This is a genomic window from Roseovarius sp. (assembly GCF_040223625.1).
GTDB lineage: Bacteria > Pseudomonadota > Alphaproteobacteria > Rhodobacterales > Rhodobacteraceae > Roseovarius.
The window spans coordinates 1-56540 of the sequence record NZ_JAVKFX010000027.1 but is presented as its reverse complement, the minus strand read 5'-3'; the positions used below and the strand labels follow the sequence as shown (position 1 = coordinate 56540).

54 protein-coding genes (1 of these 54 running past the window's edge) are annotated in these 56540 nt (G+C 66.0%); 37 read left to right on the top strand and 17 right to left on the bottom strand.

Annotation, left to right across the window (positions count from 1 at the left end; all coding sequences use genetic code 11):
• Positions 1–416 carry the 5' portion of a helicase HerA-like domain-containing protein gene (locus tag RLN94_RS07545; RefSeq protein ID WP_350126878.1) on the bottom strand. It extends 1129 nt beyond the left edge of the window, so 416 of the gene's 1545 nt are visible here — the first part of the coding sequence; it begins with the start codon at positions 414–416; its stop codon lies beyond the left edge, outside the window.
• Between the two features lie 474 nt (positions 417–890).
• Between RLN94_RS07545 and RLN94_RS07540 the strand changes: the two genes are divergently transcribed.
• Positions 891–1556, top strand: coding sequence for an invasion associated locus B family protein (locus RLN94_RS07540; protein WP_350126875.1), 666 nt, complete (start codon positions 891–893; stop codon positions 1554–1556).
• Positions 1557–1623: 67 nt separating this feature from the next.
• Here RLN94_RS07540 and RLN94_RS07535 read toward each other — a convergent pair whose 3' ends face one another.
• From RLN94_RS07535 to RLN94_RS07520, 4 genes are all read right to left on the bottom strand, one after another.
• A complete protein-coding gene (locus tag RLN94_RS07535; RefSeq protein ID WP_350126872.1) occupies positions 1624–2835 on the bottom strand; it encodes a beta-ketoacyl-[acyl-carrier-protein] synthase family protein in 1212 nt (403 codons plus the stop codon).
• Positions 2832–3092, bottom strand: coding sequence for an acyl carrier protein (locus tag RLN94_RS07530; protein ID WP_350126869.1), 261 nt, complete (start codon positions 3090–3092; stop codon positions 2832–2834). Before RLN94_RS07530 ends, RLN94_RS07535 begins: the two co-directional genes overlap by 4 nt.
• 33 nt (positions 3093–3125) lie before the next feature.
• Complete coding sequence (gene lpxD, locus RLN94_RS07525) at positions 3126–4217, bottom strand: UDP-3-O-(3-hydroxymyristoyl)glucosamine N-acyltransferase (RefSeq protein WP_350126866.1); 1092 nt, start codon at positions 4215–4217, stop codon at positions 3126–3128.
• A gap of 174 nt (positions 4218–4391) precedes the next feature.
• Positions 4392–6203 carry a L,D-transpeptidase scaffold domain-containing protein gene (locus RLN94_RS07520; RefSeq protein ID WP_350153579.1) on the bottom strand — a complete coding sequence of 604 codons (1812 nt, stop codon included), beginning with the start codon at positions 6201–6203 and terminating at the stop codon, positions 4392–4394.
• 324 nt (positions 6204–6527) lie between these two features.
• Here RLN94_RS07520 and mepK point away from each other — a divergent pair, with 324 nt between their 5' ends.
• Positions 6528–7097, top strand: coding sequence for a peptidoglycan L,D-endopeptidase MepK (gene mepK, locus RLN94_RS07515; protein WP_350126860.1), 570 nt, complete (start codon positions 6528–6530; stop codon positions 7095–7097).
• Positions 7098–7219: 122 nt separating this feature from the next.
• Here the strand turns inward: mepK and lipA are convergent, their stop codons facing one another.
• Positions 7220–8170, bottom strand: a complete 951-nt coding sequence (gene lipA, locus RLN94_RS07510) for a lipoyl synthase (protein WP_350126857.1) — start codon at positions 8168–8170, stop codon at positions 7220–7222.
• Between the two features lie 208 nt (positions 8171–8378).
• Between lipA and RLN94_RS07505 the strand changes: the two genes are divergently transcribed.
• Entirely contained in the window at positions 8379–9104 is a 726-nt protein-coding gene (locus RLN94_RS07505) for a VIT1/CCC1 transporter family protein (RefSeq protein WP_350126854.1), read from the top strand.
• 7 nt (positions 9105–9111) lie between these two features.
• Here the strand turns inward: RLN94_RS07505 and RLN94_RS07500 are convergent, their stop codons facing one another.
• Positions 9112–10185 carry a DUF6456 domain-containing protein gene (locus RLN94_RS07500; RefSeq protein WP_350126851.1) on the bottom strand — a complete coding sequence of 358 codons (1074 nt, stop codon included), beginning with the start codon at positions 10183–10185 and terminating at the stop codon, positions 9112–9114.
• Positions 10186–10434: 249 nt separating this feature from the next.
• Between RLN94_RS07500 and RLN94_RS07495 the strand changes: the two genes are divergently transcribed.
• Positions 10435–10815, top strand: coding sequence for a DUF6477 family protein (locus tag RLN94_RS07495; protein ID WP_350126848.1), 381 nt, complete (start codon positions 10435–10437; stop codon positions 10813–10815).
• On the opposite strand, the gene RLN94_RS07490 is transcribed toward RLN94_RS07495, so the two are convergent.
• Positions 10725–12269, bottom strand: coding sequence for a trimethylamine methyltransferase family protein (locus RLN94_RS07490; RefSeq protein WP_350126845.1), 1545 nt, complete (start codon positions 12267–12269; stop codon positions 10725–10727). The genes RLN94_RS07495 and RLN94_RS07490 overlap by 91 nt on opposite strands.
• Positions 12270–12521: 252 nt before the next feature.
• Here RLN94_RS07490 and guaA point away from each other — a divergent pair, with 252 nt between their 5' ends.
• The 8 genes from guaA to RLN94_RS07450 all read left to right on the top strand — a co-directional run bounded on the left by guaA (position 12522) and on the right by RLN94_RS07450 (position 20945).
• Entirely contained in the window at positions 12522–14090 is a 1569-nt protein-coding gene (gene guaA / locus RLN94_RS07485) for a glutamine-hydrolyzing GMP synthase (RefSeq protein ID WP_350126842.1), read from the top strand.
• Positions 14091–14351: 261 nt separating this feature from the next.
• Positions 14352–15266 (top strand): DMT family transporter, encoded by a 915-nt coding sequence (locus RLN94_RS07480; protein ID WP_350126839.1) that lies wholly within the window; start codon positions 14352–14354, stop codon positions 15264–15266.
• A 124-nt stretch (positions 15267–15390) separates the two neighbouring features.
• Positions 15391–16512, top strand: a complete 1122-nt coding sequence (locus RLN94_RS07475; RefSeq protein ID WP_350126836.1) for an OmpP1/FadL family transporter — start codon at positions 15391–15393, stop codon at positions 16510–16512.
• A gap of 129 nt (positions 16513–16641) precedes the next feature.
• A complete protein-coding gene (locus tag RLN94_RS07470) occupies positions 16642–17502 on the top strand; it encodes an ATPase (protein ID WP_350126833.1) in 861 nt (286 codons plus the stop codon).
• 51 nt (positions 17503–17553) lie between these two features.
• Positions 17554–18477 (top strand): homoserine O-acetyltransferase MetA, encoded by a 924-nt coding sequence (metA, locus tag RLN94_RS07465; RefSeq protein WP_350126830.1) that lies wholly within the window; start codon positions 17554–17556, stop codon positions 18475–18477.
• Positions 18461–19429 carry an alpha/beta fold hydrolase gene (locus RLN94_RS07460; RefSeq protein WP_350126827.1) on the top strand — a complete coding sequence of 323 codons (969 nt, stop codon included), beginning with the start codon at positions 18461–18463 and terminating at the stop codon, positions 19427–19429. Before metA ends, RLN94_RS07460 begins: the two co-directional genes overlap by 17 nt.
• A 36-nt stretch (positions 19430–19465) precedes the next feature.
• On the top strand, positions 19466–20335 hold the full coding sequence (gene ppk2, locus RLN94_RS07455) for a polyphosphate kinase 2 (protein WP_350126824.1): 870 nt from the start codon (positions 19466–19468) through the stop codon (positions 20333–20335).
• Positions 20328–20945: a TetR/AcrR family transcriptional regulator gene (locus tag RLN94_RS07450; protein ID WP_350126821.1), complete on the top strand. Its 618-nt coding sequence runs from the start codon at positions 20328–20330 to the stop codon at positions 20943–20945. The genes ppk2 and RLN94_RS07450 overlap by 8 nt, the downstream gene beginning before the upstream one ends.
• Here the strand turns inward: RLN94_RS07450 and RLN94_RS07445 are convergent.
• The 4 genes from RLN94_RS07445 to RLN94_RS07430 form a co-directional block, all read right to left on the bottom strand.
• Positions 20926–22923 (bottom strand): acyltransferase family protein, encoded by a 1998-nt coding sequence (locus tag RLN94_RS07445; RefSeq protein WP_350126818.1) that lies wholly within the window; start codon positions 22921–22923, stop codon positions 20926–20928. The two genes, RLN94_RS07450 and RLN94_RS07445, sit on opposite strands and share 20 nt — an antisense overlap.
• 147 nt (positions 22924–23070) lie before the next feature.
• Complete coding sequence (gene rpsI, locus RLN94_RS07440; protein WP_350126815.1) at positions 23071–23562, bottom strand: 30S ribosomal protein S9; 492 nt, start codon at positions 23560–23562, stop codon at positions 23071–23073.
• Positions 23562–24026 (bottom strand): 50S ribosomal protein L13, encoded by a 465-nt coding sequence (rplM, locus tag RLN94_RS07435; protein ID WP_350126812.1) that lies wholly within the window; start codon positions 24024–24026, stop codon positions 23562–23564. The genes rpsI and rplM overlap by 1 nt, the downstream gene beginning before the upstream one ends.
• Before the next feature lie 134 nt (positions 24027–24160).
• Positions 24161–25483, bottom strand: a complete 1323-nt coding sequence (locus RLN94_RS07430) for an aminotransferase-like domain-containing protein (RefSeq protein WP_350126809.1) — start codon at positions 25481–25483, stop codon at positions 24161–24163.
• A gap of 159 nt (positions 25484–25642) precedes the next feature.
• Between RLN94_RS07430 and RLN94_RS07425 the strand changes: the two genes are divergently transcribed.
• Positions 25643–25879 carry a DUF1127 domain-containing protein gene (locus RLN94_RS07425; protein ID WP_350126806.1) on the top strand — a complete coding sequence of 79 codons (237 nt, stop codon included), beginning with the start codon at positions 25643–25645 and terminating at the stop codon, positions 25877–25879.
• Positions 25880–25942: 63 nt separating this feature from the next.
• Here the strand turns inward: RLN94_RS07425 and RLN94_RS07420 are convergent, their stop codons facing one another.
• Positions 25943–26512 carry a hypothetical protein gene (locus tag RLN94_RS07420; RefSeq protein WP_350126803.1) on the bottom strand — a complete coding sequence of 190 codons (570 nt, stop codon included), beginning with the start codon at positions 26510–26512 and terminating at the stop codon, positions 25943–25945.
• Between the two features lie 4 nt (positions 26513–26516).
• Complete coding sequence (locus RLN94_RS07415) at positions 26517–26939, bottom strand: PaaI family thioesterase (protein ID WP_350126800.1); 423 nt, start codon at positions 26937–26939, stop codon at positions 26517–26519.
• 58 nt (positions 26940–26997) lie between these two features.
• Here RLN94_RS07415 and RLN94_RS07410 point away from each other — a divergent pair, with 58 nt between their 5' ends.
• The 5 genes from RLN94_RS07410 (at position 26998) to gluQRS (ending at position 32151) form a co-directional block, all read left to right on the top strand.
• Complete coding sequence (locus RLN94_RS07410) at positions 26998–27783, top strand: enoyl-CoA hydratase (protein WP_350126797.1); 786 nt, start codon at positions 26998–27000, stop codon at positions 27781–27783.
• A 130-nt stretch (positions 27784–27913) separates the two neighbouring features.
• Positions 27914–29269 (top strand): cytochrome-c peroxidase, encoded by a 1356-nt coding sequence (locus tag RLN94_RS07405; RefSeq protein ID WP_350126794.1) that lies wholly within the window; start codon positions 27914–27916, stop codon positions 29267–29269.
• A 39-nt stretch (positions 29270–29308) separates the two neighbouring features.
• Positions 29309–30673 carry a methylenetetrahydrofolate--tRNA-(uracil(54)-C(5))-methyltransferase (FADH(2)-oxidizing) TrmFO gene (gene trmFO / locus RLN94_RS07400; protein WP_350126791.1) on the top strand — a complete coding sequence of 455 codons (1365 nt, stop codon included), beginning with the start codon at positions 29309–29311 and terminating at the stop codon, positions 30671–30673.
• A 12-nt stretch (positions 30674–30685) separates the two neighbouring features.
• Positions 30686–31300 (top strand): class I SAM-dependent DNA methyltransferase, encoded by a 615-nt coding sequence (locus tag RLN94_RS07395; RefSeq protein WP_350126788.1) that lies wholly within the window; start codon positions 30686–30688, stop codon positions 31298–31300.
• Positions 31297–32151, top strand: coding sequence for a tRNA glutamyl-Q(34) synthetase GluQRS (gene gluQRS, locus RLN94_RS07390; RefSeq protein WP_350126785.1), 855 nt, complete (start codon positions 31297–31299; stop codon positions 32149–32151). The genes RLN94_RS07395 and gluQRS overlap by 4 nt, the downstream gene beginning before the upstream one ends.
• A 59-nt stretch (positions 32152–32210) precedes the next feature.
• Here gluQRS and RLN94_RS07385 read toward each other — a convergent pair whose 3' ends face one another.
• Positions 32211–33581 carry a class II 3-deoxy-7-phosphoheptulonate synthase gene (locus tag RLN94_RS07385; RefSeq protein ID WP_350126782.1) on the bottom strand — a complete coding sequence of 457 codons (1371 nt, stop codon included), beginning with the start codon at positions 33579–33581 and terminating at the stop codon, positions 32211–32213.
• Positions 33582–33752: 171 nt separating this feature from the next.
• Here RLN94_RS07385 and RLN94_RS07380 point away from each other — a divergent pair, with 171 nt between their 5' ends.
• Complete coding sequence (locus RLN94_RS07380) at positions 33753–34754, top strand: GlxA family transcriptional regulator (RefSeq protein ID WP_350126779.1); 1002 nt, start codon at positions 33753–33755, stop codon at positions 34752–34754.
• 84 nt (positions 34755–34838) lie between these two features.
• Here RLN94_RS07380 and RLN94_RS07375 read toward each other — a convergent pair whose 3' ends face one another.
• The gene (locus tag RLN94_RS07375; RefSeq protein ID WP_350126776.1) at positions 34839–35933 is read right to left on the bottom strand and encodes a PQQ-dependent sugar dehydrogenase; all 1095 of its coding nucleotides are present in this window, start codon (positions 35931–35933) and stop codon (positions 34839–34841) included.
• Between the two features lie 161 nt (positions 35934–36094).
• Here RLN94_RS07375 and RLN94_RS07370 point away from each other — a divergent pair, with 161 nt between their 5' ends.
• The 11 genes from RLN94_RS07370 (at position 36095) to RLN94_RS07320 (ending at position 47488) form a co-directional block, all read left to right on the top strand.
• Positions 36095–37282 carry an ABC transporter substrate-binding protein gene (locus RLN94_RS07370; protein WP_350126773.1) on the top strand — a complete coding sequence of 396 codons (1188 nt, stop codon included), beginning with the start codon at positions 36095–36097 and terminating at the stop codon, positions 37280–37282.
• 93 nt (positions 37283–37375) lie between these two features.
• On the top strand, positions 37376–38164 hold the full coding sequence (locus tag RLN94_RS07365) for an ABC transporter ATP-binding protein (protein ID WP_350126770.1): 789 nt from the start codon (positions 37376–37378) through the stop codon (positions 38162–38164).
• The gene (locus tag RLN94_RS07360; RefSeq protein ID WP_350126767.1) at positions 38161–38706 is read left to right on the top strand and encodes a hypothetical protein; all 546 of its coding nucleotides are present in this window, start codon (positions 38161–38163) and stop codon (positions 38704–38706) included. Before RLN94_RS07365 ends, RLN94_RS07360 begins: the two co-directional genes overlap by 4 nt.
• On the top strand, positions 38703–39536 hold the full coding sequence (locus tag RLN94_RS07355; RefSeq protein ID WP_350126764.1) for an ABC transporter ATP-binding protein: 834 nt from the start codon (positions 38703–38705) through the stop codon (positions 39534–39536). Before RLN94_RS07360 ends, RLN94_RS07355 begins: the two co-directional genes overlap by 4 nt.
• A gap of 2 nt (positions 39537–39538) precedes the next feature.
• Positions 39539–39958: a hypothetical protein gene (locus RLN94_RS07350; RefSeq protein WP_350126761.1), complete on the top strand. Its 420-nt coding sequence runs from the start codon at positions 39539–39541 to the stop codon at positions 39956–39958.
• Between the two features lie 166 nt (positions 39959–40124).
• Positions 40125–41135 (top strand): branched-chain amino acid ABC transporter permease, encoded by a 1011-nt coding sequence (locus tag RLN94_RS07345; protein ID WP_350126758.1) that lies wholly within the window; start codon positions 40125–40127, stop codon positions 41133–41135.
• A complete protein-coding gene (locus RLN94_RS07340) occupies positions 41132–42436 on the top strand; it encodes a branched-chain amino acid ABC transporter permease (RefSeq protein ID WP_350126755.1) in 1305 nt (434 codons plus the stop codon). Before RLN94_RS07345 ends, RLN94_RS07340 begins: the two co-directional genes overlap by 4 nt.
• Before the next feature lie 232 nt (positions 42437–42668).
• The gene (locus RLN94_RS07335; protein WP_350126752.1) at positions 42669–42848 is read left to right on the top strand and encodes a hypothetical protein; all 180 of its coding nucleotides are present in this window, start codon (positions 42669–42671) and stop codon (positions 42846–42848) included.
• 115 nt (positions 42849–42963) lie between these two features.
• On the top strand, positions 42964–43158 hold the full coding sequence (locus RLN94_RS07330; protein WP_350126749.1) for a hypothetical protein: 195 nt from the start codon (positions 42964–42966) through the stop codon (positions 43156–43158).
• Positions 43159–43298: 140 nt separating this feature from the next.
• Positions 43299–44396 (top strand): efflux RND transporter periplasmic adaptor subunit, encoded by a 1098-nt coding sequence (locus RLN94_RS07325; protein WP_350126746.1) that lies wholly within the window; start codon positions 43299–43301, stop codon positions 44394–44396.
• On the top strand, positions 44393–47488 hold the full coding sequence (locus RLN94_RS07320) for an efflux RND transporter permease subunit (protein WP_350126743.1): 3096 nt from the start codon (positions 44393–44395) through the stop codon (positions 47486–47488). The genes RLN94_RS07325 and RLN94_RS07320 overlap by 4 nt, the downstream gene beginning before the upstream one ends.
• An 84-nt stretch (positions 47489–47572) precedes the next feature.
• Here the strand turns inward: RLN94_RS07320 and RLN94_RS07315 are convergent, their stop codons facing one another.
• On the bottom strand, positions 47573–48058 hold the full coding sequence (locus tag RLN94_RS07315) for a MarR family winged helix-turn-helix transcriptional regulator (RefSeq protein ID WP_350126740.1): 486 nt from the start codon (positions 48056–48058) through the stop codon (positions 47573–47575).
• Between the two features lie 72 nt (positions 48059–48130).
• Between RLN94_RS07315 and RLN94_RS07310 the strand changes: the two genes are divergently transcribed.
• The 7 genes from RLN94_RS07310 to RLN94_RS07280 form a co-directional block, all read left to right on the top strand.
• Positions 48131–48697 carry a TRAP transporter small permease subunit gene (locus RLN94_RS07310; protein ID WP_350126737.1) on the top strand — a complete coding sequence of 189 codons (567 nt, stop codon included), beginning with the start codon at positions 48131–48133 and terminating at the stop codon, positions 48695–48697.
• Positions 48694–50004 (top strand): TRAP transporter large permease, encoded by a 1311-nt coding sequence (locus tag RLN94_RS07305; protein ID WP_350126734.1) that lies wholly within the window; start codon positions 48694–48696, stop codon positions 50002–50004. Before RLN94_RS07310 ends, RLN94_RS07305 begins: the two co-directional genes overlap by 4 nt.
• Positions 50005–50022: 18 nt before the next feature.
• Positions 50023–51042 carry a TRAP transporter substrate-binding protein gene (locus RLN94_RS07300; RefSeq protein ID WP_350126731.1) on the top strand — a complete coding sequence of 340 codons (1020 nt, stop codon included), beginning with the start codon at positions 50023–50025 and terminating at the stop codon, positions 51040–51042.
• A 61-nt stretch (positions 51043–51103) separates the two neighbouring features.
• The gene (locus RLN94_RS07295) at positions 51104–52018 is read left to right on the top strand and encodes an alpha/beta hydrolase family protein (protein WP_350126728.1); all 915 of its coding nucleotides are present in this window, start codon (positions 51104–51106) and stop codon (positions 52016–52018) included.
• Positions 52019–52232: 214 nt separating this feature from the next.
• The gene (locus RLN94_RS07290) at positions 52233–52778 is read left to right on the top strand and encodes a PAS domain-containing protein (protein WP_350126725.1); all 546 of its coding nucleotides are present in this window, start codon (positions 52233–52235) and stop codon (positions 52776–52778) included.
• A 25-nt stretch (positions 52779–52803) separates the two neighbouring features.
• Complete coding sequence (locus RLN94_RS07285; protein WP_350126722.1) at positions 52804–56265, top strand: CheR family methyltransferase; 3462 nt, start codon at positions 52804–52806, stop codon at positions 56263–56265.
• Between the two features lie 43 nt (positions 56266–56308).
• Positions 56309–56540 (top strand): response regulator (locus tag RLN94_RS07280; RefSeq protein WP_502949479.1); only part of this gene is annotated, 232 nt, incomplete at its 3' end.

The window sequence follows — 56540 nt, the reverse complement described above, 5'->3', positions numbered from 1 at the left end:
CCCTCCTGCGCCTCGGTCAGCTGCAGGAGGCGGGAAAACAGGAGCGGCCCCATTTCGGCGACGGTGGTGCGAACGGGGTGTCCCTGCGTGCCGAACAGGTCCCAGAAAGTGACGGGAAAGGCCTCGTATTTGTAGTCGTTGAAACCTATGGTTGAGGCGCGCTTGGTGAAGGCGTCATGGAGCTTGAATTCGGCACTGCCGGAGGCGGCAAGCCCCGACAGGTCGCCCTTCACGTCGGAGAGGAAAACCGGCACCCCCGCGGCAGAGAACCCCTCGGCCAGGATCTGGAGGGTCACCGTCTTGCCCGTGCCAGTCGCCCCGGCGATCAGCCCGTGGCGGTTGGCATAGTTCAGCGTCAGACCCTGCGGAAGGCTGTAACCCTCCCCACCGCCACCAATAAAAACCTTGTTTTCCAATTTGTTAGGCCCCTGTCCCAATTTTTCCTCGGTCTGAACATACTAAGTTAATCATTGTCTGGCACCTTCAAATTGCCCCGGGCCTCATGTCCTCTTGGCGCCGGGGCGACTTCCTCCCTGTCAGACTGGCCGCGCCGTTTCGGTGCGGCCTTTTTTCGGCCTTTCAGGGCCCGTCACGGGCGCCGAAATTCAGGCCCATTTTCGGCCCTTAACAGGGCCATCAAAAATTTTGAACCATTCCTGTTGACGGGTTGCGGTAACTGTCATAGCGTTCGCTCAATAACTAAGTCGGCCAGTCCGGCAGGGAGAAACAGGGGAAGAGACCGAAAGGTCTCTTTTCCTTTTTTATGGGAGGCGACGGCATGCACATGGCGGAAAGCCTTGAAACCTGCCGACCGGTGCGATTTTATCTCCTCAGCCCGTTCCCGGCCTCGGGAACGACGACAATACACTGATCACCAGAACGGGGATTTCATGTCCAGATTTCTTTTCACCCTGCCGGTCATTGCACTTCTGGCAGCCGGTTCCGTAGCCATGGCCCAGGATAACACGACATCCGACGCCACGACCGAAACCGAGACCGAGACCGACGCCCAGACCCAGACAGAGACAGAAACCGAGACGGAAGCCCAGGCCGAGGAAGGCACCGCCGACGCCAACACGCTCGACATGGGCCAGGAAGTTCAGGAAGACCCGTCCTACGTCAAGGAAACCTATGGCGACTGGCAGCTTCAGTGCTTCCGCAGCGAGGCGGAGGAAGACCCCTGCCAGATGTACCAGCTTCTGCGCGAGGATGCCGGCAACCCGGTGGCCGAGTTCAGCCTGTTCAAGCTGCCCGACGACAGCCAGGCCGTGGCCGGCGCCACCATCGTCGTGCCGCTGGGCACGCTGCTGCCGCAGGGCCTGAAGATCGCGGTCGATAGCGGCCAGGCGAAGGCCTACAACTATTCCTTCTGCTCGATGGTCGGCTGCTTTGCCCGCATCGGCTTCACCCAGGCCGATATCGACTCGCTCAAGGCCGGCAGCGAGGCGCTGCTGACGATCGTCCCGGCGCAGGCGCCTGACCAGACCGTGGTGATCCGCGCGTCGCTGTCCGGGTTCACCAAGGCCTACGAGAACGTGTCGGTCGCGCCGAACTGAGGTTCCGACCCATCAAGAACAAGGAAGACGCCGCCGGAACGGGCGGCGTTTTTCGTTTGAGAGGTGTTCAGGAAAACCGCTTGAGCGCCAGAACCGCGTTCAGCCCGCCGAACGCGAAGGCATTGGAGAGCGCCACCTCGACATGCGCCTCGCGTGCCTCGTTGGGCACCACGTCGAGCGCGCATTCCGGGTCCGGCTCCTCGTAGCCGATGGTCGGCGCGACGATCCCGTCGCGCACGGCCATGATGCAGGCCAGAAGCTCCACCGCGCCGGTGCCGCCGATCAGGTGGCCATGCATCGACTTGGTCGAGGAGATCATCAGCCGGTCGGCATGGGCGCCGAACACGTCGGCCACGGCCGCGCTTTCGGTCTTGTCATTGGCCGCCGTGCCGGTGCCGTGGGCGTTGATGTAGCCCACGTCCGTGGCGTTGATCCGCGCGTCCTGCAGCGCACCGCGGATGGCCCGTGCGGCGCCCTGTTTCGAGGGCATGACGATGTCGGCCGCGTCCGAGGACATGGCGAACCCCGCCACCTCGGCCAGGATCTCGGCGCCCCGCGCCTTGGCGTGCTCCAGCTCTTCGAAGACGAAGACCCCGGCGCCCTCGCCCTGCACCATCCCGTTGCGGTTGGCCGAGAACGGGCGGCAGGCATCCTTGGACATGACGCGCAGCCCTTCCCAAGCCTTCACCCCGCCGAAGCACAGCATGGATTCCGATCCGCCGGTGATCATCACTGGGGTCACGCCGCCATGCACCATCTGGAAGGCCTGCGCCATCGCGTGGTTGGAACTGGCACAGGCGGTCGAGACGGTGAAGCTCGGGCCCTTGAGGTTGAATTCCATCGAGACGTGGCTGGCGGCCGCGTTGTTCATCAGTTTCGGCACGACGAAGGGGTGAACGCGGTTCTTGCCCTCTTCGTAGACCGAGCGGTAATTCTCGTCGAGCGTGGTCATCCCGCCGCCGGAATTGCCCAGCACGACGCCGGCCCGCGCGGCCAGTTCGCCGGAAAACTCCAGCCCCGCCTGCCCGATGGCCTCGCGCGCGGCGACCAGCGTGAACTGGGTGAAGCGATCGTAGAGTGCAAGCTGCTGCCGGTTGAAGCGTTCCTCGGGCTCGTAGCCTTTCACCTGCCCTCCGATGCGAATCGCCAGCCGCTCGACATCGCGGAATTCCAGCTCGCTGATGCCGCAGCGACCTTCCCGCATCGCGGCCAGGGTTTCGGGGACCGAGAACCCGAGCGCGTTGATCGTTCCGGCGCCCGTGATGACGACCCTTTTCACGACTTCTGTTCCGCCACCAGCTTCTCGATTCCGGCAACGATGCTGGCGACCGACGAGATGTCGAAATCGCTTTCCTGCGGTTCGTTGGCGTTGAAGGGGACGGAAATGTCGAACTCTTCCTCGATGGCGAAGATGCTTTCCACCAACCCCAGGCTGTCGATGCCGAGGTCGTCCAGCGTGCTGTCCATCGTGACATCGGAAGGTTCGAGCACGGCCTGTTCGGCAATGATCCTAATGACGCGGTCCTTGATATCCATCGCTCCGGCCCTCTTCCTTTTGTCGCGCCCGATTTAGTCCTTCGCGGACGGGTTGGAAACCGTTTTCTTGAGCTCGGCCACATCCGCGAACAGGCGCTTGATCCGGCGGAAGTTTTTGAAAAGGTCCATCGTCGCCTCCATCTTCATCGCCGGGTAGCCCAGCATGACGCGGCCCGCCGGGATGTTGGCCAGCACAATCGTGCCGCCCCCGGTGATCACGTTGTCGCCGATGAAGACGTTGTCGCTGACACCGGTCTTGCCGCCCATGACCACGTTGTTGCCGACCCTGACCGAGCCCGCGATGCCCACATGCCCGCAGAGCAGGCAGTCTTCGCCGATCTCGACATTGTGGCCGATCATCACGAGGTTGTCGATCTTGGTGCCCCGGCCGATCCGGGTGTTGCGGATGGTGCCACTGTCGATGGTGGTGTTGGCGCCGATCTCGACATCGTCGCCGATCTCGACCCCGCCAAGGCTGTGAATACGGGTCCAGGTCTGGGCCTGCGCCTCGCCCCGGTCGCCGAGGGTCTCGCGTACGTTCTCGACGCCCGAGGTTTCGGCCGTGACGAAGGAAAACCCGTCGCCGCCGATCGCCGCGCCGGGCTGGGCGATGAACCGGTCGCCGGTGGTGACCCGCGCGCCGATCTTCACCCCTTCCCGCAGCAGGCTCATCTGGCCGATCCGGGCGTTGGTGCCGACGTAACATTGCGGGCCGATCACCGTGCCCGCCCCGATATGGGCCCCCTTCGACACCACGCTGAACGGGCCGACGCTGACGCCCTTTTCCAGCGTTGCCTCGGGGTGGATCACCGCGCCCGGGTGAATGCCGTGCTCCCAGCCCTGCCCCGGGTCGAGCATCGCCGTCAGGCCCGACATGGCATAGCGCGGGCGCGGCGCGATAATCGCGGCCTCGAGCCCCAGCGCCTGCCAGTCGGCCTCGACCCAGAGAATGGCGGCCCGGGCCGCGCCATCGCCGAGGCGGTCGGCAAACTGCGGTTTCATGGCCAGCGCCAGGTGGCGCGGCCCCGCATCCGCCGGTTCGGCCAGGCCGTCGACCTCGATCCCGGCATCGCCCACGGCCTGCGTTCCCAGCGCGGCCGCAATCTGCTCAATCGTATAGCCCATGAGACTCCCCTCGTGCTGCCGGAAAGATTTAGCCGCCTTGAGGCGCCAGTGAAACCCCTCCGCCACGGCAAGAGGGCGATTTCGCGTGCCTTTGGCCCGCCGCCTCCGCCGGGGCCGGAACGAAAAAGCCCCCCGCCGCGGCGGGGGGCAATTCTGCTGCAAGAGCGGCCGGTGTTACCGGTCCCGCGACCGCAGGTTCAGGCTGGAGGACTGAGACGCCCGCGGTTGTTGCGACCGGGTCTGGTACCGCGGCTGGTTGACGACACGCACCTGCGTGCGCGGCTGCGACACCTGCACTGTCTGCGGCTGCGCCTGCCGGGTCTGGCGGGGCTGCGGCTGCGAGAAATACTGCGGCTCCGGGATCTGCATGTCCGCCGCGTACACCGCCGGAGACGAGACGCCGGCATTCTTCATCGCGGCCCAGATCCGGGCGTCGCGGCCATACACGTCCTGACGGTACTGCGGCTCGCCCTTGGCGTTGGTGAAGGCCGTCCGGTAGATGATATGCACCGGGACCTTGGTTTCGAGGTCGACCTGCGTTTCCTGACCGGTGTCGAGAATCCGGTGGAACAGCGCCTTCGGGTCGTCCGTCTGCTTCGACAGGATCTCGTAGGCGAACTCGAACGGTTGCGCCAGCCGGATGCAGCCGTGGCTATAGGCGCGCCGCGCATGGGCAAACAGGTGTTTGCTGGGCGTGTCATGCAGGTAGATGTTGTACTTGTTGGGGAACATGAACTTCACCAGCCCCAGCGCGTTGCTGTTCGACGGCGGCTGCTTGAGGTCGTAGGGGAAGTTGCGCGCGCTGTAGGCGTTGAAGTTGACATTCGCCCGGCTCACCTGCCGCCCCTGACCGTCGTAAAGGCGCAGATGGCCCGCCGCGTTGCGATTGCGCTGCATCTGCGGGAGGTATTCGTTCACCGTGATCGACCGCGGCACGTTCCAGGTTGGGTTGATGACGAGGTGTTCCATCACGTCCGAGAATTCCGGGCTGCGGCGGTCCTGCGAGTTTGCCCCCACCACGGCGCGGGTTTCGAAGGTGATGATGTCGTTGTCGATGATCCGGGCCGAGAAATCGGTCAGGTTCACCAGGATATGCCGCTCGCCGCGCTCGGTGTTGAGCCAGCGCTCGCGTTCCATCGCCACCAGCACCGAGGCCAGCCGCGTGGCCGGCGAGGTGTTGATCTCGTCGATGGTGTTCGAGCCGGCTTTGCCATCGGGCTCGAGCCCGTGGGCCGACTGGAACTTCAGCACGGCCTTCTCGATATTGTCGTCGTAGACCATCGTCGACGTGCGCCCGAGATAGCCCATCGTCATCAGCCGGTCGCGCAGGGCGACGACGGCCTGACCGCTCTCGCCCTTCTCGAGCGAGCCTGCCTGAACCGTCGGGCCCCAGCCGCCATTCTCGATCAGCCGCTCGAGCCGCATCTTTTCTTTCATCAGGCGCGCATACTCGCGCGTCTGCGGCACCAGCGTGCGGAAATAGGCGCGCGGATGGCCGCTTTCGGCCAGCCCGGTCAGGTAGGTCTTCGCATCCTTGTAGACGCCGTTGCGCTTGATGCCGTCGTCGATCGAGGCCGGGTCCAGCGCCCCGGACTGCATGTCGCGCGCGATCTGGATGAACGCCTTGGTCATCTCCACCTCGGCGAAACCGCGCTTGCGCGGCGTGTTCACGTCGGACAGCACGCGCAGCAGGCGGTCGGTGTCATAGCGCGAGGCGGGAAGGCCGTGCATCGAGGCGGTCTTCATCGCGGACAGAAGGGCGCTTCGGCGGGCACGATCCTCGTCCGCCGTACCGGTCCAGACCGCCCCGAACTTGTTCGAGCGGTAGAAGGCCGCTATGTCGCGGTCCGACGAGGCGGCTTCGGCCACGGCCTGTTTGAACGCGGTAAGAGCGGCCTCGGCGGCCGAGGCACTGTAACCGATCGCCGAAAACGCGATCGCCAAACCCGATACCCGGAGACTGGCCCCCAAGGATTTCAGAATCATGTCGTCTCCCCTGAATTGGCAATTTCATCAATCAATGTAATGGATCATGCGCGATGGGCAATTTCTGTCCATTCAAAAGTTCGACAGTGCATGTACCTTTTTTCCCGACTGCAGTGTATGCGCCGCCTGCACCGCGCAAAATAGGCACATGGACGGAATTTTGCGCGAGATTCTGCCGAAACCTCTTGAACGGTAAAAGTTTCGACATAGCCCCCTTTTTTGCAAAAACTGAATATGTCATAAAAATCGCACATCTGGGGATGGATGGCAGAGCCGCCACAATGGCGGAGAACACAGGTAAGCGACGGGACAGGCGCATACACTATGACAGACAGTAGCTCGTTGAGCATGACGCGGCGCGCCCTGCTGGGTGCATTCGCAGCAACAACCGTGGTGGCAGCACCCACCTTTTCAAACGCAACAGGTTTTCTGAAAGGGGCCGGCGATATCCGCCGCATTCGGATGACCTCCCCCCGTACCGGCGAAACGCTCGACACGATCTACTGGATCGAGGGCGAGTACATTCGCGACGCGGTCCGGGAAATCAGCTATTTCATGCGCGACTGGCGCACGGACGGCGTGATCGACATCGACCTTCGCACCATCGACATCATGACGGCGGCGCACAACATGCTGGATGTGAGCGAGCCTTACATGCTGATCTCGGGCTACCGCAGCCCCGAAACCAACGCCATGCTTCGCAGCCGGTCGGGCGGCGTGGCCAAGAATTCGCGCCACCTCAAGGGCGAGGCCGCCGATCTTCGGCTCGGGTCGCGTTCGGTCAATCAGATGTACCGCGCGGCGATGGCCTGCCACGGTGGCGGCGTCGGCCGCTACACCCGCAGCAACTTCGTCCACATGGATTGCGGGCCGGTACGCAGCTGGGGCAGCTGAGCCCCGGCAACGCCCGAAGGCACAGCGCACTGCATCAAAGCGCCGGCCGGGTTTCCCTGCCGGTGTTTTTCGTTTGAAGCCGGCCCTTGCGGGCGCCACGGGCTGGGGCGCCCTGCCTCTCGTCAGGCGCCCAGGCGCTCCTGCCGCGCGGCGCTGAGCCGGGCGAAATCATCGCCCGCGTGGTAGGACGACCGCGTCAGCGGCGTCGCCGAGACCATCAGGAACCCCTTCCCGAAGGCCGCTTTCTCGTAGGCCGCGAACTCGTCCGGCGTGACGAAACGGTCGACGGCGTGGTGCTTTGGCGTCGGCTGAAGGTACTGGCCGATGGTCAGGAAATCCACATCTGCCGCGCGCATGTCGTCCATCACCTGCCGCACCTGCTCGCGCGTTTCGCCAAGGCCCACCATGATGCCCGACTTGGTGAAGATCGTCGGGTCCATCTCCTTGACCCGTTGCAACAGGCGCAGGCTGTGGAAATACCGCGCCCCGGGCCGGACCGCGGGGTAAAGCCCCGGAACCGTCTCGAGGTTGTGGTTGAAGACATCCGGCCGCGCATCGGCCACCACCTTCAGAACGGCCGGATCGCAATGCAGGAAATCCGGCGTCAGGATCTCGATCGTGGTGCCGGGGCTGCGGTGCCGGATCGCGCGGATCGTCTGCGCGAAATGGGCAGCGCCCCCGTCATCGACATCGTCGCGGTCGACCGAGGTGACGACCACGTGGTTCAGCCCCAGTTTCTGGACAGCATCGGCCACTCGCCCCGGTTCGAACGGGTCGAGCGCCTCTGGCGGCTTGCCGGTTGCGATGTTGCAGAAGCTGCAGGCGCGCGTACAGGTATCGCCCATGATCATCATGGTGGCGTGGCCCTGGTTCCAGCACTCGCCCGCATTCGGACAGCCCGCCTCTTCGCAAACTGTCACCAGCTTGTGCTCGCGCATGATTCTCTTGGTTTCGCGATAGCCGTCGCCATCCGGGGCCTTCACCCTGATCCAATGCGGCTTCTTGGGCTGCGCATTGTCCGGGCGATGGGCCTTTTCGGGATGGCGCTGTTGTGGGATCTTGATGTCACGCACGGAATTTCCCCCGCGAACTGTTTGGTAACTCCTCCCCTGCATAATGCATCGCGGTGGGATGTACCAGTTCTGCGGCCGCGCCGGTGTGTGCGGCGCCTTGATGTAACGAGTGCCCACCCCCTGCCCCGCCCGATCAACGGTTGCGCCACCTGGCCGGCCCCGTATCCTGCCCCGGCGCACATGGTTTCCCGGAAAGACAGGCAGGTCGATGGATTGGCAGGCACACAGGCGCGAGGCGCACAAGCTCGGCCGGATGCAGGAACATCTCAAGCAGATCGTCTATGGCGGCAATGACGGAATCGTGACCACCTTCGCCATCGTGGCGGGCTTCGCCGGGGCCGCCGCGGACGGGGTGGCGCAGGTGGGCGGGCTGGCCGTGCTGGTCTTCGGGCTGGCCAACCTCTTTGCCGACGCGGTCAGCATGGGGCTGGGCGAGTTCCTGTCGCTCCGGTCACAGCACGACCTCTACCGCGCGCGCCGCCAGAGCGAGATGGAAGAGATCGCCAACGACCCGGATCACGAAAGGATGGAGCTTTTCGAGATCCTCCGCCAGCGCGGCATCCCGGCGGGCGAGGCCGACACCGCCGCCGAAATCCTCTCGCGCCATCCGGACATCATGGCCGACCTGATGATGACCTACGAATTCGGCATGTCGCACCCGGAAGAGGACAACCCCCTCGTCAGCGGCCTGTCCACCTTCCTGTCCTTCGTGGTTTTCGGGGCGATCCCGCTGACCCCCTATTTTCTGCTGCCGCCCGACGACCGAACCTTCCTGCTGTCGGTCGCCGCGACCGGGCTGGCGCTGGTCAGCCTCGGCCTGCTCCGCTGGAGCGCGACCGGCGAGCGGCTGTTCCGCTCGGTCGGTGAAACGGTCCTCGTCGGGGTGATCTGCGCGGTCGTGGCCTTCGCCGTGGGGTGGCTCGTCGCCGGGTAACGGAAGGTCAGCCCATCAGGGCGCCGCCATCCCCCAGCCTGTCATAGTGGCGCCGCAGCCGCTGCAGGGCGATGCGCAGCACCACCTTGCCCGACCGCGCCGACCAGCCCATCTTCCTCTCGGCGCTTTCCAGCCCTTCGAGGTGACAGCAGCACCGCAGCGCCACGTCCCCCAGCCCCGGCCCGAGATCGCGCAGCGCCCCGAGAACGCGCGACCTCGCGGCGGTGGCACCGCCATGGTCGGATCTCGCGGCCTCCGCCTTGGTCAGGAACCGATCCCAGCTTTCATCGGAACGGCAGCCGATATCGGCCATCTCGTAGTCTTCACGCAGCCGCTCTCCGGCGCGCACCAGGTCGTCCGACAGGAATTTCCGCCCGCTCCGGTCACGGCGCCGGGACAGCAGGGTCAGCGGGGTCTCCGCGGCCTGGCAGCGGCTGCGCATCTCCGCGTGAGCCCGGGAAACCTCCTCGCGCTTCGCGATCCCGACATGGTCGAACCGCGCCGGCGCCTCGCTGAAACCGAAGGCGCGGTTTTCGGCATCGGCCACCATCCGCTTGAGCGCATCGCGCCCCGCGGCGGTGATCCGATACCGTGACACGCGGCCGGGGTCTTCGCAGGCGATCCAGCCTGCCAGCGCCATGGCCTCGGCCGAGGCATGGTCGACGACGAGGCGGCGCGCCGTGCCGCCCTCTTCGGTCTCGGCGACGACGACGGCCTTGTCCATTTCCGCCGCGACCGCCAGCACCGCCCCCGGTTCGCACAGCAGCCGCAGCACGCGTCGCGCCTCCTGCGACAGCTCGTCCATCGAGGGCACGTTCGGATCGGCGTCCAATGCCCGCGCCTCGGCCGCCACGACCCGGCGACCGAGGCGGCTGAGGCCCTGGTCGACAAGGATGTCCTCGCGCCGTGCCTCCAGCGCCCGCACCTGCCGCAGGACGGTCGAGGCATGAACCCCCGCTTCCCGTGCCAGCGCCCGGATCGGCTGACCGGTTTCGGTGTGAAGAAGATAGGCCAGCGCCTCCTTGGGCACCCAGCACGGCAACTGTTCCGCAATGTCGGCGGAAGGCGAGACATGTGACATGCCGTCTCCTCCTGATCTCTGTCGGCAACAGATGGTCCCCTGGTCCGCGGCCACCCCGCAGAAGCCGCTCAAGTTAAGGTCTCATTCGTTACCGGTTGGTTAACTAGGAACGGTCCGGTCATCATTGTTGCGAATTGGTAAACAAACGGAAACACAACCGTTCGGTGATCAAATGCCCCGCGCAACACCGATTCAGGTTGTGCCAGATTGCTTCGTCCAAACGTCATTCTGCCTGGACCGGAGACTGCCATGACCAAGCCAATCCCCAACCTCGCGCACCTGCGCCGCCCTGCCCTGCTGATCGAGGCGGCGCGCATCGGCGTTGGAATCTACAACCGGGAAAGAACCCTGCGGCGCCACCTGGGCGACCTGCATCACCCCGACAGCGAGGCGGTGCTCCAAACCCTGCTCGAAATCGAGGGAGAGCTGAACCAGCTCCGCAGACATGACTACGCCGGCTATTCGCCGGCGCGCCATGTCGATGTGGTGATCGCGATTCCGGGCGAGGTGCGGCTCATGCGCGCCGCCGCCCAGCCGGATCAGGAGAAGGCGTCGGGCATCGAGGCCTTCTTGTCGGCGACGAAGGCGTCGAGCGCTTCCGAGATCGCCGGGTCAAGCGCCGGCTGCTGATAGTTCGCCAGCGTCTGCTTCACCTTGACGTTGGCGAGCGTCATCGTATCGCGCTCGCCTTCCTCGGCCCATTGCTCGTACGGCTTGTAGTCGAGCAGGTCCGAGCGCCAGAAGGATTGCTTGAAGTTCGCCTGCGTGTGGGCGCAGCCGAGGTAATGCCCGCCGGGCCCAACTTCGCGAATCGCGTCCATCGCCTGCCCGTTCTCGGTCATGTCGACGCCGCGCGCCATGTTCTGAAGCGCGCCAAGCTGGTCGGCATCCATGACGAACTTCTCGAAGCTGGACACCAGCCCCCCTTCGAGCCAGCCGCAGGAGTGCAGCATGAAGTTCACGCCCGACAGCAGCCCGAGGTTCAGGCTGTTGGCCGACTCGTAGGCCGCCTGCGCGTCGGGCAGTTTGGAGCCGTTGAACGACCCGGCCGACCGGTACGGCAAGCCGTAGCGCCGCGCCAGTTGCCCCGCGCCATAGGTAATGAGCGACGCCTCCGGCGTGCCGAAGGTGGGCGCGCCGCTGTTCATGTCGATCGAGGTCACGAAGGCCCCGAAGATGACCGGCGCGCCGGGGCGGATGATCTGCGAATAGGCGATCCCGGCCAGCACTTCTGCCAGAACCTGCGTCAGCGTGCCCGCCACCGACACCGGCGCCATCGCCCCGCCGACGATGAAGGGCGAGATGATGCAGGCCTGGTTGTTGCGGGCGTATACCTCCAGCGCGCCCATCATCACCTCGTCGAAGGTCATCGGCGAGTTGATGTTGATCAGCGAGGTCATCACCGTGTTGTCGCGCACGAAATCGTCGCCGAAGAGGATGCCGCACATGTCGACGCTGTCCTGCGCGCGGCTGGGGTCGGTGACCGAGCCCATGAAGGGTTTGTCCGACAGGGTCATATGCGCCTTGAGCATGTCGAGATGGCGCTTGTTCACCGGAATGTCGGTGGGTTCGCACACGGTGCCGCCCGAATGGTGCAGCCAGCGCGACATGTAGCCCAGCTTCACGAACTGCTCGAAATCCGCCATCGTCGCATAGCGGCGGCCGTGGTCCATGTCGCGCACGAAGGGCGGGCCGTAGACCGGGGCACAGACCAGGTTTCGCCCGCCGACGACCACACTGCGCTCGGGGTTGCGGGCGTGCTGGGTGTATTCGCCGGGCGCGGTCTTGATCAGCTCCCGCGCCAGGCCGCGCGGAATGCGCACCCGTTCTCCTTCGACATCCGCGCCGACATCGCGCCAGCGCTGCAACGCCTTGGGATTCTCGACGAAATTGACGCCGATCTCCTCGAGCACCGTCTCGGCATTCTGTTCGATGATGTCGAGCGCCTCTTCGTTCAGCACCTCGAAGAGCGGGATGTTCCGCTCGATATACTTGGCGGTTTCAATGCTGACGGCCGTGCGTTCCGCGCGGCGGGCGGCACCGCCACCGCCACGGCTTCGTCTCCGGGCTGCTGCTTCGCTCATTGAACAGGTCTCCTCGATCCCGACTCCGGCCCCATCGGCGCCGTTTGCCCGCTTTTATCTTCATCATTCTGTCGCACACGGCGGATTTGCGGCTTTGCCCGGCCAAAACCGACATCCACGATCAAAATTGCGCAAACCGAAGCAGCACGGCGCACCGGAAATTCATAGCCGGATTCGGTTAACCCGCCTTTGACGCCGCCCCCGTGAACGCAGGTCTTGCGCGCAAGCGCCGCCCGCCATACTAGGCAAGGTATGAGCCAGACACCGCACGACCGCCTCCTCATCATCGACTTCGGCAGCCAGGTCACCCAGCTGATCGCCCGCCGCCTGCGCGAACTCAACGTCTACTGCGAGATTCACCCGTTCCAGCAGGTGACCGACGAGTTTCTCGACGAATTCGCCCCCAGGGCCGTGATCTTCTCCGGCGGCCCGGCCTCGGTCATAGACGAGGGGTCGCCCCGCCCGCCGGAAAAGGTGTTCGACCTGGGCGTCCCGATCCTCGGCATCTGCTACGGCCAGCAGGTGATGATGCAGATGCTGGGCGGAAACGTCGAGCGCGGCGACGGCACTGCCGAGTTCGGCCGCGCCTATGTCACCCCCTCGGATGAGCGGCTGCCGCTGCTCGACGGCTGGTTCGCCTCCGACGATAGCCGCGAACAGGTCTGGATGAGCCATGGCGACCACGTCTCGGCCATCGCGCCGGGCTTCGAGGTCTACGGCACCTCGCCCTACGCCCCCTTCGCCATCACCGCGGACACGAAGAAGAACTTCTTCGCCGTCCAGTTCCACCCCGAGGTGCACCACACCCCGAACGGCAAGACCCTCTATGCCAATTTCGTCAAGCTGGCCGGCTTCACCGGCGACTGGACGATGGCCGCCTACCGCGACGAGGCAATCGCCAAGATCCGCGAACAGGTCGGCGACCGCCGGGTGATCTGCGGCCTCTCCGGCGGGGTCGACAGCTCGGTCGCCGCCGTGCTCATCCACGAGGCCATCGGCGACCAGCTCACCTGTGTCTTCGTCGATCACGGCCTCCTCCGGCTGGGCGAGGCCGAAGAGGTCACGACCATGTTCCGCGACCATTACAACATCCCCCTCATCCATGCCGACGAGTCGGACCTGTTCCTGGGTGAGCTTGAGGGCGTAAGCGACCCGGAACAAAAGCGAAAAACCATCGGCCGGCTGTTCATCGACGTGTTCCAGAAACACGCCAACGAGATCGAGAACGCCGATTTCCTGGCCCAGGGCACGCTCTATCCGGACGTGATCGAGTCGGTCTCCTTCTCAGGCGGCCCCTCGGTCACGATCAAGTCGCACCATAACGTGGGCGGCCTGCCGGAAAAGATGGGCCTGAAACTGGTCGAACCGCTTCGCGAACTCTTCAAGGACGAAGTGCGCGCGCTCGGCCGGGAACTGGGCCTGCCGCAAAGCTTCATCGGCCGCCACCCCTTCCCCGGCCCCGGCCTCGCCATCCGCTGCCCCGGCGAGATCACCAGGGACAAGCTCGAAATCCTGCGCAAGGCCGACGCCGTCTATATCGACCAGATCCGCAAGCACGGGCTCTATGACGAGATCTGGCAGGCCTTCGTCGCGATCCTCCCGGTGCGCACCGTGGGCGTCATGGGCGACGGGCGGACCTACGATTACGCCTGCGCCCTGCGCGCCGTGACCAGCGTCGACGGCATGACCGCCGATTACTACCCGTTCAGCCACGATTTCCTCGGCGAGACGGCGACGCGCATCATCAACGAGGTGAAGGGCATCAACCGCGTCACCTACGACATCACCTCGAAACCGCCGGGCACCATCGAGTGGGAGTGATCCCGCCCAACCACCGGAACGAACACCTCCCCCGCGAAAGACACCGCGGCCCGACCCTCCACTCCGGCACGTTCGGCGCTTTGGATGATTGGCGACGGTTCAAACCTCTGCTACGCACGGGCCAGTGACTCGTGTCGCGGCGCCGCCGCGGCCATTCTTTCCGGCCCCGTGCGGCGCAACCCCGGCTGATACATGACGACTCATCGCCCCTGCTTCGGGCCACCTGACGTGCAGCGCTACCGGACAGGCCCGGCCTGAGCCATGGCCGTTTATCCCGATCCGAACGGCCCCGCAGAGACCGATACCGCGCAGGTCCTGCGCGCCGCCCTGTGGATGCTGGGGGCGGTTGTCTCCTTCTCGACCATGGCGGTGGCCGGGCGCACCGTCAGTTTCGAGCTCGATACGTTCGAAATCATGATGTACCGCAGCATCATCGGCTTCCTGATCGTCATGGCCGTGGCCCCCGCGGTCGGCACGCTGGCCCAGCTCAGCCTGCGCAAACCGGGCACGCAGCTTGTCAGGAACGTCTTCCATTTCGCCGGCCAGAACCTCTGGTTCTACGCCATCACCCTCATCCCGCTGGCCCAGGTCTTCGCGCTCGAATTCACCTCGCCGCTCTGGGTGCTGGTCCTTTCCCCCCTCCTGCTTGGCGAGAAACTGACCCGTGTGCGCATCCTCGCCGCGCTGATCGGCTTCATCGGCATCCTGATCGTCGCCCGGCCCAGCCCAGACACGCTCAATATCGGCACGCTCTCGGCCGCCGCCGCGGCGATCGGGTTTGCCGGGTCGATCATCTTCACCAAGCGGCTGACCCGCACCGAAACCCTGACCTGCATCCTGTTCTGGATGACCCTGACCCAAAGCTTCTTCGGCCTTGCCTGCGCCGGGTTCGACGGGGATATCGCCCTGCCCTCGGCCGGCTCGGTGCCCTGGCTGGTGCTGATTGCCCTTGGCGGGCTCACCGCGCATTTCTGCCTGACCACGGCGCTTTCCATCGCGCCGGCCACCCTGATCACGCCGGTGGATTTCCTCCGCCTGCCCGTGATCGCGGTGATCGGCCTGCTGGTCTACGAAGAGCCGGTGGACATTTTCGTGATCCTCGGCGCCGGCCTGATCTTCGGGGCGAACTACCTCAACCTGTGGTTCCAGACGCGAAAAAATCATTCCCGAGGGTAATAACCGTGACAAATATGTTGCGGACCGGCCACCGTTGCAGTGCTGTTACATGTCTGACGCCGCGTCAAAATTGATCGAGCGCGCAAGGCTGGTAGCGTGTTTTTCAATTTCCGGAGGAGAGCACATGCAAAAATTCACGTCGACAGCCGTCGCACTCGCCCTGGGTGCAGGCACTGCAACCGCAGGCGGACTTGACCGCAGCTACACCCCCCTCGACCAGATCTTCGAGCAAGGCAGCTTCGCCGAAGTCTCGTACGGGTTCACCATGCCCGACCTGACCGGCTCCGACCTGCTGGGCAACTCGATCGCGAATGTCGGGAACGATTTCGGCGTTCTGGGTTCGGCGGTCAAGATCGACTTTGGCGAACGCCTTACCTTCGCCGTCATTGCCGACCAACCCTATGGCGCCGACACGGCCTATGGCGGCAATCCCGGCACGACCCTTCTGGGTGGCACTTTTGCCAAGGCGGATTCGGCCTCGCTGACGGCGATCCTCAAGTACAAGATCACCGACCGTTTCTCGGTCTATGGTGGCCCGCGTGCGGTCAAGGCAGACGGCACCATCCGCCTGTCCGGCCTCGCCTACGGCCCCCTGAGCGGCTACACGGTCCGCTTCAGCAGCAACAACGGGACGGGCTACGTCATCGGCGCGGCCTACGAGATCCCGGAATACGCGCTGCGCGTGTCGGGCACCTACCACTCGGCTGTCGACCTGCGCATGGGCACGACCGAGAACATCCCGGTCGCCGCAGGCGGCACCGGCACTCCGGTCGGCACCGGCATCACCAATGTCGAGATTCCGCAGTCCTTCGAACTGGCGGCGCAATCGGGCATCAACCAGAACACCCTGGTCTTCGGCTCGATCCGCTGGGCGGACTGGGAGTCGTTCTCGCTCAACCCGCCGAGCCCGGTGCCGAACCTCGCCGAACTCGACAGCGTCACCACCTACGAGATCGGCGTCGGCCGCCGCTTCTCCGAGCGGTTCTCGGGCAGCGTCGCGGTGTCCTATGAAGCCGGCGGCAGCGACAGCCTCGTCTCGCCGCTCGCCCCGACCAACGGCCAGACGGCCATCGCAGTCGGCGGCCAGTACAAGTTGACCGAACGGATCGATATCTCGGGCGGCGTCCGCTACACGTGGCTGGGCGACGCCCTGCCGGAAACCGGCACGCCGGACACGCCGCGCGGCAACTTCCAGGACAACAACGCCGTCAGCGTCGGCCTCAAGGTCCGCGTCGCGCTCAACTGAGCCTCGCCAGACCCGCAAATTTCCGGAACCCCGCCCCTTTCGGGCGGGGTTTTCCTTTGTCCCCATCGCTTTGTGGTTTGACCCCTGCCGCGGCTCTGGCTACCAAGCCTGTCAGGAAAGGGACGCACCATGATCTATGCCTCTGCAGACGAGTGGCGGAACGCACCGCGCAAGCGCGTGCTGGTCTACGGCATGTCCGGCCTCGGCAAGACACACCTGTCGAACATGCTGCGCGACGCCGGTGACTGGTTTCACTACTCGATCGACTACCGCATCGGCACCCGCTACATGGGCGAGTTCATCACCGACAACGCCAAGGCGCACGCGATGAAGGTGCCGTTCCTGCGCGACCTCCTGATGAGCGACTCGATCTATATCGGCTCGAACATCTCGTTCCATAACCTCAAGCCCGTGTCGGCCTATCTCGGCAAGCCCGGCGACCCCGACAAGGGCGGCCTGCCGATCGACGAGTTCCGCCGCCGGCAGGAACAGTTCCGCCGGGCCGAGATGTCGGCGCTTCAGGACACCGCCTATTTCATCGACCGCGCCGAGGCGCTTTACGGCTATCCGCATTTCATCTGCGATACCGGCGGCTCGATCTGCGAATGGGTCGACGGCGACGACCCGAAGGACCCCCTGCTGACCGAACTGTCCCAACGCTGCCTGCTGATCCGCATCGAGGGCGACGAGGCCCATACCGAGGAGCTGATCCGCCGCTTCGACAAGGCGCCGAAACCGATGTGCTACCAGCCCGAGTTTCTCGACGAGGTCTGGGCCGATTACCTTGACCAGAAAGGCTGTGCCGAGGCCGAGGTCGACCCCGACGCCTTCATCCGCTGGACCTATGCCAAGGCGCTGGCCCACCGCAAACCGCGTTACGAGGCGATGGCGAAATGGGGCATCACCGTCTCCGCCGACGAGATGGCGCGCCTGCGCACCACCGGCGACTTCGAACAGCTTGTCGCCACGGCCCTTGAGCGCACCGGCTGACCCCCTATCTAACCCGTTCCCGCACCGACGTTCAGAAAGACGATTTCCGCCATGCCCATCAAGATTCCCGCCGATCTGCCCGCCTATGACGTGCTGACGCGCGAGGGCGTGATGGTCATGAGCGAAGACCACGCCTCGCGTCAGGATATCCGCCCGCTCCGCATCGGCCTGCTGAACCTGATGCCCAAGAAGATCCAGACCGAGAACCAGTTCGCCCGTCTGATCGGCGCCACGCCGCTGCAGATAGAACTGAGCCTCATCCGGATGACCGAACACCAAACCCGCAACACCGCGGCCGAGCACATGGAAAGCTTCTACCGCCCCTTCGCCGAGGTCGAGGCGACGGGCGAGAAGTTCGACGGGCTTATCATCACCGGCGCCCCGATCGAGCATCTCGCCTTCGAGGACGTGACCTACTGGGACGAGCTGCGCCGCGTCTTCGACTGGACCCAGACCAGCGTGCAATCCACCTTCGGCGTCTGCTGGGGCGGGATGGCCATGATCAAGCACCTGCACGGCGTCGACAAGCACATGCTCGACCACAAGGCCTTCGGCTGTTTCCGCCACCGCAACATGAAGCCCGCCTCGCCCCTGCTGCGCGGCTTTTCCGACGATTGCGTGATCCCGGTCAGCCGCTGGACCGAGATGCGCAAGGCAGAGATCGACGCGGCCCCGGGCCTGACCACCCTGCTGCATTCCGAAGAGGTCGGCCCCTGCCTTGTCGAGGATCCCGGCCACCGGGCGCTCTACATCTTCAACCACCTCGAATATGACAGCGACACGCTCAAGCAGGAGTATGACCGCGACATCGCCGCCGGCACGGAGGTCAACGTGCCCTGCAACTACTACCCCGACGACAACCCGTCGCAGATGCCGCTCAACCGCTGGCGCAGCCACGCCCACCTGCTCTACGGCAACTGGATCAACGAGATCTACCAGTCGACGCCGTTCGATCTGAATGCCATTGGCCGTTAAGATCCTCGCCCTTGCCGCCCTCGCGCTGGCGGTATTCTGGGCCGTGGTCCAGTTCCGCGCCCGATCCGAGGAAGCGCAGGCCGAGGCCTCCCATCCGCCCGAGGGGCAGGTGATCGAGGTGCAGGGGCACAAGGTCCATGCCGTGGTAATGGGCCGCGGCCCCGACCTGGTGCTGATCCACGGCGCCTCGGGCAACACGCGCGACATGACCCTGTCGCTGGCGCCCCGACTGGCCAAAGAGTTCCGCGTCTTCGTCTTCGACCGGCCGGGGCTGGGCTACACCGATCGGATCGACGCCTCCGGCGCAACCATCACCCAACAGGCAGACCTGCTGTCAGCCGCTGCAACACAGCTCGGCGCGGACAAGCCCATCGTCGTCGGCCATTCCTACGGCGGCGCGGTCGCGCTGGCCTGGGCCGTCCACCACCCGGATAACCTCTCCGCCCTCGTTGCCCTCTCCGCCGCCTCCCACACCTGGACGACGGGCCTTTCGACCTATTACAAGTTCCTGTCGCATCCCGTTCTCGGCCCGATCGTCATCCCGCTCATCACCGCCTTCGTGCCCGAATCCCGCGTGGAGCAGGCCATCGGCGCCGTGTTCGCCCCCGATCCCGTTCCCGAAGGCTACATGGACCATTTCGGCCCCGGCCTGACCCTGCGCCGGCAAAGCCTGCGCGCCAATGCGCTGCAACGCGCCAACCTGCTGGAAGAGATCCGCGCGCTGGTCCCGCACTACCCGCAGATCGGCTTGCCCACCGAGATCCTGCACGGCACGGCGGATGACACGGTGGGCCTGTCGATCCACTCCGAGCCGCTGGCCAACGCCATCCCCGATGCCCACCTCACCACGCTCGACGGCGCCGGCCACATGATCCAGCATTCCGAGGAAGACGCCGTGGTCGACGCCATCCGCCGCGCCGCGCAACGCGCCGGATTGCGCCCGGGCGGCTAAGCAGCCATATTATACTGAAAAAACAGGGAGGCACGCATGGAGCTGCCATTCGACGGGGCCATCACCGAGTATTTCGAGCAGCACGCCCCGGCAGACGTCCGGAACGCCATCCGGCGCGCCGACAAGGACGACATCCTCTCCCCCAGCTACCCGTATTCCGAACGCCTGCCGAAAAAGCATTACGAGAAGGACCTCGAGAACCTGCAGATCGAGCTGGTCAAGCTGCAGGCCTGGGTCAAGGCCACCAATGCACGTGTCGTCCTTGTCTTCGAAGGCCGTGACGCCGCCGGAAAAGGCGGCACGATCAAGCGCTTCCGGGAATATCTTAATCCTCGTGGCGCGCGCATCGTGGCGCTTCCCAAACCCTCCGACACCGAACAGACGCAATGGTATTTCCAGCGCTATGTCGACCACCTCCCCGCCGGCGGCGAGATCGTGTTCTTCGACCGAAGCTGGTACAATCGCGGCGTCGTCGAAAAGGTGTTCGGCTTCTGCTCCGACGCCGAGCGCGAGCAGTTCTTCGGCCAGGTCAACGAATTCGAGAAGATGCTGGTCGAAGATGGTATCCACCTCTTCAAGTTCTGGCTCAATGTCGGCCGCGCCGAACAGCTCCGCCGCTTCCTCAAGCGCGAGGGCGATCCGCTCAAACAATGGAAGCTCAGCCGGATCGACGTCGAAGGCCTGTACAAATGGGACGAATATTCCGCCGCCATCGCCGAAACGCTCGAGCGCTCCCATTCCACCCACGCGCCCTGGACCGTGGTCCGCTCCGACGACAAGCGCCGCGCCCGGGTCGAGGCGATCCGCCGCGTGCTGCTTGCCCTCAACTACGACCGCAAGCACGCCAAGGCGCTGGGATCGCCCGACCCGCAGGTCTGCGGAGGCCCGGACATCTGGGATGGGTAAACGCGGCTATCACCACGGCAATCTCAGGCAGGCCCTCGTCGAAGCCGCGCTCGACCTGATCGAGGAAAAGGGCCCCACCGGCTTTACCCTGTCGGAAGCGGCGAAACAGGCGGGCGTCACCCCGGCGGCCGTCTACCGCCACTTCGCCGGCCGCGACGACATGATCGCCGAGGCCGCCCGGCAGGGCTACGAGATCTTCGCCGACGTGATGCAGTTCGCCTACGACCAGGGCCAGCCCTCGGCCCTGGCCAGTTTCGAGGCGACGGGCCGCGCCTACCTCGCCTTCGCCCGCAAGTATCCGGGCCATTACATCGCCATGTTCGAAAGCGGCATCTCGGTCAACCGCACCCCCGAACTGGCCGCGGTGGCGGGCCGCGCCCGTTCCGTGCTGGAACGCGCGGCCGAGGCGCTGAGCCAGCACATCCCGCCAGAGAAGCGCCCGCCACCCTCGATGTTCTCGGCCCATGTCTGGGCGCTCTCTCACGGCGTGGTCGAGCTTTTCGCCCGCAACTCCCCCGGCACGCAAAGCCCCTTCCCGCCCGAGGACCTGCTCGAATCCGGCATCGGCATCTACCTACGGGGGCTCGGCCTCATTCCACCGGACGGCTGAGCGCCTCCAGCACCAGCGGTGCCAGCCGCTGCGCGCCGACGTCCGACACATGGTCATCATCCAGGTAAAGCGCGTCGTTCCCGGCGAGCCACGCGAACCGGTCGCCATGCGCAAACCCCTCATCCAACGTAAGAACCGGCATCCCGTACTCCGAGGCCACCTCGCGCAGGATGCCGCGTGCCGTCGCCTGCAGGCGATCATGGTCCTCGCGAGTTACGAAACTCTCCTCAAAACGACGCCGCGCGACCTCATCCTCGAGGCCCAGAAGCATGGCGCTCTGCACCAAGGTTTCCGGAATGAGCCGCTGCTGAGGTACTTGCGAGACGGCCATCACCCGAATTCCGGCATCGGCGAAGTAGGCGTAGGTCTTGCGCAGCCCTTCTTCAAAAACCGCCACGTGATCGGACTGTGTCAGGAACCCTGCGTCGCTCCTGTCGGACACCAATTCGTATTTCGGGTCGATCCCATCGTAATCCCCGCTGACATACAGGCTCCATCGCGCGATCAGCACCACGGTATCGACCTCCGCCTCGACCGCCTGCCGCGTAAACTTGTCGACAGAGGCCTGACATTTCCGCGCCAAGCCGCCTCCGCGCGGAAGTTTTACGCCCAGCAAGGGGGGACAGGCATTCTCGTCGCCCAGCAGCACGGTCATGTCGAGCGCCTCGGAGACCGACTTGAACGCCGACAGGATCACCCGCGAATGGCTGTCCCCCAGAATGGCAATGCGTCGCGTCGGATTATCCGGCACATAGGCCGGGCACAGGTTGTTGCCCCACCCAATGCAGATCGTCTTCGCCGTAGGATGATAGCTGGTCTGATCATGAAGCCTGGAAAGGAAGGCCGACGCCTCAAAATCGATCCGCGAGGGAAACCCCTCCTTCGCCTTCGTCCAGAGACCCAACGCGGCAAAGGCCACGATCCCCGCAAGGCTGACCGAGAGAACGCCCCGCCGCGTCGGCAGAACCAGCGGCGTCTTGCCCCTGAACGGCTGCTCAATGAACCGCCAGCTTGCCCAGGCCAGCCCCAGCGCCAGCGCGGCAAGAAGCATCATCACCCAGTCCGGCAGATGCTCGGGATAGCGGATGCGGGCAAAGGCGAAAATCGGCTGGTGCCAGAGATAGGCGCTGTAACTGATCAGCCCGATGCCGACAAATGGTCCGATCGACAGAAGGCGCGCCGTCACCGTCTCGCGCTCGGCAAACAGGATGATCAGGCAGGTGCCCACCACCGGAACCAGCGTGTAGAGCGACGGGAACGGCAGCGCCGCATCGAAGAACACCGTCGAATACAGGATCATCGCCAGCCCCAGCCCGGCCAGCACCTCGCTCTTCATCTGCGCCCGCTGATAGAGGATCGCGGCGCAAAGCGACCCGGCCAGCATTTCCCAAAGCCGCGAGGGCGTGAAATAGAAATTCTGGTTCGGATAGTTCCGCCACCCCCATTCCGCCACCGCCAGCGAAGCCAGCGCCAGCAGTGTGAAACCGATCACGTATTTCACCTTCCGGAACTTGCGAAGGCAGAACAGAACCAGGGGAAACAGCAGATAATACTGCTCCTCCACCGCAAGGCTCCACGTATGCAGCAGCGGCCGCAGATCGGCGTTCAGGTCGAAATATCCGCCATGTTCAAGAAAATGGGCGTTGGAAATGAACAGCGCCGCAAAAGCCATGCTGCGCCCGAAATCCTCGAGCGGATAGGGCGCAATCCACATCCACGCGAAGGGAATACAGACGATCAGAACTAGGAACAGCGCCGGCAAGATCCGCCGCGCCCGCCGCGCGTAGAAGTTCAGAACCGAATAGGTGCCCCGCTCCCGCTCGTCGATCAGGATCGTGGTTATGAGATAGCCGGAGATCACGAAGAACACGTCGACCCCGACGAACCCCCCGCTCCAGAAGGTCAGCCCCGCATGGAACAGAATCACCGGCAGCACGGCCACCGCCCTCAGCCCGTCGATCTCGCGCCTGTATTTCACGCCTGTCCGCTCTCACTTGCCCGATTTCGTTCGTATAGGTTCGCCACCCCCCGGAGGCAAGTCAGCCGTGGCTCCGGGAGCCCCTCACGCCCGGAAAAAGAAAAGCGCGGCCGAAACCGCGCTTTCCCCAAACATATGTCGAACCGATCAGCGCTTCGAGAACTGGAAGCTGCGGCGGGCCTTGCGGCGGCCGAACTTCTTGCGTTCCACCACGCGGCTGTCGCGGGTCAGGAAGCCCGCGGCCTTCAGCGCCGGGCGCAGGGTCGGATCGTAGAGCTGCAGGGCCTTCGAGATGCCGTGCTTGACCGCACCGGCCTGGCCCGACAGGCCGCCGCCGGTGACGGTCGCCATCACGTCGAACTCGTCCTCGACACCGGCCACCGAGAAGGGCTGGCGCAGGATCATCTGCAGCACCGGGCGGGCAAAGTACTTGTCCATGGTCTTGCCGTTCACCTGCACCTTGCCGGAGCCCGGCTTGATCCAGACACGGGCCACCGCGTCCTTCCGCTTGCCGGTGGCGTAGGAGCGGCCAAGCTCGTCGCGCACGGGCTCGCGGGAAATGGTCTCTTCTGCGGCGGAGGCGCCGGTGCCTTCGGCGACGGCTTCCAGCCCTTCGAGGGATTTGATTTCTTCGGTCATCAGTAAGCCACCCGGGTGTTCTTGGAGTTCATGTTCTTCACGTCCAGCACTTCGGGCTTCTGGGCCTCGTGCGGGTGCTCGGCGCCGGCATAGATGCGCAGGTTGGTCATCTGCTGGCGGGCCAGACGGTTGCCGGGCAGCATGCGCTTGACGGCCTGCGAGACGACGCGCTCGGGATGCGCGCCCTCGAGGATCTGCGCGGTCGTGCGCGACTTGATCCCGCCGGGATAGCCGGTGTGCCAGTAGTTCGGATTCTCGCGCTTCTTGCCGGTCAGCTGAACCTTGTCGGCGTTGATGATGATCACGTTGTCGCCCATGTCCATGTTGGGCGTGAAGCTCGGCTTGTGCTTGCCGCGCAGGCGCGTGGCGACGATCGACGCGAGACGGCCCAGAACGACGCCCTCGGCATCGATCAGGATCCATTTCTTGTCGATATCTGCCGGTGTCGCAGAATAGGTCTTCATTGGATGTCTTCCCTTTTGGGGTGATATTCGATCCGCGCTTTCTACGCGAATGCGCGACACAGTCAAGCGTATGTCATGCGAATAAATCATGCGTGATCAATGGCTTGCAAATTAGGTATTATAATACCCCACGCTCACAGGTCCACATTCCCCGGCGGCGCCGCCAGAAGCCGCGACATGGTCGCCAGCGCCCCCTCGAACTCGGCATCGGAAATGTTCGGGTTCAGCCCCACCCGCACGGCATGCGGCGCCCGCCCCTCGGGCAGCGAGAACTCGTCCGCCGCCTTGATCCGGATCCCCCGGTCGCCACAGGCCCGGGCAAAGCTCGACGCCCGCCACCCCTGCGGCAGCCGCATCCAGATGAACGGCACGTCCGGCCGCCACTGAATGTCCCACTGCCCGAGGATGTTCACCGCCGACTTCACCCTGTGCAGCGTCCGTTTCTCGGCCATGGCGCGGAACCGTTCGGCCTCGCCCGAGGATATCAGCTCGGCACAAAGATCGAGGATCGGCTGCGGCAGCCCGTAGAAGGTCGATTGCGCCACCTGCCGCGCCCGCCCCGCCTGCTCCTCCGGCGCGATGATGAACCCGAACCGAAGCGCCGCCGACACCGCCTTGGTCAATGACGAGATGTACCAGCCCCGCTCGGGGCACAGCGCGCGGTAATTCGGAATCTCCGGCCGGGTGATGCAGTGACAGTCATCCTCGATGATCTGCACCTGGTACTTTCTCGCCAGCCGGGCGATCTCCTGCCGCCGGGCCAGCGTCGTGCGGGTCGTGGTCGGGCTCTGCACCTCGGCGGCGGTGATCAGCACCTGCCCGCCATGCCGGCGCAGCGCCTCCTCGAACCGGTCGGGGCGGATGCCCTCGCCATCCATCTCGATCCCCACGATCTCGGCCCGCAGCAACCGCGCGGCGTGGCGCCAGCCGGGATAGGCCAGCTCCTCGGTCATGATCACCGGCGTCGTCCCGTGCAGCACCGTCTGCAGCACCACGTTTACCGCGTTCTGCGCCCCGAGGCCCAGGATCACCTCCTCCGGCCCGAAACGCCCCGCCCGCTCCGGCTCGACCCAGCCCACCACCGCGTCCCGCGCATCGTAATCGCTCTCCGGCGTGGGGTAGTCGATCATGTCGTTGCTGTCGCGGCTTGCCATCCCCGCCATGATCCGCCGGATCACCGCATCCTGCCCGCAATTGGGCACCCGGATCGCCCGGAAATCCAGCCCCTCGGCCGATTTCGGATGGATCAGCGGCTGCGGTGCCGGCTCCTCGGTGACCATGCCCCCCGACACGAAGGTCCCCCGCCCGACCGCGGTTTCCACCAGCCCCTCCTCGGCGGCCATCTTGTAGGCCCGCGCCACCGTGCCCGGCGTGATCCCGAGCTGCCAGGCCAGTTCGCGCACCGGCGGCATCTTGTAGCCCTGATCCAGCAGGCCGGACCGGATGGCCGTGCGCATGGATTGTATTAACACAATGTACTTTGACTCGGACGTATCGGCGAAATCCGGCGGCCAAATTGTATCAGTCACAATGTTTCCCTCGCGGAAGCCCGGCGAAATTGTTACGTTCCTCGTGCATAACGCAGGAATTGTACCAACACAATAGAGGAGTCCGCCATGTCCACCCTGACACATTCGGATCGCATGGTTCCGTCGCATCTGCCCCGCCGCACCCGCCGCGTGGCGTTCCTCACGGCCGGCCTCGCGTACGTGGTCCGCACCGGGCTCCTCTGGCAACAGCGCCACCGCACCCGCACCCAGCTCAAACAGCTGCCGCCCCATCTGCTGCGGGATGTCGGCCTGTCGGAGGACGATGCCCGTATCGAAAGAAACAAACCGTTCTGGAGGCCGTGACAGTTCCCCGTAACGTGCCTCTTCCTGCTGGGCCGGAGCCATGTCTCCGGCCCCTTTTTTTGGTCAGTTGCCGTCCAGCGTTCCGAACAGACGATACTGCGTCGTCTCGTCATAGACTGTCAGCGACCAGCCGTCGAACGACCGCGCCGTGATGCACCGGTTGCCCTGCCCAGACAGGACAAGCTCCGCCTCGGTCGGCCCCTCGTTGGCGAAATCCCCGGTCCCCGCCACCGACCCGCGAAACCGCAACTCCGTGTAAAGCGCCGTCTCGCCCTCGCCCGACAGCGCGGTATCCGCGCCGAACCAGGTATAGGCGTCAGGCCAGGGAAAGGTCAGCGTCCCGTCGCCCTCGCCAAGCTCGAACACCATCCCGTTCTCGCTCGCCTCGAAGGCCACCGGGTAGGTCGGCTGCGGGTCCGCGATCCCCTCGACGCACTCCATCCCGCAGGCGGTCAGGTACAACCGCGCCGGGCTGGTCGGCGCCAGCCGGGAAATCTCCTTCACCTCCCAGTTGCCGCGGCTCACATCCTGCTCGAACCGGGTGCCGGGATCTGCGCAACAGGCACAGGCGAACGCCGCCCCCGGCACAAGCGCGGGGAAAAGCGTGACAAGGGATACCATACGTCTCAGCATGGTCTCAGTCTTTCGGCGGAATCGAATATGTCAAGCTCGCCCGCGCCACCGGGTCCATCCCGCCGTCGGAAAAGATCAGAACCACCCCCACCGCAAGCACCCGGCCCAGCTTCAGCAGCCGGCATTCGGCGATCAGGTCGGTGTTCGCCGCCGGTTTCCGCATGAAGTCGATCGAGCAATTCGTCGTCACCGTCATGCCCTTCGGCCCGATCATGCCCAGGATGGCGATATAGACCGACACGTCCGCCAGCGCGAAAACCGACGGGCCAGACACCGTGCCCCCCGGCCGCAGATGCGCCTCCGACACGTTCAGCCGCACCCGCACCCGCATCTCGCCCAGCTCCTCGATGGTGAACTGTCCCTCCACTTGCGGGAACACTTCCTCGAGGTAGGCGGCGATCTCGCCGGCGGTCATTTTCAGGCTCATGCTTTTCTCCCAGGGCGTTGGGCCTTAAGAAGGATCACAACGTCATGGGAGAGACAAGATGCCAATTCTCATCCGCGAAGACCAGGGCGCCATCGCCCGGCTGACCCTGAACGCCCCCGAAAAGCTCAACGCCCTGTCCGACGCGATGCTGGCCGCCCTGCAGGAAGAATTCGACGCCCTGCGCGAGGACCGTTCGATTCGCGCCGTGATCCTCGGCGGCGCGGGCAAGGCGTTCTGCGCCGGTCACGATCTGAAAGAGATGACCCGGGGCCGGCAGGCCGAGGATGGCGGCAAGGCATATTTCGCCGACCTCTTCACCCGCTGCTCCAAGGTCATGACCGCGATCCGCTCGCTGCCCCAGCCGGTCATCGCCAAGCCCCACGGCATCGCCACCGCCGCGGGCTGCCAGCTCGTCGCCTCCTGCGACCTCGCCGTCGCGGCCCATGGCACGCGCTTCGGCGTGAACGGCGTCAACATTGGCCTCTTCTGCTCGACCCCCATGGTCGCGCTCAGCCGCAACATCCCCCGCAAGCAGGCCTTCGAGATGCTCACCACGGGCGAGTTCATCGAGACCGACCGCGCCATCGCCCTCGGCCTCATCAACCGCGCGGTGCCCGAAGACCAGCTCGATGCCGCCGCCGCCGAGCTCGCCGAAACCATCGCCGCCAAGCTGGGCAGCGCCGTCAAGATCGGCAAGCAGGCGTTCTACCAGCAACTCGAGATGGGCCTCGACGACGCCTATGCCTACACCCGCGACGTGATGGTCGAGAACATGCTCGACCGCGACACCGAAGAAGGCATCGCCGCCTTCATCGAGAAACGCCCGCCGGAATGGACGCAGTAAGCCACGGCTTTGCGGGTAAGCTGCTATTAATATTGTTTCCGGCTGGACGTCGAAGTTTTTCGACATTTGCCCTGTTTTTGCCGTAATTCATTAAGTACCCTTTTTGATTGTACAATTCGGGGATGTGTTCGTGCGCAAGGCTTGGATATTCACCGGGCTCTTCTGCCTGTCCGCCGGCGCGCTCACCGCGTCGGACCTGCCTGCGCCCGCCCGGCAAGACAGCTTCCCGATCCCCTCGGCCGACTCCGTCCTGCTCGGCCGCGACCTGTTCTTCGACCCGATCCTGTCGGGCAACCGGAACATCTCCTGCGGCACCTGCCATCACCCCGCGCTCGCCAGCGGCGACGAGATGTCGCTTTCCATTGGCGAAGGCGGCATCGGCCTCGGGCGGAAGCGCGTCCCCGACCCCGCCAACCTGCCCCGCGCCCGCGTGCCCCGCAACGCGCCGGCGCTCTTCAACCTCGGCGCGGCGGAGTTCACCACACTCTTCCACGACGGCCGCGTTGAGCGCGACCCCGACGCGCCCTTCGGCATCAGGATGCCCCCCGACTTCCCCCTCGAACGCGCCGCCGCCGGCCCGCTCGCCGCACAGGCGGCCCTGCCCGTCACCTCGCATGACGAAATGGCCGGCCATCCCGGCGAGAACGAAATTGCAGACGCCGTGACAGCCGGCCACGTTCACGGCCCCGACGGCGCCTGGGCCATGCTCGCGGGCCGCGTCGCCGCCATCCCCGAGTACCGTCAGCGCTTCACCTGGCTCAACGGCCATGACGACCCGCTCCACATCACCGATATCGGCCGGGTGATCGGCGATTTCATCGCCTTCGAATTCCGCTCGGTCGACAGCCCCTTCGACGCCTTCCTGCGCGGCGACGACAGCGCGCTCTCCAACCACCAGCGCCGCGGCATGTCGCTCTTCTACGGCAAGGCGGGCTGCGCCACCTGCCACAGCGGCCTCTACCAGACCGATCACGGCTTCCACGCCCTTGGCCTGCCCCCCATCGGCCCCGGCAAGGGCCACGGGCCGGGCGGCTATGCCGACCATGGCCGCTCCGGCGTCACCGGCGACCCGATCGACCTCTACAGCTTCCGCACCCCCTCACTGCGCAACGTCACCATCACCGCGCCCTACGGCCATAACGGCGCCTATGCCGAGCTCGAGGATATCATCCGCCACCACCTCGACCCGCTCACCTGGCTGGCCCAGTACAAGGTCGACAAGGCCCTCCTCCCCGAGGTGGAAACCGACATCCCCGACACCGCCGCGCTCGACGATTTCGACGAGATGCTGCGCATCGCCATGTCGGTGAGCCTCGAGCCGCTATACCTCCGCGCCGACGAGATACAGGCGATCATCGCCTTTCTCGCCGCGCTGGAAGACCCGCAGGCCGGCCGCGGCCGCCTCGGCGCGCCATACAATGTGCCCTCCGGCCTTCCCGTCGATACCGGCCCGATGGACCACGGCACCGCCTCCTCCGACTACTGACCCTTTCCAAACGCCCGCCGATCGCCTAGATCGCTCGTCATGGACAAGACCCTTCACATCGTCGGCGGCGGAATGGCCGGATCGGAAGCCGCGTGGCAGGCCGCCCGCATGGGCGTCAACGTGGTCATCCACGAGATGCGCCCGACGGTCGGCACCTTCGCCCACCGTACCGGCGACCTGGCCGAGATGGTGTGCTCCAACTCCTTCCGCTCGGACGATGACGAACAGAACGCCGTGGGCCTGCTGCATTGGGAAATGCGCGCGGCGGGCGGCCTCATCATGGAAATGGCCGATGCCCACCGCCTGCCTGCGGGCGGCGCGCTGGCCGTCGACCGTGACCCCTTCGCCCGCGCCGTCACCGACCGCCTGCGCGCCCACCCCAATGTCAGCGTCCAGACCGGCGAGATCACCGACCTGCCCGAGGACGGCCAGTGGATATTCGCCACCGGCCCGCTCACCTCGGAAAAGCTGGGCCAGGCCATCGCCCGCGAAACCGGCTCCACCGCGCTGGCCTTTTTCGACGCCATCGCCCCCATCGTCTATTTCGACACGATCGACATGGAAAAGGCGTGGATGCAGTCGCGCTACGACAAGGGCGAGACCGAGGAAGAGCGCACCGCCTACCTCAACTGCCCGATGGACCGCGACCAGTACGAGGCCTTCATCGACGCGCTGCTCGCCGCCGACAAGACCGAGTTCCACGAGGGCGAGACCGCCCAGTATTTCGACGGCTGCCTGCCGATCGAGGTCATGGCCGAACGCGGCCGGGAAACCCTGCGCCACGGGCCGATGAAACCCGTGGGCCTCACCAACCCGCATCAGCCCGACATCAAGCCCCACGCCATCGTGCAGCTTCGCCGCGACAACGCGCTCGGCACGCTCTACAACATCGTGGGCTTCCAGACCAAGATGAAGTACGGCGCGCAAACCTCTGTTTTCAAAATGATTCCGGGGCTTGAGAACGCCGCCTTTGCCCGGCTCGGCGGCATCCACCGCAACACCTTCCTCAACTCGCCCACCCTGCTCGACGCCCAGATGCGCCTGCGCGCCCGGCCCAATATCCGCTTCGCCGGCCAGATCACCGGCGTCGAGGGCTACGTCGAATCCGCCGCCATGGGCCTGCTCGCCGGCCGCCTCGCCGCCGCCGAACTGCTGGGGCAGGAGCTTCCCGCCCCGCCGCAGGACAGCGCCATGGGCGCCCTCATCCACCACATCACCGGCGGGGCCGAGGCCAAGACCTTCCAGCCGATGAACGTCAATTTCGGCCTGTTCCGCCCCGTCGACGGCCTCAAGGGCGGGCGCCGTGGCCGCCGCGACCGCTACAAGGCCTATACCGATCGGGCGAAAGCCGCTTGGTCGGACTGGCTCGCGCAATGCCCACTGGACGAACGCGAAGCCGTGTGATTTCCTTGCCCCATGGGTGAGAAATTTCTGGATCGCGTTTACGACGAGTCGTCCCCCGAAGGCACTCAGGCCCTCTACGATGCGTGGGCCGCGACCTATGACGCCGAAATTGCCGAGAACGGCTATGCCACGCCCGGCCGGGTGGCCGAGGCGATGTTCAAGCACGTCCGCGACTCCGACGCCCCGATCCTCGATTTCGGCTGCGGCACCGGCCTCTCGGGCCTCGCCCTGAAACTCGCGGGCTTCACCACCATCGACGGCATGGACCCGAGCCCCGAAATGGTCGACGGCGCCCGCCGAAAGGGTGTCTACCGGACCCTTTCGGTGCTCGATGTGAAAGACACCGCCCCGGTCCCGAAAGACAGCTACCACGCCATCACCGCCATCGGCGTGATCGGCACCGGCGCCGCGCCGGCCTCGACCTTCGGGATGCTGATGAAGGCGCTCCCCAAAGGCGGTCTGCTGGGGCTCAGCCTCAACGACCACGCCCTTGCCGACCCGCGCTTCGAAGGGGCCCTGAACGAATGGCTCGACTGCGGCGGCGCCCATCTGCGCTTCAAGAAATACGGGCCGCACCTCCCCGGCCTTAACCTGAAGTGCAACGTCTACATCATTGAAAAAGCGTGAATTTCGCCACCCGCTTTGCCCCGTCTCCGACGGGCCCGTTGCATCTGGGTCATGCCTATTCCGCGCTGCTGGCCCATGACATGGCCACCGCCGCCGGCGGCACTTTCCACCTCCGCATCGACGACCTCGACCAAAGCCGCAGCCGCACGTCCTGGGAGGCCCAGATCTACGAGGATCTCGCCTGGCTCGGGGTAAACTGGCCCCACCCGGTCTGGCGCCAATCCGACCGCCTCCCCACCTACCGCGCCGCCCTCGACCAGCTCTGGCAACGCGGCCTCCTCTACCCCTGCACCTGCACCCGCGCCGATATCCGCGCCGCCGCCTCCGCCCCGCAGGAAGGCGCGCCACTGCACGGACCTGACGGGCTGATTTACCCCGGCACCTGCCGCCCCACCACGCCGCCCACCGGCCCCATGCCCGACACGCCGCTGCGCCTCGACATGCGCCGGGCGCTGGCTGCTGCAGGCACCCCCGTCACCTTCACCGAAACCGGCAGCGGCCCCGAGGGCGAAACCGGGCATATCACTCCGCCCGACATGGTCACGAATGTCGGCGACGTCGCCCTCGCTCGCCCCGGCATGGGCGCCTCCTACCACCTGTCGATCGTCTGCGACGATGCCGAGCAGCGCATCACCCACGTGATCCGCGGGCAGGACCTGTTCTCCGCCACCCAGATTCACGCCCTGCTGCAACGGCTCCTCGACCTGCCCACGCCGGTCTACCACCACCACCGCCTGATCCGCGACGACACCGGCAAGCGGCTGGCCAAGCGCGACGACGCCCGCGCCATCGCCACCTATCGCGACGAGGGCAAGACCCCGGCCGATATCCGCGCCATGGTCGGCCTCTGACCGGAACGAAAAAGGCCGGCGCACGCGCCGGCCTTCTGAAACCCTGAAGGGCTAGGGCCTCAGCCCACCTTCACATCGCCCCGCGCCTCGCGCAGCGCCGACAGTTCCTCCGCCACGAGGAAGGCCAGCTCCAGCGACTGCGAGGCGTTCAGCCGCGGATCGCAGGCCGTGTGATACCGGTCCGACAGATCCTCATCCATCACCGCGAACACCCCGCCGGTGCACTCGGTCACGTCCTGCCCGGTCATCTCGAAATGCACGCCGCCCGGTGTCGTGCCCTCGGCCCGGTGAACGCCGAAGAACTCCTGCACCTCGCGCAGAACCGCGTCGAACGGCCGGGTCTTGAACCCGCTGGCCGACTTGATGGTGTTGCCATGCATCGGATCGCAGACCCAGACCACGTTGGCGCCTTCCTCCTGCACCGTCCGGATCAGCCGCGGCAGGTGCTCGCCCGCCTTGCCCGCCCCGAACCGCGCGATCAGCGTCAGCCGCCCGGCCTCGTTCTCGGGGTTCAGCGTCGCCATCAGCCGCTTGAGATCGTCGGCCTCCATCGTCGGCCCGCATTTCAGCCCGATCGGGTTCAGCACGCCCCGCGCGAATTCCACATGTGCGCCGTCGGGCTGCCGCGTGCGGTCGCCGATCCAGACCATGTGGCCCGACCCCGCCAGCCACTTGCCCGAGGTGGAATCGAGCCGACACAGCGCCTCCTCGTATTCCAGCAGCAGCGCCTCGTGCGAGGTATAGAAATCCACCGATTGCAGCGTCGGCGCGTTGGCGCTGTCGATGCCCGCGGCCTTCATGAAATCCAGCGTGTCGCTGATCCGGTTGGCCATGTCGCGATAGCGCTCGGCCTTCTCGCCCTCGGTAAAGCCCAGCGTCCAGGAATGCACCTGGTGCACATCGGCGTAACCGCCCGTCGAGAACGCCCGCAACAGGTTCAGCGTCGCCGCCGCCTGCGTATAGGCCTGCAGCATCTTCTGCGGGTCGGGAATGCGCGCCTCCGGGGTGAAGGCCAGCTCGTTGATGATGTCGCCGCGATAGCTGGGCAGCTCCACGCCGTTCACCACCTCGGTCGGCGCCGAGCGCGGCTTGGCGAACTGCCCCGCCATCCGGCCCACCTTGATCACCGGCACCTTGGCGCCGTAGGTCAGGACCATCGCCATCTGCAGCATGACCTTGAACGTGTCGCGGATCGCATCGGCCGAGAACTGGTCGAACGCCTCGGCACAATCGCCGCCCTGCAACAGGAACGCCTCACCCCGCCCGGCGGCGCCAAGCTGCCGCTTCAGGCGGCGCGCCTCACCGGCAAAAACCAGCGGAGGAAACTGCGCCAGCCGCGCCTCGACGCCCTGCAGCGCACCGGCATCCGTGTACTCCGGCATCTGCACCCGGGGCTTGTTGCGCCAGTCGGATTTGTGCCAATCGGTCATTTTCTCTCTCCGCAACCAGAAAACGAGGCCTGTCTATACAGGAGCCGCTGGCACGAGGCCAGAGACGATGTGACGCCGACATGTCGTTTTTGGCGCATGTCGGACTTGTCAATTGCGACAGTTTCGTGAAAAGACGCAAATCCAAGACGCCTGTCGCGGAGATTCGTGGCCATGCAAGTTGAGACTGGCAAAGTCGAGGTCAAGGCGCAGGGCGCACCCCGGCGGTTCGTCTTCGTGCTTCTCGAGAACTTTTCGCTGCTCAGCTTTGCTGCGGCGCTCGATTGCCTGCGCATCGCCAACCGCATGGCCGACCAGACCCTCTACACCTGGGTGACGACCGGCGAGTCCGGCGATACCGTCGCCTGCTCCGCCGGCACGCGGTTCCATCTCGACATCCCGCTCGAGGAGCTCGGCCGCGACGACACGATGCTGATCTGCGGCGGCACCGACATCCAGCAGGCCACCACCAAGAAGCTGCTCAACTGGCTCCGCCGCGAGGCCCGGCGCGGCCTGCGCGTGGGCGGGCTCTGCACCGCCAGCTACGTGATGGCCCGCGCCGGCCTGCTCGACGGCAAGAGGGCCACGATCCACTGGGAAAACCACGACAGCTTCACCGAGGAGTTCGACGAGGTGGAACTGACCAAGTCGGTCTTCGTGGTCGACGGCAACCGCATGTCGACCGCCGGCGGCACCTCGTCCATCGACCTGATGCTCAAGATCATCGCCGACGAACAGGGCGACAAGCTGGCCAATGCGGTGGCCGACCAGATGATCTACGCCTCGATCCGCACCGACCAGGACACCCAGCGCCTGTCGGTCCCCACGCGCATCGGCGTCCGCCACCCCAAGCTTTCCCAGGTCATCCAGATGATGGAGGCCAATATCGAGGAACCGATCAGCCCTGCCATCCTCGCCAAGGATGTGGGCATGTCGACCCGCCAGCTCGAACGGCTCTTCCGGCGCTACCTCAACCGTTCGCCGAAACGCTACTACATGGAACTCCGGCTGCAGAAGGCCCGCAACCTGCTGATGCAGACCGACATGACCGTGATCAACGTGGCGCTGGCCTGCGGCTTTGCCAGCCCCTCGCACTTCTCCAAGTGTTACCGCTCGCACTACAACACCACGCCCTACCGCGAGCGCGGCTCCCAATCCACGCGCCTGTCCGTCTAATTCTCTGATTCCAAAGACAAATCCGCGCGGCCCCCGCTTTCTTTAAAAGAAAGCGGTCCGAAATCTTTTCAAGATTTCGCCCCCTCACGGCGTCACCCGGTACAACGCCCCCTCGCCCACCGACAGGAACCAGATCGCCCCCTCCGGCCCTTCGGCTATGTCCCGCACCCGCGCCGTCTCCGGCCCCTCGATGCGCTCGACCTCCTCGAGCGGGTCGCCGGACAGCCGCGAGATCAGGTTGAACTTCAGCGAACCCACGAAGAAATCCCCCTCCCATTCCGGCCAGAGCTTGCCGGAATAGATCATCATCCCCGACGGGGCGATCGACGGGTCCCAGTAGAAGGCCGGCTGCTCCATCCCCTCCTTGTGCGTTCCCTCACCGATTTTCTTGCCGGAGTAATGCACCCCGTAGGAAATCACCGGCCAGCCGTAATTCGCGCCCTTCTCGACGCGGTTGATCTCGTCCCCGCCGCGCGCGCCGTGCTCGACCACCCAGTACTGGCCATCGGCATCGAGCGCCGCGCCCTGCGGGTTTCGGTGCCCGTAGGACCAGATTTCCGGCTGCGCGCCCTCCTGCCCGGTGAACGGGTTTTCCGGCGGAACCGACCCGTCCTTGGCGATCCGCACGACCGATCCGTTATGCCGCGACAGGTCCTGCGCCGAGGGCCGGTCGCCGCGCTCGCCCACGGTGACGAAGAGCGTGCCATCCGGTGCCTCGACGATCCGCGAGCCGAAATGCCGCCCCCCCTGCGATCCGGGCGCCATCTCGAAGATCACCTCCCAGTTGCTCAGCCGCGTCCCGTCGGGCGACAGCTCGGCCCGGGCCACCGCCGTGCCGGAGCCGTTCGCCTGCGGCTTGGCATAGCTGAAGAACAACGTCCGCGTCTGCGCGAAATCCCGCGGCACCAGCAGGTCGAGCAAGCCGCCCTGCCCGCTGGCCTGCACCTCGCCGACACCCTCGACCGGCTGCTTGCCGTCCTCGCCGATCAGCAGCAGCCGCCCGGGCCGTTCGGTGACCAGTATGCCCCCGTCGGGCAGGAAACCGATGGCCCACGGCGCATTCAGCCCCTCGGCGACCGTCTCCACGTTCAGCTTGCCCGCGCTGCTGTCCAGCGCCACGGCCGGGCCGGCCAGGGCGCAGGCCAGGGCGGCAACCCCGCCTTTGATCAGATTACGCATGTCTCCGCTCCATTCACCAGATACCCTGTAAAAACTGGGGCGTGATATGGCTGCGTCAAATCGGGTTTCGTAACGTCCGCGACACCATATCCACTTGCTTTTCCATGCCAGTCAAATAGGCTCGCCCCCCAGAACGTACCGTTCAACTGGGAGTGAAAGACATGAAGAAACTACTCGCGACGACCACGGCCTTCGCTCTGGGTGCGGGCGCCGCCTGGGCACAGGACAACGAGGTCAAGATCGGCATCATCCTCGGCTTCACCGGGCCCATCGAATCCCTGACCCCGCACATGGCGGCCGGCGCGGAGCTGGCGATGTCGGAAGTCACCGAAAGCGGCAAGCTGCTCGACGGCATGACCGTCACCCCGGTCCGGGCCGACAGCACCTGCATCGACGCGGGCGCCGCCACGGCCGCCGCCGAACGCCTGATCACCTCCGAGGGGATCAAGGGTATCATGGGGGCCGACTGCTCGGGCGTCACCGGCGCGATCCTGTCGAACGCCGCCGTGCCGAACGGCATCGTGATGATCTCGCCCTCCGCCACCTCGCCCGCGCTCTCCACGGCCGAGGATGACGGCCTGTTCTTCCGCACTGCGCCCTCCGACGCGCGCCAGGGCGTCGTGATGACCGAGATCCTGATGGAGCGCGGCATCGAGGAAGTGGCCGTCACCTACACCAACAACGACTACGGCAAGGGCCTCGCCGACAGCTTCGCCGCGGCCTTCGAGGAAGCGGGCGGCACCATCACCATCAACGCCGCCCACGAAGACGGCAAGGCCGATTACTCGGCCGAGGTGGGCGCGCTGGCCTCCGCCGGCGGCGACCGGCTGGTCGTTGCGGGCTATGTCGATCAGGGCGGCAGCGGCATCGTCCGCTCGGCGCTCGATTCCGGCGCCTTCGACAGCTTCCACTTCCCCGACGGCATGATCGGCTCGCAGCTCGAGGCCAATTTCGGCTCCGAGGTCGACGGCTCCACCGGCCAGCACCCGGGCACCGACAGCCCCGGCGTGGCCAAGTTCGAGGAGATGGTCGGCGACAGCTTCGAATCCACCTCGCCTTTCGCACCGGAAAGCTATGACGCCGCGGCGCTCATGATGCTGGCGATGCAGGCGGCAGGCTCGGTCGAATCCGCCGACTACAAGGAACACGTCATGGACGTGGCCAACGCACCGGGAGAGAAAATCTACCCGGGCGAGCTGGCCAAGGCGCTCGAGATCATCGCCGAGGGCGGCGATGTCGACTATGTCGGCGCGACCGCGGTGGAACTGATCGGCCCCGGGGAATCGGCCGGCAACTACCGCGAGATCGAATTCAAGGACGGCGAGATCACGACGGTTCAGTACCGCTGATCTGACCGCCGAGGGACAAAAAGCAAGACCGGTCCCGGGCACGCCCGGGGCCGGTTCGACAAAGGAAGGGGCGAAAGACCCCGGGGGACACACATGATCGTCGTTGAAGACGTTCACAAGCATTTCGGCGGCTTCCACGCCGTCGATGGCGCGAGCATGACCATCCAGGAAGGGTCGATCACCGGTTTGATCGGGCCCAACGGCGCCGGAAAAACCACGCTTTTCAACGTGATAGCGGGCGTTCTTCAGCCGACGTCCGGCCGCGTCACCATGGCCGGCGAAGACATCACCGGCCTGCCGCCGCATGACCTGTTTCACAAGGGCCTGCTGCGCACCTTCCAGATCGCCCACGAGTTCGGCTCGATGACCTGCCGCGAGAACCTGATGATGGTGCCCGGCGACCAGACGGGCGAGCGGCTGTGGAACACCTGGTTCGGCCGCAAGCGCATCGCCGACGAGGAGCGCGCCCTGCGCGCCAAGGCCGACGAGGTGCTCGAATTCCTGACCATCGAACATCTCGCCGACCACAAGGCCGGCCAGGTCTCGGGCGGTCAGAAGAAGCTTCTGGAGCTTGGGCGCACCATGATGGTTGACGCCCGCATCGTCTTTCTCGACGAGGTCGGCGCCGGGGTGAACCGCACCCTGCTCAACACCATCGCCGACGCCATCGTCAAGCTGAACCGCGAACGCAACTACACCTTCGTGGTGATCGAGCACGACATGGATTTCATCGGCCGCATCTGCGACCCGGTGATCTGCATGGCCGAGGGAAAGGTGCTGGCCGAGGGCACCCTGGAAGAAATCAAGGCCAACGAGCAAGTGATCGAGGCCTATCTCGGGACGGGACTGAAGAACAAGGACATGATGGGGACACAGGCATGAAACAGTACTTCAAGGCACTTGCACTATCCATTGGTCTCGCGGCGGCCTCGGCCACCGCGGCGCAGACGGCATCGCCCGACGAATGCGAACAACTGACCGACCGGATCGAATTCTGCGGCGAAGCCAGCGGCTGGTCGCGGCTCGGCCGCGCCGTGGCCGAGGCCACCGCCGTCTACAAGCGCGGCGACAACACCATCGGCAAGCTGATCGTCGAGATGACCGGCACCAAGGCCCTGCGCGACAAGGACGTGCAGTCGGCGATCCTGAAGAAGGTTTCGGGCCAGATCCGCAAACTGGGCGGCAAGCTCGACGTGATCGCGCTCAAGGGCGGCATGATGAACCGCCCCGCCGGCACGATCCTCTACAGCTACGAGTCGAAAGGCACCGAGGTGCTCTTCCTGCACTCCTACATGGTCGAGAAGGGCATGGTGATGCAGTTCATCACCGTCGCCCCCGGCGTCACCGACAACGCGGTCGCCCGCGCGACCCACCGCACCTTCCTGTCGGGCTTTTCCTTCTCCGACCCGAGTGTCGCGCTTTGAGCGGAACCGACCCCTACCAGGATGACCGGGGCAACAACGACCGGTCGATCGCCAACCCGGACGGAACCGGCGAGATCCCCCGGCGCGAGGGCGGCAACGCCCGCCCCGCGCCGGGGGCCGGCCCCTTCCTCGTCGGCGAGGCGATGACCGGCGGCTACGGCCGCTCGGGCCCCGACATCCTGCACGACTGCACCATCGCCGTCGACAAGGGCGAGATCGCGGTCATCGTCGGCCCCAACGGGGCCGGCAAGTCGACCGCGATGAAGGCCGTCTTCGGCATGCTCGACCTGCGCGAGGGCCACGTCCTTCTCGACGGCGAGGATATCTCGCGGCTCACCCCGCAGGCGCGGGTCGCCAAGGGCATGGGCTTCGTGCCGCAGAACAACAACATATTCACCTCGATGACGGTCGAGGAAAACCTCGAGATGGGCGCCTTCATCCGCACCGACGACATCTCCGGCACGATGAACCAGGTCTACGACCTGTTCCCCATCCTGAAGGAGAAGCGGCGGCAGGCCGCGGGCGAGTTGTCCGGCGGCCAGCGCCAGCAGGTTGCCGTCGGTCGGGCCCTGATGACCAAGCCGAAAGTGCTCATGCTCGACGAGCCCACCGCCGGCGTCAGCCCGATCGTGATGGACGAGCTCTTCGACCGCATCATCGAGGTCAGCCGCACCGGCATCCCGATCCTGATGGTCGAACAGAACGCCCGCCAGGCGCTCGAGATCGCCGACAAGGGCTATGTCATGGTACAGGGCCGCAACGCCTATACCGGGACCGGCAAGGAACTCCTGTCCGACCCGGAAGTCCGCAAAAGTTTCCTGGGGGGATGAACATGCACAGAGTTATCGCCGCATTGGCCGTTCTGGCCGCCGTCGCGGGATGTCGCGGCGCGGGAACCGACACCGCGCAGCCCTCCGTCCAGGCCGGCCATGCTCAGATGGTCGCCTCCCTCGGCAACGCCTATATCTGGAACTGCCGCCTGCAAAGCAACCGCGGCAACCCCGACTGGCAATTCGTCCTGCAACGGGTCGGCCGCGACAAGTTCAGCGTGGTCGTGCTCGAAGCCGGCCACAGCCAGCCCCGCCCGATCGAGAACCTGCGCGAGGACAACGCGGCCCGGGTCTACTTCCTCCGCGACGGCAGCCGTATCCTCGTCGCCTCCGACGGCGAGGCCCGCGGCGAAGGACAAGGCGGCTCGATGGGCGCCGAATACACCTCCGGCGCCTGCGCGCGGGGCGGACAGCCGACATGACTACGACCGCCGGTTTTCCACAGACGCACCCCGAGATACCCATCAAGGCCCTGTCCTATATGCGATATTCTACCCACAAAACTGTGGATAAACGCGGGGACAACTTGTCCATAACTGACACTCCGCACCACGCTGTCCGCCCCGCCACACACGGGGGGCACCGCTGATGGATTTCCTCAACGCCATCGTCGCGCTCTCCAACTTCGTGCTGATCCCCGCCATCGCCTATGGCAGCCAGCTCGCCCTCGGCGCGCTCGGGGTCACGCTGATCTACGGCATCCTGCGCTTCTCGAACTTCGCCCATGGCGACACCATGGCCTTCGGCACCATGGTCACCATCCTCGTGACCTGGTGGTTCCAGTCCATGGGGCTGAGTTTCGGCGTACTGCCCACCGCCCTTCTCGCCCTGCCCCTCGGCATCGCCGCCTGCATGGGGCTGGTGCTGGCCACCGACCGGCTGGTCTACCGCTTCTACCGCGAACAGAAGGCCAAGCCGGTGATCCTCGTCATCGTCTCGATCGGCGTGATGTTCGTGCTGAACGGCCTCGTCCGCTTCATCATCGGCCCGGGCGACCAGCGCTTCGCCGACGGCGAGCGCTTCATCATCAACGCCCGCGACTTCAAGGAGATGACCGGCCTCGAGGAAGGGCTCGCCTTCAAGACCACGCAGGGCATCACCGTGGTCACCGCCGTGATCGTCGTGGCGCTGCTCTTCTGGTTCCTCAACCGCACCCGCACCGGCAAAAGCATGCGCGCCTATTCCGACAACGAGGACCTGGCGCTCCTGTCGGGCATCAGCCCCGACCGCGTGGTCATGGTGACATGGCTGATCGTGGCGGCGCTGGCCACCGTCGCCGGCACGCTTTACGGGCTCGACAAGAGCTTCAAGCCCTTCACCTATTTCCAGCTCCTCCTGCCGATCTTCGCCAGCGCCATCGTCGGCGGCCTCGGCAGCCCGGTCGGCGCCATCGCCGGCGGCTTCATCATCGCCTTCTCCGAGGTGTTCATCACCTACGCCTGGAAGAAGGTACTGGAGTATCTCATGCCCGAAAGCCTCGAGCCCTCGGGCCTCGTCCAGCTCCTCTCCACCGATTACAAGTTCGCGGTCAGCTTCGTCATCCTCCTGATCGTGCTTCTCTTCCGGCCCACCGGCCTCTTCAGGGGAAAAGCGGTATGAGCGAACCGATGAAAAACGCCGCCATGTTCGTCTTCGTGGCGGCCCTGATCCTGATGACCGGCTTCGCGCAAAGCTGGTCCACCGCCCTGCTCATCCTCAACATGGGGCTGATCTCGGCCATCATGGCGCTGGGGCTCAATCTGCAATGGGGCTTTGCCGGCCTCTTCAACGTCGGCGTCATGGGCTTCGTGGCCCTGGGCGGCCTGGCCGCCGTGCTGGTCTCCATGCCCCCCACGACCGAAGCCTGGGCGGCGGGCGGCGTGCGCCTGATCTCCGGTCTTCTGGTCGGCGCGGCGGTGATCGTCGCGGCGGCGCTGACCTTCAAGTTCATGAAGAAATCCAAGCTGCGCGGCCTGATCGTGCTGGTCATCCTCGTCGGCGGCTTCTTCCTCTACCGCGCGGTGTTCGATCCGGGCGTCGACGCGGTCGAGGCGGTGAACCCCGCCGGCACCGGTTATCTCGGCGGGCTCGGCCTGCCCGTGCTGCTGGCGTGGCCCGTGGGCGGGCTGCTGGCGGCGGGCGCGGCGTGGATCATCGGCAAGTCGGCCCTCGGCCTGCGCTCCGACTACCTCGCCATCGCCACGCTGGGCATCGCCGAGATCATCCTCGCCATCCTCAAGAACGAGGACTGGCTGGCGCGCGGCGTCAAGAACGTGGTGGGCCTGCCCCGCCCCGTCCCCTACGAGGTCGACCTCCAGACCGACCCGGCCTTCATCGAGAAGGCCGCCGGGCTGGGCATCGACCCGGTGACCGCCTCCTCGCTCTATATCAAGCTGGCTTACGGCGCGCTCTTCGCCGTCGTCCTCGCCGTGCTGCTGATCCTCGCGCAGCTTGCGCTCAAAAGCCCCTGGGGCCGGATGATGCGCGCCATCCGCGACAACGAGGTCGCGGCCGAGGCGATGGGCAAGGACGTCACCGCCCGCCACCTGCAGATCTTCATCCTCGGCTCCGCCTGCTGCGGCATCGCCGGCGCGATGATGACCACGCTCGACGGCCAGCTCATCCCCACCTCCTACCAGCCCCTGCGCTTCACCTTCCTGATCTGGGTGATGGTGATCGTCGGCGGCTCGGGCAACAATTTCGGCGCGGTGCTGGGCGGCTTCCTGATCTGGTTCCTCTGGGTGCAGGTCGAACCGATCGGCCTCTGGCTGATGCAGACCATCACCGCCCCCCTGCCCGACGGCAGCGCCCTCAAGGATCACCTGATCGGCAGCGCCGCGCATATGCGGCTCCTGACCATGGGGGTGATTCTCATCCTGGTGCTGCGGTTCAGCCCGCGGGGCCTGATTCCCGAAAGATAGGCGCGGAACCCGACGGTTAAAATGCGCAGGGTTTCCATCCCGGCATCAATACGGGCGCTGCGGCTCATTGGAACCGGCGGCCGACAGGAACATGGCGGGATTGTGGCGGGTCGTGAAAATCGCCACAATCCCGCCATATTCCACTTTCATTGACTGGGTCCACGCGATCGGCCGGCCCGCCAACTGAAGGCACCGCGCCCGCATCGCGCAACTGCCCGAAAGGCGACCCGAGATGTTGAGATGCCTGCAAACCTTCCTCCGCGACGAAACCGGCGCCGCCGGCACCGACTGGGTGATGCTCACCGCCGGCGCCGTGATGCTCGGCCTCACCGCGGTCACGGCGGTCAAGGCCGGCTCGGTCGAGGTGGGCGAGGGCATGGTCACCCATATCAGCGTGTCCAACGGCGACTGACCCACCTGCGGCAACCCGCCACGCCACTTTCGCCCACCGGGCCACATTGCCGCCAGACTCCTCTGGCATGAACGCTCTGACACACCAACAGCATTGGCCACCAGGGATGGCTGACATGATCGAACGGTTCAAAATCTTCCTCCACGACGAAAGCGGCGCCGTCACCGTCGACTGGGTCGTGCTCACCGCCGCCGTGGTGGGCCTCGGCGTCGCGGCGGTCGATATCGTCGAAGAGGGCGTGAACGCGCTCGCCTCCGACATCGCCACCGCCATCGCCGACAAGACGGTCGACAACGGCGACGAAGACTGACCGCACGCGCCTACCGGCCGCCGGTGGCACGCCGGACACGTCCGCGCGATCACGCGCCCTTCCCCGTTGCCATTTGGCCGGTTTCCGCTACCCTTGCCGCTGCGCCACCGCCGTGACGCGGGCGCGCCGGGGAAACGTACATGGCCGTATGGAAACAGCTCCTGTTGCTCTGCCTGCTGGGCGGGCTCGGCTATGGCGGCTGGTGGGTCTATAAGGAACACTACGCCCCGCCCAAGGAAGCCGCCGCCGAGCGCCCCAACGCCCCCGCCCCGGTCGAGATCGTGCCCGCCGAACGCCAGGTGCTCGAAACCACGGTCGAGGCGGTCGGCACCACCCGCGCCCTCCAGTCGGTCGAGATCGTGCCAGAGGCCGCCGGCCGCATCGTCGAGATCACCTTCAACCCCGGCGACCGGGTCGAAAAGGGCGAGGTTCTCGTCCGGCTCGACGACGCCATCCAGCGCGCCGACCTGGCCGAGGCCGAGGCCCGCTCGACCGAACAGGACCAGGTCCTCGCCCGCGCCCGGCAGCTTCGCGAAACCAACGCCATCTCGCAGGCCACGCTCGAGGAATCCGTCGCCCGCCTGGCCGAGGCCGGCGCCCAGCTCGACCGCGCCCGCCGCCGGCTGGAAGACCGCACCATCACCGCACCCTTCGCCGGCGTCGTGGGCCTGACCGAGGTCGACCCCGGCGCCCGCGTCAGCGAGGGCGACCTCATCACCCGGCTCGACGACCTCTCCGAGGTGATCGTCGAGTTCGCCCTCCCCGAAACCCTCTTCGCCCAGGTCCGCACCGGCCTCTCCGTCACCGCCACCAGCGCCGCCTTCCCCGACCGCAACTTCGAGGGCCGCATCGCCGCCGTCGACAGCCGCATCGACCCCGTTAGCCGCTCTTTCCTGACCCGCGCGGTCATCCCCAACCGCAACAGCGTCCTGCCGGCGGGCATGTTCATGTCCCTCACCCTCACCCTCTCGGAATCCGAGGAGCTCGTCGTCCCCGAGGCGGCGATCATCTTCCAGGCGGCGGAAACCTACGTCTTCACCGTCACCGACGGCACCGCACACCGCGTGCCCGTCCGAACCGGCCAGCGCCGCGCCGGGCTCGTCGCCATCGAGGGCGGGCTCGAGGAAGGCACCGGCGTCGTCGTCCGCGGCCTCCAGCGGGTGCGTGACGGCGCGGCGGTCACCGTGCTCGACGCCGGCGAACCCTCCGGCACCACCGCGACCGAGGGCGACTCGTGACGCTCCCCGACATCGCGGTCCGCCGCCCCGTGCTGGCAGCGGTGGCCAGCCTCCTGCTGCTGGTCTTCGGCCTGGCCGCCCTGCGCACCATCCCCGTGCGCGAGCTGCCGGATGTCGACAACGCCGTCGTCTCCATCGACACGATCTATCTCGGCGCCGCGCCCGAGGTGATCGACACCGACATCACCGAACCCATCGAAGGCGCGGTCGCCGCCATCAACGGCCTGCGCTCGATCAGCTCCGAAAGCCGCCAGGGCCGAAGCCGCATCACGCTGGAATTCGAAACCGGCCGCGATATCGAACAGGCCGCCAACGACGTGCGCGATGCCGTCGGCCGCGTCTCCTCCCGCCTCCCGGAAGAGGCGCAGGATCCCCGCGTGATCAAGAGCGATGCCGACGCCGACCCGGTCATGCGCCTCGCCATCACCTCCTCGCGGATGACCACGGCCGAGATCACCGACTACATCGACCGCTTCATCTCCGACCGACTGGCCACCATCGACGGGGTCGCCAACCTGCAGATCTACGGCGAACGCCCCTTCGCCGTGCGCATCTGGCTCGACCGGCGCGCGCTGGCGGCCCGGCAGCTCACCGTGGCCGATGTCGAGGCCGCGCTCCGGCGCAACAACATCGAACTTCCCGCGGGCGAAGTCGTGTCCGAAGACCGCCAGCTCTCCGTCCGCCTCAACAGCCGCCTGCGCAGCGTCGCCGATTTCCGCGACGTGGTGCTCGACCGGGTGGCGGGCTACCCCGTCCGGCTGGGCGACGTGGCCCGCGTCGAACCGGGCGTCGCCGACGACACCACCATCGTGCGCACCAACGGCAGCGACGCGGTCGGCATCGCCATCCTCCGGCAAAGCCAGTCGAACACCCTCGCCATCTCCCAGGGCGTCCGCGAGGAAATCGAGCGCCTGCAACCCACCCTCCCCGAAGGCATGGACATCATCATCGGCTCCGACGACGCGCTCTTCGTCGGCGCCTCGATCCGCGAGGTGCTGATCGCGCTCTTCATCTCGCTCGGCCTCGTCGTGCTGGTGATCCTGCTCTTCCTGCGCTCCTTCCGCGCCACGCTGGTGCCCTTCGTGGCCATCCCGGTCTCGCTCATCGGCTCCTTCATCCTGATCGGCGCATGGGGCTTCTCTCTCAACACGCTGACACTCCTGGCCATGCTGCTCGCCATCGGCCTCGTGGTCGATGACGCCATCGTCGTGCTGGAAAACATCCAGCGCCGGATCGAGAACGGGGAAAGCCCGCTGGTGGCCAGCCTGCGCGGCGCCAAGCAGGTCACCTTCGCGGTCATCGCCACCTCGCTCACCCTCATCGCCGTCTTCGTGCCGCTCTCCTTCATGCCCGGACAGGTCGGCCGCCTCTTCGTCGAGTTCGGCTGGGTGATGGCCGGAACGGTGGCCATCTCCACCTTCGTGGCCCTCTCCGCCTGCCCGGCGCTCGCCTCCCGCGTGCTGAAATCCGGCGGCGGGCTCAGGCGCGAAGACGGCCAGCTCACCGGCATCCAGGCCGCCTATCACCGCCTGCTGCAACGCGCGGTGCAGATGCCCCTCGTCGTACTGGCGCTGGCCATTGCCATCACCGGCGGCGCCGCGCTCTTCTACGAGGGGCTGCCCCGCGAACTGGCCCCCTCGGAAGACCGCGGCGTGGGCTTCATCCCGCTCACCTCGCCGCAGGGCAGCACGGTCGAGCACACCGACCTCGCCGCCCGGCAGGTCGAGGCGATCCTCGAACCCCTGCGCGAGGAGGGGCTGATCGACACCGTCTTCACCTTCACCGGCTGGGGCAACCGGGCGTGGCGCTCCTTCGTCGTCTTCCGCCTCGTCCCGTGGGAGGAGCGCACCGTTCCCATCTCCGAGGTCGTGGCCCGGATCGTCCCGCAGATGAGCCAGGTCACCATCGCCCGCGGCTTCCCCGTCACCCCGGCGGGGCTCGGCCTGCGCGGCAACTCCACCCCCGTGCGCGTGGTCATCGGCGGGCCGGACTTCGACAGCGTCAAGGAATGGGCGACCACCCTGCTCGAACGCTCCGAATCCGTCCCCGGCCTCGTGAACCCTGAGATCAACTTCGAGGAAAACCTCCCCCAGCTCGACGTCAGCATCGACCGCAACCGCGCCGATGACCTCGGCATTTCGATCGACACCATCGCCAACACCCTGCAAACCATGCTCGCCTCGCGCGAGGTCACCACCTTCGTCAGCCGCGGCCGCGAATACCCGGTGATCCTGCAAGCGGCCGAGATCGACCGCGAAAGCCCCTCCGACATCGACAACCTCTTCATCCGCGCGGCCGATGGCGAGACGCTGGTGCCCCTCGGCGCGCTGGTCTCGATGAACGAGAACGCCGCCGCCCCCTCCCTCCGCCGCTTCGACCGGCTGCCCTCGATCCAGCTCGAGGGCACGGTCGCGCCCGGCCACAACCTCGGCACCGTGCTGGAAGGAGTCGAGGCCGTCGCCGCCGACATCCTCCCCGCCTCCGCCAAGCTCGGCTACGAGGGCCAGTCGCGCACCTTCAAGGACACCTCCGAAGGCGTCGGCATCGTGCTGGCGCTGGCGCTGCTGATCGTCTTCCTCGTGCTGGCCGCGCAGTTCGAAAGCTTCGTCCACCCGCTCACCATCATGCTGACCGTGCCCGCCGGGCTCGCCGGGGCGATCTACGCCATGGCGCTCGGGGGGCTCTCGCTCAACGTCTACTCGCAGATCGGGATCATCCTGCTGGTGGGTCTGGTGGCCAAGAACGGCATCCTCATCGTCGAGTTCGCCAACCAGCTCCGCGACGAAGGCATGAAACGACGCGAGGCCGTCCTGCGCGCCTCCGCCCTGCGCCTGCGTCCCATCGTGATGACCGTGCTCTCCACGGTGCTGGGCGCCCTGCCGCTGGTCATCGCCACCGGCGCCGGCGCCGAAAGCCGCGCGGCTATCGGCACGGTGATCATCGCGGGCCTGCTGCTCGCCAGCGTGCTGATGCTGGTGGTAACGCCTGTGCTCTACGACCTCCTCGCCCGCTTCACCAAGCCCCGCGGCGCCTTCGAACGGCTCATCAACCGCGAGCTCTCCAGACCGGCAACCCAGGCCGCGAACGGGTAATTTGAGTATTTTCAGAAAGATGAAAGGCACAGTAGCGCCCCCTGTCATCTTTCCCCAAATACTCCCGCCGGAGGCGTCCCGACCTCAGCCACCCTGCGCCTTCGCCGGCAGGCCGGGCGCCCACCGCTCCACGTCCCTTGCCAGCTTGTCCAGCAGCCGCGTCAGCACCTCCACCTCTTCCGGCTCCAGCGTCTCCAGCATCACCCGCTCCGCCTCGGCAAAGCGTGCCATCACCCGGTCATGCACCGCCTGCCCGTCGTCGGTGATCGCCAGCACGTTCCGCCGCGTATCCACCGCATCCCGCGTTCGCGTGACGTATCTCTTCTCGACGAGGGAAGAGACCGCCCGGCTCACCGTGTTCGAGGGCTGCTCGGTGATCTCGCAGATATCCCGCGCATTCAACCCTGCGCGAAAGTTCAGGCACATCAGCACCGTCAGCTCCGGCCGGATCAGCCCGGTCTCCCGCTCCATCCGCCGCATCAGCGGCTCGCGGTAGAAATTGATGATGAACGCCATCCGGTATCCCACCGGAATGGACGTGCCATCGAGGATATCCATCAGCTTGAGCATGACCGCGGCCTCCTGACCTGCTAGGCTAGGACAAAAAAGGGGATTGCTCCAGTTGGAAATATATAGTTCCATATGGAGGAATATCTGGCAAGGGAGGCACGGCCGGGGATGGAGGAGGAGAATGGCAGCCTTTGGGCGCAGGCCCTGCTGCGCGGGCTTTCGGGGCTCGTCATTGTCCTGATGCTGGGCATCGTGCTGCAGGTCGCCTGCAACGCGCTCGACATCAACCCGCTGGCCCGCTTCGCCACAGCCCTGCCGCTCATCGGCAAGGCCATCACGCTCAACACGCTCCTCGACCTGCAATGGCACCTGCTGGTGATCACCGGCCTGCTGCCCGCCGGGCTCGTCTGGCTGCGCGACGCGCATGTGCGGGTCGACTTCTTCTACCAGCGCCGCGGCGACCGGGCGAAGGCCCGCATCGACCTTGCCGGCAACCTCCTCTTCGCCCTGCCCTTCCTCGTCATGATCCTGCCCGCCGCGTGGGATTTCACCACCCGCGCCTGGCGCTCCGACGAAGGCTCCGCCTCGGGCGGGCTGAATGACCTCTGGCTGATCAAGGCATTCCTGCCCCTCGGCATGGCGCTGCTCGCCCTGGCGCTCGCCGTCGAAACCCTCCGCCTTCTCCGGCGCGCCAGATGACCGAGACCGCCCTGCCCCTCGCCATGGCCGTGCTCACGCTCGCCGGCATCCTCGCCGGCTACCGCGTCGCCATGGTGCTCGCCGGCTCAGCTGCGCTCTTCATCCTCGTCTCCGACCTGCCCAACGCCTATTTCAACCTGCTCACCAGCCGGATCTACGCCAACGTCCTGTCGAACTGGCTGCTCGTCGCCATCCCGATGTTCATCTTCATGGGGCTGGTGCTGGAAAAATCCGGCGTCGCCGAACGCTCGCTCCGCGCGGCGCAACAGGCGCTCGGCGGCAGCGCGGCAGGCATGGGCATCTCTGTTCTCGTCATCGGCGTGCTGCTCGCCGCTTCCTCCGGCATCGTCGGCGCCTCGGTGGTCCTCCTCGCCCTCCTCGCCCTGCCGCGCCTGAAGGAAACCGGCTACGACAAAGCCACCTCCGCCGGGCTCATCGCCGCCTCCGGCACGCTCGCCATCCTGATCCCGCCCTCGGTGATGCTGATCGTGCTGGGCGACCAGCTTCAGACCCCGGTGCCCGACATGTTCGCCGGCGCCATCGGCCCGGGCCTCCTGCTCGTGGGCGTCTACGCCATCCTCGTCGCCCTCCGCTCCCGCGGCCTGCCCCGCGCCCCCCGGCCGGAGGGCCGCACCAACCCCTTCCGCCTGCTCCTCGACCTCGGGCCGCTGCTGACGCTCATCGTCGTGGTCCTCGGCTCCATCATCGCCGGCTACGCCACGCCCACCGAGGCCAGCGGCCTCGGCGCCTTCGGGGCAATCCTCGTGACCCTCCTCTACCGCCGCTTCGACCTCGCCACCATCATGGCGGCCGCCCGCCAGACCGTCACCACCACCTCCATGGTCCTCCTCGTCATGATCGGCGCCACCTGCTTCTCGGCGGTCTTCAAGGCCATCGGAGGCGACGACATGGTGGAAACCGCCATCACCGCCTTCGGCACCGACCCGCTGACCGTGCTCGCCGTGGTCATGGGGGCGATCTTCCTGCTGGGTTTCGTCCTCGACTGGCTGGAAATCACCCTGATCCTCATGCCGATCTTCGCCCCCATCGTGGCCGGGCTCGACTTCGGCAACGGCCTCTCGGGCGACGCGCTGCTCGTCTGGTTCGGCATCCTCGTCGCCGTCAACCTGCAAACCTCGTTCCTCACGCCCCCCTTCGGCTTCTCGCTCTTCTACCTGCGCGGTGCCGCCGGCGGCCAACTCACGACAACCGACATCTACAAGGGCGTCCTGCCCTTCATCCTGCTTCAGCTTCTGGTGCTGGGGCTGCTCATCGCCTTCCCCGTCATCGTCACGGGGCTCATCTGAACCACTAGGGAGGAAACCATGAAACACACAGTGAAAGCCGCCGCGCTGGCCGTGCTGGCGGCCACCGCCGCCCAGGCCGAAAGCTACACGATGCAAAGCGCCTTCGGGCCCCTGCCGGTGCTCGACCCGGCCGCCAAGCGCTTCGTCGAGAACGTCTCGACCCTGACGGGCGGCGAGGTGGAGTTCGACTACCTCCTCGACGGCGAACTTTCCCCCGCCTTCGAGATCTTCGACAATGTCAGCGCCGGCGCCATCGACGCGGGCTTCAGCTTCGCGGGCTACGCCGCCGGCAAGGAACCGGCCGCCGCGCTCTTCGGCTCCATCCCCTTCGGCGGAGAGCCCACGCAATACATCTCCTGGCTCAACCACGGCGGCGGGCTGGAACTCTGGCGCGAGATCTACGAGCCCTACAACCTCGTGCCCATGGCCTGCGGCGTCATCCTGTCCGAAGCGGGCGGCTGGTACACGAAGGAAATCAACACCCCCGAAGACCTCAAGGGCCTCAACATCCGCATCGGCGGTTTGGGCGGCGAGATCCTGTCGAAGCTCGGCGCCAACGCCATGTCCCTCCCCGCGGGCGAAATATCCACCTCGCTCGAAACCGGCCGGCTCGACGCGACCGAGCTCAGCTTCCCGCTGGTCGACAAGCTGCTGGGCTTCGATCAGGTCGCCAAGAACTACTACTTCCCCGGCTGGCACCAACCCGCGGGCTTCATCGAGTTCTACATGAACAAGGACAAGTGGGACGCCCTCACCGACGCGCAGCGCAAGGCGATCGAGGTCTCCTGCAACGAGGTCAGCCTCTGGGCGCTCGGCCACGCGGCCGGCGCCCAAGGCCCCGTGCTCCAGGACTTCCGCGACAACGGCGTCAACGTCGCCCGCTTCCCCGACAGCGTGATGGAGGCCCTGCGCACCGCCGCCGACGAGGTCTATGCCGAACGCTCGGCCGAGGACGAGATGTTCAAGCGCGTGATCGACAGCTACCGCGCCTATGGCGAGGACTACCGCGAATACCAAAGCCTCTCGGCGCTGGACTGATCCGCCTGTCCCGCCCGTGCCACCCCGGCGCGGGCGCGCCCAGACCCTCGGGAGACCCCGCATGCGCCGCCCCGTGACCCTGCGCGATTTCGGCAGCTACACCGCCGGCGGCCGCCTGCACCGGGTCACCGAGGGGCAGCCGCGCGACCTGCCCGTCACCCGCGACGTCACCCTCACCTTCGACCCGAGGGGCACCTTCGCGGTCGAACAGGCCTACGTACAGTATTTCATCCCCGACCCCCGCCGCGACGCGCCGCCCGTCGTGCTGCTGCATGGCGGCGGCATGTCCGGCACCGTGTGGGAGGGTACGCCGGACGGGCGGCGCGGCTGGCTCCAGATGCTGCTGGCTCAGGGCTACGAGGTGCATGTCATCGACAACGCCGAACGCGGCCGCGCCGGGTTCATGCCGGGCCTCTGGCCGGGCGAGCCGGTGCTGCGCTCGCTCGAGGATGCCTGGCAGCTCTTCCGCATCGGCCCGCCCGAGGGGTTCGCCGCCCGCCGCGCCTTCCCCGGCCAGCTATTCCCCGCCGACAGCCTACCCGCGCTCGCCGCCACCTTCGCCCCCCGCTGGCTCTCCACCGCCCCGCAACAGGCCGCGGCGGTCAAGGCGGTGCTCGACCGGCTGCCCGCGCCCATCCTCATCGCCCACAGCCAGGGCGCCGAACCCGCCTTCGAGGCCATCGCGCAAGGCGCGCGCCTCTCGCACCTCGTGCTCCTCGAACCCTCGGCCGAACCCGACGAGCCTGCCCCCCTGCCCGTCACCCTCGTCACCGGCGACCACCTCGACATCAACGACCTCTGGCGCACCCGTGCCGCCGCCTGGGACCGCTTCGAGGCCACGCTCCGCAACGCCCGCACCCCCATCAACCGCCTCGCCTCCGGCACCACCCTGCCGCCCGGCCATTCCCACCTGCCCATGCACGACCACGGCCACGACACCGTGCTCGAGGCCATCCTCGCCACCCTCCCGGCCTGACCCGCAAAACGCCCCGTGACGCCGCGCGCCGCTCAAACATGAAACCCGGGGCCCGGTTTCTGCGTTATCCGGGCGCCCACTGACCTTGCGTCACCCCGCCACCGCATTGACCTGATCGCGCCGGATGGGGTCAAAAGTAAACTAAACCATTGTCTGCACACGCAGACGCACCAATATAAGCGTGTCATTGTTGTTCGAAAGCGAGTTAGACCAGATGCCGACACAGACCGACCTGCCGCCCGCCCTGGGCGACTATATCCGGAAGTCCGGCGTCGCGCTGGCCATATCGACAACCGAGGGCGACGCGCCCCTCATGGCCGTGAACGAGGCCTTCTGCACCCTCACCGGCTATGCCGAGGAGGACGTGACCGGCCAGAACTGCCGCTTCCTGCAAGGCGCCAACACAACCGAGGAAGAGCGCCAGCCACTGCACGACTTCGTCCATGGCAAGGGCGGCGACAGCGGCCGCTTCCCGATCACCAATTACCGCAAGGACGGCAGCGAATTCCGCAATTTCGTCTTCATGTCCCGCCTCTACGACGCCCGTGGCACGGCACAGCTCATCCTCGCCTCGCAATTCGACATGACCTCCGCCATGCAACGCTCGGAGATTTCCAAGAACGACGCCAAGCTCTCGCAGGCCCTGACCGATGTCGAACAGATCGGCCGCGAATACGGCTTCGCCATGATGGGCTCGGCCCAGCTCATCGCCGACTCGGTGGCGACCCTCGCCCGCATGTCCTTCTCGGGCTCCCGTTAACCCCCCGCGGCCGGCGTATCGTCACATGAAAGATTCCGAAGAAGAAGATCAGACCCCTGCGCAGAAACGGGAAGCAGACCGCAAGCGGCTCTGCGTCGTCGGCATCGGCGCCTCCGCCGGCGGGCTCGAAGCCATCCGCGAGATGCTGACCGAGGCGCGGCCCAAGAACAACCTCGCCTTCGTCGTCATCCAGCACCTCGACCCCAACCACGAAAGCCTGCTGGCCGAACTGCTCTCCCGCCACACCGAGCTGACCGTGCGGCAGGTCTCCGGCGGCGAGAAGGTCGAGGCCGGCAACGTCTACATCATCCCGCCCGGCCACGGCCTCTCGATCACCGACTCGGTGCTCAACCTCACCGATTTCGCCCAGCCTCGCGGCCTGCGCCGCCCGATCGACGACTTCTTCGAAAGCCTCGCGCTCGACCAGGGCCGCTTCGCCGCCTGCGTGATCCTCTCCGGCACCGGCGCCGACGGAAGCGCCGGCCTGCGCGCGATCAAGGAACATGGCGGCCTCTGCGTCGTCCAGGACCCCCGCACCGCCAAGTACGAAGGCATGCCCACCTCGGCCCAGGGCACGGGGCTCGTCGATTTCGTCCGCCGCCCGGGCGAGATCGTCGACGCGATCCAGCAATTCTACGCCCATTCCTTTGTCGACACGGTCGACAAGAAACTCGCCAGCACGGTCGAGGAGAACCTCAACGAGATCTGCGGCGTGGTGCGCAACTTCGTCGGGCACGATTTCTCGGGCTACAAGAAATCCACCCTCGTCCGCCGGGTCCAGCGCCGCATCCAGGTGCTCGACCTCGCCGACGCCCATGCCTATCTCCAGCACATCAAGTCCGACCCGCTCGAATGCGAGGTGCTGTTCCGCGACCTGCTGATCAACGTCACCCGCTTCTTCCGCGACCCCGAGCATTTCGCGGCGCTCCGAGAAAAGGCGATCAGGCCGATGATCAAAAACGCCGGCAACGAGGACGAGCTTCGCATCTGGATCCCCGGCTGTTCCAGCGGCGAGGAGGCCTTCTCCATCGCCATGATCTTCGCCGAGGAGGCACGCCTCCGGCAACACGCCCCCAAGGTCCAGATCTTCGCCACCGATATCGACGAGCAGATGCTGCGCATCGCGCGCGAGGCGTCCTACCCGCAATCCGCCCTCGCCGACATCCCCGAGGAGATGCGCGAGGCCTATACCATCGCCCGCGACGGCCGGTTCCAGATTTCCGGCCGCATCCGCGACATGATCCGCTTTTCCGTGCACAGCATCGTGCGCGATCCGCCCTTCTCGAACATCGACCTGGTGTCCTGCCGGAACTTGCTGATCTACTTCGACGACCAGCTTCAGAACCTCGCCCTGCCGATCTTCCACTACTCGATCAAGCCCGACGGCATCCTGTTCCTCGGGCCGTCGGAAACCGTCGGCCGCCACGACCATGCCTTTCGGCAGGTCGACCAGACCGCGCGGATCTTCCAGCGCAACGACGGCCGCCCCGAATACCCCCTCCACCTGCGCGGCCAGTCGCGGCCTGAAACCCCGCGCCGCCCTGGCCTTTACGAGGATGACAGCGGCTCGCTCCAGCCCGACTGGCGCGAGGATGACGCGGTTCAGCGCATCCTCTCCACCTACGCCCCCGCCACGCTGCAGGTGACCACATCGGGCGAGATCCTCAAGACCACCGGCCGCCTCGGCAAGTATCTCGATTACGGCACCGATCAGGAAACCAACCGCTTCGCCCCCTCCATCGCCCGCCCCGGCGTGCGCGAGGCCGTCTCGGCCATCATCCGGCAGGTCGGCAAGAACAAGAGGCGCACGATCTCCCGCGATCTCGTCGCCAAGTCCGAATTCGGCCAGCAGGCCTTCGACCTGATAGCAGAGCCGCTCGACGACGGCTCGATCCTGCTGATCCTGCGCGACCGCGACCGCTTCGAAACCTTCGAGGACGAGGATTTCGACGATCTCGCCCCGATGGACAGCCACGTCCAAAGCCTCGAGGACGAGCTGCGCAGCACCCGCGTCCGCCTGCACACCACCGTCGAGGAGCTCGAGACGGCGAACGAGGAGCTGAAAAGCTCCAACGAAGAAATGATGTCGATGAACGAAGAGCTCCAGTCGACCAACGAAGAGCTCTCGACCGTCAATGACGAGCTGAAAAGCAAGGTCGACGAGCTGTCGGTCGCCAATGCCGACCTCAGCAACTTCTTTGCGTCGACCGCCCTGCCCCTCGTGGTGGTCGATGCCGACATGTCGATCCGCAACTTCACCGATGCGATCCAGTCGATCTATCCCTTCCGCGGCACCGACCGCGGCCGCCCCCTGAGCGAGGTCACCAGCAGCCTGTGCAACAACGAGGAAGTGCTGACCGCCGCGCGCGACGTCATGGGCGACGGCGAGGTCCGCTACCTGCGGGTGACCGACCGGGCCGAGGAACGCACATGGTCGCTGGTCATCACCCCCTACCAGAACCGCTCGGGCGACGTCGACGGCGCCACCCTCGTCTTCACCGAGGTCACCGACGCCCTGCGTCTCGAGGAGGCCCTCAAGCACGAGGGCGAGCGCCTGCGCCTCGCGCTCGACGTCACCTCGCTCAGCGTGTGGGAGTTCGCCCCCGGCTCGGACGAGCTGAAGCTCGACGAAACCGGCCGCGCCCTGATCGGCACCGAGGAGAATGTGCTCCGCCTCGGCGCTTTCCTCGACGAGGTCAACAGCAAGGACCGGGCCGCCATCGAATCCGCCTTCCGCAACGCCGACGAGGAAGGCGACGGCATCGACCTGACCTGGTCCGCGCCCCAGAAGGACGGCACCAGGCGCTATGTCCGGATCGTCGGCCGCCGCATCAAGGGCTACCGGGCCGACCGCATCCTCGGCGTGTTCTTCGACGTCACCGCCGAGGAAGAGGCCAAGACCGTCCGCGAGATGATGCTGCGCGAGATGAACCATCGGGTGAAGAACATGTTCTCGGTGATCTCCAGCATGGTCCGCATGGCCGGCCGCTCGACCGACAATATCGACGACCTCGTCGAGGGGGTGCAGGCCCGCATCAACGCGCTCGCCCGCTCCCACGACATGACCCAGCGCTCCCGCGCGGGCAAGCGCCTCCGCCTCGAGGACGCGATCCGCGCCGCGCTGGAACCCTATGACGGCCAGGCCGAGACCAGCGTCTCGGGCCCCAAGGTCGTGCTCACCAGCCAGGAGCTCACCTCGCTCTCCCTGCTGCTTCACGAATGGGCCACGAACGCCGCGAAATACGGCGTCCTCGGCCCCGCCTCGGGCAAGCTCGATGTGACATGGAAGACGCACAGGAACGACTCCGTCGAATTGATATGGAACGAGATCCACGATCGAAGAGTTATTCCTGACGAAAACGGCACCGGATTCGGCTCGACATTGGTCGAACTGGCCGCCGCACAGCTTGGCGGAAGCGTAACGGTTTCTTTCAATGACAATGAACGCAAGATGACTTTGGTGTATGAGCCCGAAAACAATGAATGAAAAGACTGATCGAGCAACGGTGCTTGTGTGTGAAGACGAATTCGTGGTCGCGTTGGACCTCAAACTCCTGATCGAAGAATTCGGCTTCGAGGTGATGGGCCCCTTCGCAAAGCGGTCCGACGCCCTCGAGATACTAGACAAGGGCCTCCCCGACGTGGCCCTCCTCGACGTGCGCCTGAAGGATGGCGAGGTGTTCCCCCTGGCCGACAAGCTCGTCGACCTCGGCGTACCCATCGTCTTCCACTCCGGCCACATCTTCGAGGAAGACGTCCGCA

Excerpts from the sequence above, each read along its gene's own strand:
- RLN94_RS07540 (WP_350126875.1), top strand. The coding sequence starts at position 891 with ATGTCCAGATTTCTTTTCACCCTGCCGGTCATTGCACTTCTGGCAGCC.
- RLN94_RS07530 (WP_350126869.1), bottom strand. The coding sequence starts at position 3,092 with ATGGATATCAAGGACCGCGTCATTAGGATCATTGCCGAACAGGCCGTG.
- lpxD (WP_350126866.1), bottom strand. The coding sequence starts at position 4,217 with ATGGGCTATACGATTGAGCAGATTGCGGCCGCGCTGGGAACGCAGGCC.
- RLN94_RS07520 (WP_350153579.1), bottom strand. The coding sequence starts at position 6,203 with ATGATTCTGAAATCCTTGGGGGCCAGTCTCCGGGTATCGGGTTTGGCG.
- mepK (WP_350126860.1), top strand. The coding sequence starts at position 6,528 with ATGACAGACAGTAGCTCGTTGAGCATGACGCGGCGCGCCCTGCTGGGT.
- RLN94_RS07505 (WP_350126854.1), top strand. The coding sequence starts at position 8,379 with ATGGATTGGCAGGCACACAGGCGCGAGGCGCACAAGCTCGGCCGGATG.
- RLN94_RS07500 (WP_350126851.1), bottom strand. The coding sequence starts at position 10,185 with ATGTCACATGTCTCGCCTTCCGCCGACATTGCGGAACAGTTGCCGTGC.
- RLN94_RS07495 (WP_350126848.1), top strand. The coding sequence starts at position 10,435 with ATGACCAAGCCAATCCCCAACCTCGCGCACCTGCGCCGCCCTGCCCTG.
- RLN94_RS07490 (WP_350126845.1), bottom strand. The coding sequence starts at position 12,269 with ATGAGCGAAGCAGCAGCCCGGAGACGAAGCCGTGGCGGTGGCGGTGCC.
- guaA (WP_350126842.1), top strand. The coding sequence starts at position 12,522 with ATGAGCCAGACACCGCACGACCGCCTCCTCATCATCGACTTCGGCAGC.
- RLN94_RS07480 (WP_350126839.1), top strand. The coding sequence starts at position 14,352 with ATGGCCGTTTATCCCGATCCGAACGGCCCCGCAGAGACCGATACCGCG.
- RLN94_RS07475 (WP_350126836.1), top strand. The coding sequence starts at position 15,391 with ATGCAAAAATTCACGTCGACAGCCGTCGCACTCGCCCTGGGTGCAGGC.
- RLN94_RS07470 (WP_350126833.1), top strand. The coding sequence starts at position 16,642 with ATGATCTATGCCTCTGCAGACGAGTGGCGGAACGCACCGCGCAAGCGC.
- metA (WP_350126830.1), top strand. The coding sequence starts at position 17,554 with ATGCCCATCAAGATTCCCGCCGATCTGCCCGCCTATGACGTGCTGACG.
- RLN94_RS07460 (WP_350126827.1), top strand. The coding sequence starts at position 18,461 with ATGCCATTGGCCGTTAAGATCCTCGCCCTTGCCGCCCTCGCGCTGGCG.
- ppk2 (WP_350126824.1), top strand. The coding sequence starts at position 19,466 with ATGGAGCTGCCATTCGACGGGGCCATCACCGAGTATTTCGAGCAGCAC.
- RLN94_RS07450 (WP_350126821.1), top strand. The coding sequence starts at position 20,328 with ATGGGTAAACGCGGCTATCACCACGGCAATCTCAGGCAGGCCCTCGTC.
- rpsI (WP_350126815.1), bottom strand. The coding sequence starts at position 23,562 with ATGACCGAAGAAATCAAATCCCTCGAAGGGCTGGAAGCCGTCGCCGAA.
- rplM (WP_350126812.1), bottom strand. The coding sequence starts at position 24,026 with ATGAAGACCTATTCTGCGACACCGGCAGATATCGACAAGAAATGGATC.
- RLN94_RS07430 (WP_350126809.1), bottom strand. The coding sequence starts at position 25,483 with ATGCGCACGGCCATCCGGTCCGGCCTGCTGGATCAGGGCTACAAGATG.
- RLN94_RS07425 (WP_350126806.1), top strand. The coding sequence starts at position 25,643 with ATGTCCACCCTGACACATTCGGATCGCATGGTTCCGTCGCATCTGCCC.
- RLN94_RS07420 (WP_350126803.1), bottom strand. The coding sequence starts at position 26,512 with ATGCTGAGACGTATGGTATCCCTTGTCACGCTTTTCCCCGCGCTTGTG.
- RLN94_RS07415 (WP_350126800.1), bottom strand. The coding sequence starts at position 26,939 with ATGAGCCTGAAAATGACCGCCGGCGAGATCGCCGCCTACCTCGAGGAA.
- RLN94_RS07410 (WP_350126797.1), top strand. The coding sequence starts at position 26,998 with ATGCCAATTCTCATCCGCGAAGACCAGGGCGCCATCGCCCGGCTGACC.
- trmFO (WP_350126791.1), top strand. The coding sequence starts at position 29,309 with ATGGACAAGACCCTTCACATCGTCGGCGGCGGAATGGCCGGATCGGAA.
- RLN94_RS07395 (WP_350126788.1), top strand. The coding sequence starts at position 30,686 with ATGGGTGAGAAATTTCTGGATCGCGTTTACGACGAGTCGTCCCCCGAA.
- RLN94_RS07385 (WP_350126782.1), bottom strand. The coding sequence starts at position 33,581 with ATGACCGATTGGCACAAATCCGACTGGCGCAACAAGCCCCGGGTGCAG.
- RLN94_RS07380 (WP_350126779.1), top strand. The coding sequence starts at position 33,753 with ATGCAAGTTGAGACTGGCAAAGTCGAGGTCAAGGCGCAGGGCGCACCC.
- RLN94_RS07375 (WP_350126776.1), bottom strand. The coding sequence starts at position 35,933 with ATGCGTAATCTGATCAAAGGCGGGGTTGCCGCCCTGGCCTGCGCCCTG.
- RLN94_RS07370 (WP_350126773.1), top strand. The coding sequence starts at position 36,095 with ATGAAGAAACTACTCGCGACGACCACGGCCTTCGCTCTGGGTGCGGGC.
- RLN94_RS07365 (WP_350126770.1), top strand. The coding sequence starts at position 37,376 with ATGATCGTCGTTGAAGACGTTCACAAGCATTTCGGCGGCTTCCACGCC.
- RLN94_RS07360 (WP_350126767.1), top strand. The coding sequence starts at position 38,161 with ATGAAACAGTACTTCAAGGCACTTGCACTATCCATTGGTCTCGCGGCG.
- RLN94_RS07350 (WP_350126761.1), top strand. The coding sequence starts at position 39,539 with ATGCACAGAGTTATCGCCGCATTGGCCGTTCTGGCCGCCGTCGCGGGA.
- RLN94_RS07345 (WP_350126758.1), top strand. The coding sequence starts at position 40,125 with ATGGATTTCCTCAACGCCATCGTCGCGCTCTCCAACTTCGTGCTGATC.
- RLN94_RS07340 (WP_350126755.1), top strand. The coding sequence starts at position 41,132 with ATGAGCGAACCGATGAAAAACGCCGCCATGTTCGTCTTCGTGGCGGCC.
- RLN94_RS07335 (WP_350126752.1), top strand. The coding sequence starts at position 42,669 with ATGTTGAGATGCCTGCAAACCTTCCTCCGCGACGAAACCGGCGCCGCC.
- RLN94_RS07330 (WP_350126749.1), top strand. The coding sequence starts at position 42,964 with ATGATCGAACGGTTCAAAATCTTCCTCCACGACGAAAGCGGCGCCGTC.
- RLN94_RS07325 (WP_350126746.1), top strand. The coding sequence starts at position 43,299 with ATGGCCGTATGGAAACAGCTCCTGTTGCTCTGCCTGCTGGGCGGGCTC.
- RLN94_RS07315 (WP_350126740.1), bottom strand. The coding sequence starts at position 48,058 with ATGCTCAAGCTGATGGATATCCTCGATGGCACGTCCATTCCGGTGGGA.
- RLN94_RS07310 (WP_350126737.1), top strand. The coding sequence starts at position 48,131 with ATGGAGGAATATCTGGCAAGGGAGGCACGGCCGGGGATGGAGGAGGAG.
- RLN94_RS07305 (WP_350126734.1), top strand. The coding sequence starts at position 48,694 with ATGACCGAGACCGCCCTGCCCCTCGCCATGGCCGTGCTCACGCTCGCC.
- RLN94_RS07300 (WP_350126731.1), top strand. The coding sequence starts at position 50,023 with ATGAAACACACAGTGAAAGCCGCCGCGCTGGCCGTGCTGGCGGCCACC.
- RLN94_RS07295 (WP_350126728.1), top strand. The coding sequence starts at position 51,104 with ATGCGCCGCCCCGTGACCCTGCGCGATTTCGGCAGCTACACCGCCGGC.
- RLN94_RS07290 (WP_350126725.1), top strand. The coding sequence starts at position 52,233 with ATGCCGACACAGACCGACCTGCCGCCCGCCCTGGGCGACTATATCCGG.
- RLN94_RS07285 (WP_350126722.1), top strand. The coding sequence starts at position 52,804 with ATGAAAGATTCCGAAGAAGAAGATCAGACCCCTGCGCAGAAACGGGAA.